The 56796-nt window shown below is 60.4% G+C and carries 57 protein-coding genes (1 of these 57 only partly in view); 5 read left to right on the forward strand and 52 right to left on the reverse strand.

What is annotated here, in order from left to right:
* Positions 1-429 precede the first annotated feature (429 nt).
* The 51 genes from M5B97_RS08555 to M5B97_RS08805 all read right to left on the reverse strand — a co-directional run bounded on the left by M5B97_RS08555 (position 430) and on the right by M5B97_RS08805 (position 51435).
* A complete protein-coding gene (locus M5B97_RS08555; RefSeq protein WP_248731258.1) occupies positions 430-822 on the reverse strand; it encodes a DUF2802 domain-containing protein in 393 nt (130 codons plus the stop codon).
* Positions 823-1305, reverse strand: coding sequence for a chemotaxis protein CheW (locus M5B97_RS08560; protein ID WP_010564003.1), 483 nt, complete (start codon positions 1303-1305; stop codon positions 823-825). It abuts the gene before it with no gap.
* Between the two features lie 80 nt (positions 1306-1385).
* On the reverse strand, positions 1386-2189 hold the full coding sequence (locus M5B97_RS08565) for a CheW domain-containing protein (protein WP_248731259.1): 804 nt from the start codon (positions 2187-2189) through the stop codon (positions 1386-1388).
* Positions 2189-2977 carry a ParA family protein gene (locus M5B97_RS08570; RefSeq protein ID WP_123717526.1) on the reverse strand — a complete coding sequence of 263 codons (789 nt, stop codon included), beginning with the start codon at positions 2975-2977 and terminating at the stop codon, positions 2189-2191. The genes M5B97_RS08565 and M5B97_RS08570 overlap by 1 nt, the downstream gene beginning before the upstream one ends.
* Positions 2978-3027: 50 nt before the next feature.
* Positions 3028-3915, reverse strand: a complete 888-nt coding sequence (gene motD, locus M5B97_RS08575; RefSeq protein WP_248731260.1) for a flagellar motor protein MotD — start codon at positions 3913-3915, stop codon at positions 3028-3030.
* 193 nt (positions 3916-4108) lie between these two features.
* Complete coding sequence (locus tag M5B97_RS08580; RefSeq protein ID WP_123717524.1) at positions 4109-4849, reverse strand: flagellar motor protein; 741 nt, start codon at positions 4847-4849, stop codon at positions 4109-4111.
* The gene (locus tag M5B97_RS08585) at positions 4849-5970 is read right to left on the reverse strand and encodes a chemotaxis response regulator protein-glutamate methylesterase (protein WP_134656881.1); all 1122 of its coding nucleotides are present in this window, start codon (positions 5968-5970) and stop codon (positions 4849-4851) included. The genes M5B97_RS08580 and M5B97_RS08585 overlap by 1 nt, the downstream gene beginning before the upstream one ends.
* A 48-nt stretch (positions 5971-6018) precedes the next feature.
* A complete protein-coding gene (locus M5B97_RS08590) occupies positions 6019-8232 on the reverse strand; it encodes a chemotaxis protein CheA (RefSeq protein ID WP_248731261.1) in 2214 nt (737 codons plus the stop codon).
* A gap of 165 nt (positions 8233-8397) precedes the next feature.
* The gene (locus M5B97_RS08595) at positions 8398-9186 is read right to left on the reverse strand and encodes a protein phosphatase CheZ (RefSeq protein WP_123717522.1); all 789 of its coding nucleotides are present in this window, start codon (positions 9184-9186) and stop codon (positions 8398-8400) included.
* An 18-nt stretch (positions 9187-9204) separates the two neighbouring features.
* The gene (locus M5B97_RS08600) at positions 9205-9579 is read right to left on the reverse strand and encodes a chemotaxis response regulator CheY (protein WP_167659641.1); all 375 of its coding nucleotides are present in this window, start codon (positions 9577-9579) and stop codon (positions 9205-9207) included.
* A gap of 168 nt (positions 9580-9747) precedes the next feature.
* Complete coding sequence (gene fliA, locus M5B97_RS08605) at positions 9748-10488, reverse strand: RNA polymerase sigma factor FliA (RefSeq protein ID WP_065909829.1); 741 nt, start codon at positions 10486-10488, stop codon at positions 9748-9750.
* On the reverse strand, positions 10485-11318 hold the full coding sequence (fleN, locus tag M5B97_RS08610) for a flagellar synthesis regulator FleN (protein WP_105523152.1): 834 nt from the start codon (positions 11316-11318) through the stop codon (positions 10485-10487). The genes fliA and fleN overlap by 4 nt, the downstream gene beginning before the upstream one ends.
* A 105-nt stretch (positions 11319-11423) precedes the next feature.
* Positions 11424-12740 carry a flagellar biosynthesis protein FlhF gene (gene flhF / locus M5B97_RS08615; protein ID WP_123717520.1) on the reverse strand — a complete coding sequence of 439 codons (1317 nt, stop codon included), beginning with the start codon at positions 12738-12740 and terminating at the stop codon, positions 11424-11426.
* Between the two features lie 12 nt (positions 12741-12752).
* Complete coding sequence (gene flhA / locus M5B97_RS08620) at positions 12753-14882, reverse strand: flagellar biosynthesis protein FlhA (protein WP_248731262.1); 2130 nt, start codon at positions 14880-14882, stop codon at positions 12753-12755.
* Positions 14883-15015: 133 nt separating this feature from the next.
* Complete coding sequence (locus M5B97_RS08625) at positions 15016-15219, reverse strand: cold-shock protein (RefSeq protein WP_123715593.1); 204 nt, start codon at positions 15217-15219, stop codon at positions 15016-15018.
* 44 nt (positions 15220-15263) lie between these two features.
* Positions 15264-15467: a cold shock domain-containing protein gene (locus M5B97_RS08630; protein WP_248731263.1), complete on the reverse strand. Its 204-nt coding sequence runs from the start codon at positions 15465-15467 to the stop codon at positions 15264-15266.
* Between the two features lie 167 nt (positions 15468-15634).
* A complete protein-coding gene (gene flhB / locus M5B97_RS08635; RefSeq protein WP_123715592.1) occupies positions 15635-16771 on the reverse strand; it encodes a flagellar biosynthesis protein FlhB in 1137 nt (378 codons plus the stop codon).
* A 3-nt stretch (positions 16772-16774) separates the two neighbouring features.
* Complete coding sequence (gene fliR, locus M5B97_RS08640) at positions 16775-17560, reverse strand: flagellar biosynthetic protein FliR (RefSeq protein WP_123715591.1); 786 nt, start codon at positions 17558-17560, stop codon at positions 16775-16777.
* Positions 17561-17565: 5 nt separating this feature from the next.
* A complete protein-coding gene (gene fliQ, locus M5B97_RS08645) occupies positions 17566-17835 on the reverse strand; it encodes a flagellar biosynthesis protein FliQ (RefSeq protein ID WP_071486515.1) in 270 nt (89 codons plus the stop codon).
* 4 nt (positions 17836-17839) lie between these two features.
* On the reverse strand, positions 17840-18583 hold the full coding sequence (gene fliP, locus M5B97_RS08650) for a flagellar type III secretion system pore protein FliP (RefSeq protein WP_123715590.1): 744 nt from the start codon (positions 18581-18583) through the stop codon (positions 17840-17842).
* Entirely contained in the window at positions 18583-19020 is a 438-nt protein-coding gene (fliO, locus tag M5B97_RS08655) for a flagellar biosynthetic protein FliO (protein WP_123715589.1), read from the reverse strand. Before fliO ends, fliP begins: the two co-directional genes overlap by 1 nt.
* A gap of 1 nt (position 19021) precedes the next feature.
* Positions 19022-19489, reverse strand: a complete 468-nt coding sequence (gene fliN, locus M5B97_RS08660) for a flagellar motor switch protein FliN (RefSeq protein ID WP_123715588.1) — start codon at positions 19487-19489, stop codon at positions 19022-19024.
* Between the two features lie 46 nt (positions 19490-19535).
* Positions 19536-20504: a flagellar motor switch protein FliM gene (gene fliM, locus M5B97_RS08665; RefSeq protein WP_123715587.1), complete on the reverse strand. Its 969-nt coding sequence runs from the start codon at positions 20502-20504 to the stop codon at positions 19536-19538.
* A gap of 9 nt (positions 20505-20513) precedes the next feature.
* Positions 20514-21020 carry a flagellar basal body-associated protein FliL gene (gene fliL / locus M5B97_RS08670; RefSeq protein ID WP_248731264.1) on the reverse strand — a complete coding sequence of 169 codons (507 nt, stop codon included), beginning with the start codon at positions 21018-21020 and terminating at the stop codon, positions 20514-20516.
* Positions 21021-21164: 144 nt separating this feature from the next.
* Complete coding sequence (locus M5B97_RS08675; RefSeq protein ID WP_248731265.1) at positions 21165-22523, reverse strand: flagellar hook-length control protein FliK; 1359 nt, start codon at positions 22521-22523, stop codon at positions 21165-21167.
* A 198-nt stretch (positions 22524-22721) separates the two neighbouring features.
* Positions 22722-23066 carry an Hpt domain-containing protein gene (locus tag M5B97_RS08680; protein WP_134656889.1) on the reverse strand — a complete coding sequence of 115 codons (345 nt, stop codon included), beginning with the start codon at positions 23064-23066 and terminating at the stop codon, positions 22722-22724.
* Positions 23067-23096: 30 nt separating this feature from the next.
* Positions 23097-24815 carry a fused response regulator/phosphatase gene (locus M5B97_RS08685; protein WP_283100941.1) on the reverse strand — a complete coding sequence of 573 codons (1719 nt, stop codon included), beginning with the start codon at positions 24813-24815 and terminating at the stop codon, positions 23097-23099.
* Positions 24812-25117: an STAS domain-containing protein gene (locus M5B97_RS08690; protein WP_123715582.1), complete on the reverse strand. Its 306-nt coding sequence runs from the start codon at positions 25115-25117 to the stop codon at positions 24812-24814. The genes M5B97_RS08685 and M5B97_RS08690 overlap by 4 nt, the downstream gene beginning before the upstream one ends.
* A gap of 84 nt (positions 25118-25201) precedes the next feature.
* Positions 25202-25651 carry a flagellar export protein FliJ gene (gene fliJ, locus M5B97_RS08695; RefSeq protein WP_134656892.1) on the reverse strand — a complete coding sequence of 150 codons (450 nt, stop codon included), beginning with the start codon at positions 25649-25651 and terminating at the stop codon, positions 25202-25204.
* Positions 25652-25654: 3 nt separating this feature from the next.
* A complete protein-coding gene (gene fliI, locus M5B97_RS08700) occupies positions 25655-27013 on the reverse strand; it encodes a flagellar protein export ATPase FliI (protein ID WP_123715580.1) in 1359 nt (452 codons plus the stop codon).
* The gene (gene fliH, locus M5B97_RS08705; RefSeq protein WP_248731267.1) at positions 27003-27767 is read right to left on the reverse strand and encodes a flagellar assembly protein FliH; all 765 of its coding nucleotides are present in this window, start codon (positions 27765-27767) and stop codon (positions 27003-27005) included. Before fliH ends, fliI begins: the two co-directional genes overlap by 11 nt.
* A 10-nt stretch (positions 27768-27777) precedes the next feature.
* Entirely contained in the window at positions 27778-28797 is a 1020-nt protein-coding gene (gene fliG, locus M5B97_RS08710) for a flagellar motor switch protein FliG (RefSeq protein ID WP_123715578.1), read from the reverse strand.
* On the reverse strand, positions 28790-30568 hold the full coding sequence (gene fliF, locus M5B97_RS08715) for a flagellar basal-body MS-ring/collar protein FliF (protein WP_248731268.1): 1779 nt from the start codon (positions 30566-30568) through the stop codon (positions 28790-28792). The genes fliG and fliF overlap by 8 nt, the downstream gene beginning before the upstream one ends.
* A gap of 16 nt (positions 30569-30584) precedes the next feature.
* Positions 30585-30914 carry a flagellar hook-basal body complex protein FliE gene (fliE, locus tag M5B97_RS08720; protein ID WP_123715576.1) on the reverse strand — a complete coding sequence of 110 codons (330 nt, stop codon included), beginning with the start codon at positions 30912-30914 and terminating at the stop codon, positions 30585-30587.
* Between the two features lie 131 nt (positions 30915-31045).
* Entirely contained in the window at positions 31046-32422 is a 1377-nt protein-coding gene (locus M5B97_RS08725) for a sigma-54 dependent transcriptional regulator (RefSeq protein ID WP_248731269.1), read from the reverse strand.
* A gap of 7 nt (positions 32423-32429) precedes the next feature.
* Positions 32430-33641, reverse strand: coding sequence for an ATP-binding protein (locus M5B97_RS08730; RefSeq protein WP_134657868.1), 1212 nt, complete (start codon positions 33639-33641; stop codon positions 32430-32432).
* A gap of 267 nt (positions 33642-33908) precedes the next feature.
* A complete protein-coding gene (locus M5B97_RS08735) occupies positions 33909-35384 on the reverse strand; it encodes a sigma-54 dependent transcriptional regulator (RefSeq protein ID WP_248731270.1) in 1476 nt (491 codons plus the stop codon).
* Positions 35385-35555: 171 nt separating this feature from the next.
* Entirely contained in the window at positions 35556-35852 is a 297-nt protein-coding gene (locus M5B97_RS08740) for a flagellar protein FliT (RefSeq protein ID WP_123715573.1), read from the reverse strand.
* Between the two features lie 24 nt (positions 35853-35876).
* The gene (gene fliS / locus M5B97_RS08745) at positions 35877-36266 is read right to left on the reverse strand and encodes a flagellar export chaperone FliS (protein ID WP_106576450.1); all 390 of its coding nucleotides are present in this window, start codon (positions 36264-36266) and stop codon (positions 35877-35879) included.
* Positions 36267-36410: 144 nt separating this feature from the next.
* Positions 36411-37817 carry a flagellar filament capping protein FliD gene (fliD, locus tag M5B97_RS08750; protein WP_248731271.1) on the reverse strand — a complete coding sequence of 469 codons (1407 nt, stop codon included), beginning with the start codon at positions 37815-37817 and terminating at the stop codon, positions 36411-36413.
* An 80-nt stretch (positions 37818-37897) separates the two neighbouring features.
* Entirely contained in the window at positions 37898-38257 is a 360-nt protein-coding gene (locus M5B97_RS08755; protein ID WP_060756047.1) for a flagellar protein FlaG, read from the reverse strand.
* A gap of 75 nt (positions 38258-38332) precedes the next feature.
* On the reverse strand, positions 38333-39775 hold the full coding sequence (locus M5B97_RS08760; protein ID WP_248731272.1) for a flagellin: 1443 nt from the start codon (positions 39773-39775) through the stop codon (positions 38333-38335).
* Positions 39776-40040: 265 nt separating this feature from the next.
* On the reverse strand, positions 40041-40970 hold the full coding sequence (locus M5B97_RS08765; protein WP_248731273.1) for a ketoacyl-ACP synthase III: 930 nt from the start codon (positions 40968-40970) through the stop codon (positions 40041-40043).
* Between the two features lie 278 nt (positions 40971-41248).
* Complete coding sequence (locus M5B97_RS08770; protein WP_248731274.1) at positions 41249-42832, reverse strand: flagellar hook-associated protein 3; 1584 nt, start codon at positions 42830-42832, stop codon at positions 41249-41251.
* A 14-nt stretch (positions 42833-42846) separates the two neighbouring features.
* Entirely contained in the window at positions 42847-44883 is a 2037-nt protein-coding gene (flgK, locus tag M5B97_RS08775) for a flagellar hook-associated protein FlgK (RefSeq protein WP_248731275.1), read from the reverse strand.
* Positions 44884-44893: 10 nt separating this feature from the next.
* Positions 44894-46156, reverse strand: a complete 1263-nt coding sequence (gene flgJ, locus M5B97_RS08780) for a flagellar assembly peptidoglycan hydrolase FlgJ (protein ID WP_123715568.1) — start codon at positions 46154-46156, stop codon at positions 44894-44896.
* A 4-nt stretch (positions 46157-46160) separates the two neighbouring features.
* Positions 46161-47270 carry a flagellar basal body P-ring protein FlgI gene (locus M5B97_RS08785; RefSeq protein ID WP_134657869.1) on the reverse strand — a complete coding sequence of 370 codons (1110 nt, stop codon included), beginning with the start codon at positions 47268-47270 and terminating at the stop codon, positions 46161-46163.
* Between the two features lie 6 nt (positions 47271-47276).
* Positions 47277-47972, reverse strand: coding sequence for a flagellar basal body L-ring protein FlgH (gene flgH, locus M5B97_RS08790; protein WP_060756053.1), 696 nt, complete (start codon positions 47970-47972; stop codon positions 47277-47279).
* A 53-nt stretch (positions 47973-48025) separates the two neighbouring features.
* Entirely contained in the window at positions 48026-48811 is a 786-nt protein-coding gene (gene flgG, locus M5B97_RS08795; RefSeq protein ID WP_123715567.1) for a flagellar basal-body rod protein FlgG, read from the reverse strand.
* Between the two features lie 68 nt (positions 48812-48879).
* On the reverse strand, positions 48880-49620 hold the full coding sequence (locus M5B97_RS08800; RefSeq protein ID WP_123715566.1) for a flagellar basal body rod protein FlgF: 741 nt from the start codon (positions 49618-49620) through the stop codon (positions 48880-48882).
* 258 nt (positions 49621-49878) lie between these two features.
* On the reverse strand, positions 49879-51435 hold the full coding sequence (locus tag M5B97_RS08805; protein ID WP_134656903.1) for a sigma-54-dependent transcriptional regulator: 1557 nt from the start codon (positions 51433-51435) through the stop codon (positions 49879-49881).
* 257 nt (positions 51436-51692) lie between these two features.
* Between M5B97_RS08805 and phhA the strand changes: the two genes are divergently transcribed.
* The 3 genes from phhA to M5B97_RS08820 all read left to right on the forward strand — a co-directional run bounded on the left by phhA (position 51693) and on the right by M5B97_RS08820 (position 54138).
* Positions 51693-52484 (forward strand): phenylalanine 4-monooxygenase, encoded by a 792-nt coding sequence (phhA, locus tag M5B97_RS08810; RefSeq protein WP_248731276.1) that lies wholly within the window; start codon positions 51693-51695, stop codon positions 52482-52484.
* 104 nt (positions 52485-52588) lie between these two features.
* The gene (locus tag M5B97_RS08815; protein WP_003192995.1) at positions 52589-52945 is read left to right on the forward strand and encodes a 4a-hydroxytetrahydrobiopterin dehydratase; all 357 of its coding nucleotides are present in this window, start codon (positions 52589-52591) and stop codon (positions 52943-52945) included.
* On the forward strand, positions 52945-54138 hold the full coding sequence (locus M5B97_RS08820) for an amino acid aminotransferase (RefSeq protein WP_248731277.1): 1194 nt from the start codon (positions 52945-52947) through the stop codon (positions 54136-54138). The genes M5B97_RS08815 and M5B97_RS08820 overlap by 1 nt, the downstream gene beginning before the upstream one ends.
* 38 nt (positions 54139-54176) lie before the next feature.
* On the opposite strand, the gene M5B97_RS08825 is transcribed toward M5B97_RS08820, so the two are convergent.
* Positions 54177-54986 (reverse strand): UDP-2,3-diacylglucosamine diphosphatase, encoded by an 810-nt coding sequence (locus tag M5B97_RS08825; protein WP_248731278.1) that lies wholly within the window; start codon positions 54984-54986, stop codon positions 54177-54179.
* 137 nt (positions 54987-55123) lie between these two features.
* Between M5B97_RS08825 and M5B97_RS08830 the strand changes: the two genes are divergently transcribed.
* Positions 55124-55873: an AraC family transcriptional regulator gene (locus M5B97_RS08830; protein WP_248731279.1), complete on the forward strand. Its 750-nt coding sequence runs from the start codon at positions 55124-55126 to the stop codon at positions 55871-55873.
* Positions 55874-55972: 99 nt separating this feature from the next.
* Positions 55973-56796: the 5' portion of a DMT family transporter gene (locus M5B97_RS08835; protein ID WP_123715560.1), read on the forward strand. Its footprint extends 58 nt past the window's final position; the window shows 824 of its 882 coding nt (coding positions 1-824); the start codon lies at positions 55973-55975; the stop codon falls past the right edge of the window.

Below are 56796 nucleotides of genomic sequence, written 5' to 3' on the forward strand. Positions count from 1 at the left end.
AGATCAAGAGCAGATCAAGAGCAGATCAAGAGCAGACTGATGAGACCAGATTGTGGGAGGGGACAGTCAAATAGCTCCACTGGCGCCCTGCCCCATTTATAACCGAGTACATCGGTCAAAACCCCGGTCGGCTCTAAGGCCGCCGCGCTCTGGCTTTTGATCTGGGGCGCCCCGTCAAACACGCTGGCCGAACGCAGGTTTTGGAGCGTGGGTAACCCGGCAGGACGCCGGGTTAGCCGCACTGGGCCAGGGATGGCCCATTGCGGCGGCCCACGCTCCAAAGCCTGGGTTCGGGCACACCGAGCCTGGGCGAGGTGCCGAGTGTTGGGGCGAAGCGTTTTTGGTTACTTTTTGCGCTCTTCAAAAAGTGACCCGCTGTAAGAGCGGAACCGCCAGCCGCCGTTACCGAAGAAACGGATATACACCCAATCAGCCCTTGTGCAACTTACTCATCAACTGCGCCTCAGCCTGGGTCAACCCACACGACTGCGTCAGCTCATCCACCGTAGCCCCCATGCCCACCAACTTCGCCGCCTGAGCAAACGACAGGCTTGTCGGGTCACGCTGTTCAATCTGCGCCAGCTTGTCCGGCAACGGCCCGAGGATCGCGCGCAATTCATGCACCTCATCCCCCACCTTCACCGCACTTTTCTGGAAGTGGTCAACACGCTTGACCAGATCGATGATGCGTCGGTCACGCACAGCATCGCGCTCAGCCTGCTGCTGGACCAATTCCCGTTGCTGGCGCATGTAGCGCAGCAGAAAAGTCAGAGTCCCGGCCCACAACAGGGCCAGGACTATCACCGCCGCCTCAAAGAACAATCAGATGCTCTCCAGTTCCGACCACTCTTCTTCGCTCATCATCTTGTCCAGCTCAACCAGAATCAGCAGTTCGCCGTTCTTGTTGCACACACCCTGGATAAACTTGGCGGATTCTTCGTTGCCCACGTTCGGCGCGGTTTCCACTTCCGATTGGCGCAGGTAAACCACTTCAGCCACGCTGTCGACCATGATCCCGACCACTTGCTTGTCGGCTTCGATGATCACGATGCGGGTGTTGTCGTTGACTTCGGTCGGTACCAGGCCGAAACGCTGGCGGGTGTCGATCACCGTCACCACGTTGCCGCGCAGGTTGATGATACCCAGCACGTAGCTCGGTGCACCCGGCACCGGGGCGATCTCGGTGTAGCGCAGCACTTCCTGCACGCGCATGACGTTGATGCCATAGGACTCGTTGTCCAGTTTGAAGGTTACCCATTGCAGGATTGGATCATCCAAACCTTGTGCGGACGCTGACTTGTTCATTCTTCGGACCCCTTCAAATGCCGCTTTACCCGGCGTGTATGCTTCGCTGACCGCATTCGCATGCGGGCCTTATTGTTCAATCAACTGCGTTGGTTCTGCGCCATCAACTTCACGGCGCCGCTGGCGATCAACTCGGCCAGTTCGGCGACGTCGAGCAACGCGCACATATGCTCGATCACGGTGCCTGCCAGCCAAGGCCTTTGGCCACGGTGGCTGCGCCATTTGATTTCGTTCGGGTCCAGGCGCAACGAGCGGCTGACTTGATGCACCGCCAGCCCCCATTCATAACCCTGCACCGAGATCACGTATTGCAAGCCCTGGCGGAAATCGTCGCGGTAGCGGTCGGGCATCACCCAACGTGCGGTATCCAGGACTTTCAGGTTACCGGCCTGGCTGGGCAGGATGCCGAGGAACCACTCCGGTTGCCCGAACAGCGGCGTCAACTCCTGGCCTTCCAAAGAATAGATCGAACCCAGGCACACCAGCGGCACCGCCAGGGTCAGCCCGGCGACGTCGAATAACAGGCATTCAAATGGTTCGGCGGCCCAGGACGGTCGGCCATCACCGGTTTCCGGCGGCGGTGTGATGCTTGGCGGCAGGTGCACGTCCGCAATGGGCTCAACCACCACCGGCTCGACCGTGGCCAGCGCGACCGGTGCCACGACCGGCACCGCAACAGGGGCGACTACCACGTGGGCATCACGCGCCTGCTCTTCCAATACGGCCAACTGGAATTCATCCAGGGCACTGTCTACTGCTATGACCGGTTCAAGTTCCAGAACCGGCTCCGGCAATTCTTGCGCGGTCGCATCCTGCAGCAAGGCATCCAGGTAGGATTCCAGCGCCAGTTGCGGCTGGGTCTTGAGTTTGACGGGACGGGTCATCAAGCCACCTGCGCCACAAGCTGCTGGGACAGCAGATGCTTGAGCAACGCGCGATAAGACAGCACGCCGCGGCTTTTGCCATCGAACTGCGAAGGTGTCAGCCCCGCGCGGCTGGCGTCACGCAGGCGCGTATCCACCGGGATGTAGCCATTCCAGATGGTGTCCGGGTAGGCATCACGCAATACACGCAAGGTGCCGAGAGACGCCTGGGTACGGCGATCGAACAAGGTCGGCACAATGCAGAACGGCAGCGCCTGTTTACGCGAACGGTTGATCATCGCCAGAGTGCTGACCATGCGCTCCAGGCCTTTGACTGCCAAGTGCTCGGTCTGCACCGGGATCACCAGTTGCTGGCTGGCCGCCAAGGCGTTGACCATCAGCACGCCAAGCAACGGTGGGCTGTCGATGATGGCGTAATCGAAGTCCTGCCACAGTTGCGCCAGGGTCTTGGCGATCACCAAGCCCAGACCGCTCTGCCCCGGCGACTGGCGCTCAAGGGTGGCCAGGGCGGTGCTGGACGGCAGCAGGGAGATGCTTTCATTGCTGGTGGGCAGCAGCAATTGCCCGGGCAAGTCGCTGGGTACGCTGCCCTTGTGCAGGAACAGGTCGTAACAGCTGTGCTCCAGCGCATCCGGATCGTAGCCGAAATAGCTGGTCATGGAACCATGGGGGTCGAGGTCGACCACGACCACACGCTTGCCCGCCTCGGCCAGCAAGCCGGCTAAGGCGATGGAGGTGGTGGTCTTGCCGACTCCACCTTTTTGATTGGCAACTGCCCAGACTCTCATTCGGTTGGTTCCTCCCGGTGGGCACAAGCGCGACCGAGACATTGCATACGTTATTGAGCCAGTGACGGGGAATTGACGCTACCCTGCCGAACCGGCGGCTTAACCACGGGCGGTGCAGTTTGTGTGCCAGCCCGCCTCAATGCCGCATCCGGTGTTGCATTAGCCGTCCCCGTGCCGGTCAGGCTGCGGCGTACGTCCAGGTTGCGCGACACTACCAGTACCACACGACGGTTGCGTGCGCGCCCTTCTGCGGTCGCATTATTGGCCACCGGCTGAAATTCACCATAGCCTACCGACGCCAGGCGACCAGGGTTCACGCCCTGCATGGCCAGCATGCGCACAATACTCGCGGCACGGGCTGATGACAGCTCCCAGTTGGTCGGGTACTGCGCGGTATTGATGGGGAAGTTGTCGGTAAAGCCTTCGACGTGGATCGGGTTTTCAAACGGTTTGAGAATCGCCGCCACCTTGTCGATGATGGTGAACGCCTGGTCGCTGGGCATGGCATCGGCGCTGGCGAACAGCAGGCTGGAATTGAGCTCGATCTCCACCCACAGTTCATTACCGCGCACGGTCATCTGGTTCGAGCTGATCAGGTCACCGAACGCGGCGCTGATGTCGTCGGCAATGCTTTTCAGCGTGTCACTGGTGCCGCCGATGCCGGCGGCGACTTCATCACTGTCTTTGACCAGCGGTTTGGCCGGCGTCACAGTCTTGGGCCGCTCATCGCCGATGGGAATGGGCTTGATCGAACGGTCGGTATCGTTGAACACCCCGATCAGCGCCTGGGAAATGACCTTGTACTTGCCTTCGTTGATCGACGAGATGGAATACATCACCACGAAAAATGCGAACAGCAAGGTGATGAAGTCCGCATAGGACACCAGCCACCGCTCGTGATTGACATGTTCTTCGGGCTCGCGACGGCGACGGCTCACAGGCAGACACCTCTCTGGCCAGGATTGACCGCTTCATTGTGATTGTGGCGAGCGAGCTTGCTCGCGCTGGGACGCGAAGCGCCCCCAAAACCAGGCAACGCGCGCCATCTGAAGAAACATGTAGGCTGTATCGGGGCTGCTTCGCAGCCCAGCGCGAGCAAGCTCGCTCGCCACAGGTTGATAGCCATGGCCATTAATCCATGAAGCCTTGAAGCTTCAATTCGATGGAGCGCGGGTTCTCACCCTCGGCAATCGACAGCAAACCTTCCAGCAGCATCTCGCGGTAACGGGATTGGCGCATGGCTATCGACTTGAGCTTGCTCGCCACCGGCAACAGCACCAGGTTGGCACTGGCTACGCCATAGATGGTGGCGACAAATGCCACGGCAATGCCGCTGCCCAATTGCGACGGATCGGCCAGGTTGCCCATCACATGAATCAGGCCCATCACCGCACCGATGATGCCGATGGTCGGCGCGTAGCCGCCCATGCTTTCAAAGACCTTGGCTGCGTTGATGTCGCGGCTTTCCTGGGTATAGAAATCCACTTCGAGGATGCTGCGGATCGCTTCCGGTTCGGCACCGTCCACCAGCAACTGCAAACCTTTGCGTGCGTAGCTGTCGGGCTCTGCATCGGCCACGCCTTCCAGGCCCAGCAGGCCCTCCTTGCGTGCGGTGAGGCTCCAGTTGACCACGCGATCGATGCCGCCGGGCAGGTCGACACGCGGCGGAAAAATGATCCACACCAGAATCTGCATGGCACGCTTGAACGAGCTCAGGGGCGATTGCAGCAAGGCTGCGCCCACGGTGCCGCCGATCACGATCAACGCCGCCGGGCCGTTGGCCAAGGCGCCAAGGTGGCCGCCTTCGAGGAAGTTGCCGCCGATGATCGCGACAAACGCCAGGGTGATGCCGATCAAGCTCAATACATCCATCAGAGGCACGCCTCCGCCAGATGCTTGCCGATGTCGTCCAGGCTGTACACGGCGTCGGCCAGGTCGGCCTTGACGATGGCCATGGGCATGCCATAGATCACGCAACTGGCCTCATCCTGGGCCCAGATCGTGCTGCCACCCTGCTTGAGCAGACGGGCGCCTTCGCGGCCGTCAGCGCCCATGCCGGTGAGTACCACCGCCAGAACTTTGTCGCTGTAGGACTTGGCCGCCGAACCAAAGGTGATATCTACACACGGTTTGTAGTTCAGGCGTTCATCGCCCGGCAGGATTTTCACCGCGCCACGGCCATCCACCATCATCTGCTTGCCGCCTGGAGCCAGCAATGCCAGGCCAGGGCGCAGGATGTCGCCGTCTTCGGCTTCCTTGACGCTGATGCGGCACAGCTTGTCCAAGCGTTCGGCGAAGGCCTTGGTAAACGCCGCGGGCATATGCTGCACCAGCACGATCGGCGCCGGGAAGTTGGCCGGCAGTTGCGTCAATACGCGTTGCAGTGCAACCGGGCCGCCGGTGGAGGTACCGATAGCCACCAACTTGTAGGCCTTGCGCTTGGGCGCAGGCGAATGAGCACTCGACGCAGGGGCGCGCGCCGGCGCCACGGCAGGTCGCGCCACAGGCGCAGGCGCCGGACGCGCGAATGAGGACGTTGTCGGCGCAGGTGCCGCAACCGGCGCGGGCGCAGGCGTGCTGAACAGGCTACGACGGTTACTGCGGGAAATGCTGTGCACCTTCTCACACAGCATCTGCTTGACCTTCTCGGGGTTGCGCGAGATGTCCTCGAAATTCTTCGGCAGGAAGTCCACCGCCCCTGCGTCCAGCGCATCCAGGGTTACCCTGGCGCCTTCGTGGGTCAGCGAAGAGAACATCAACACCGGAGTCGGGCAGCGTTGCATGATGTGTCGAACTGCCGTAATGCCATCCATCATCGGCATCTCGTAGTCCATGGTAATCACGTCCGGCTTCAACGCAATGGCTTGATCAATCGCCTCTTTGCCGTTGGTGGCCGTGCCGACTACCTGAATGGTTGGATCGGCGGAAAGAATTTCCGAGACGCGGCGGCGGAAGAAACCCGAATCGTCCACCACCAGGACCTTGACTGCCATAAACACTCCGTTAGGTGGGGCGGACAAGTCGCCCAAGCCCCACCAGAATCAAATACGCCGAGCGGCGTAACGCTTGAGCATGCTCGGAACATCGAGAATCAGCGCGATCCGACCGTCACCGGTGATGGTCGCACCCGACATGCCCGGGGTTCCCTGCAGCATTTTGCCCAAAGGCTTGATGACCACTTCTTCCTGGCCCACCAGTTGATCGACCACAAACCCGATACGCTGGGTGCCCACGGACAGAATCACTACGTGGCCTTCGCGCTGCTCTTCATGGGCAGCCGATGCAACCAGCCAGCGCTTGAGGTAGAACAGCGGCAGCGCTTTATCGCGCACGATCACCACTTCCTGCCCGTCCACCACATTGGTACGTGACAGGTCGAGGTGGAAGATCTCGTTGACGTTGACCAGTGGGAACGCGAACGCCTGGTTGCCCAGCATCACCATCAGGGTCGGCATGATCGCCAAGGTCAACGGCACCTTGATCACGATCTTCGAGCCCTGGCCCTTGGTCGAGTAGATGTTGATCGAGCCGTTGAGCTGGCTGATCTTGGTCTTCACCACGTCCATGCCCACGCCACGACCGGACACGTCGGAAATCTCGGTCTTGGTCGAGAAGCCCGGAGCGAAGATCAGGTTGTAGCACTCGGTGTCGGTCAGGCGGTCGGCCGCATCTTTATCCATCACACCGCGCTTGACCGCGATATTGCGCAGGATGGTCGGATCCATGCCCTTACCGTCATCGGTAATCGACAGCAGGATATGGTCGCCCTCTTGCTCGGCCGCCAGAATCACTTTGCCGCCGCGGGACTTGCCCGAAGCTTCACGTTCTTCAGGGGTTTCGACACCGTGGTCGACCGCGTTGCGCACCAAGTGGACCAGCGGATCGGCCAGGGCCTCGACGAGGTTTTTGTCCAGGTCGGTTTCTTCGCCCACCAGTTCCAGGTTGATCTCTTTCTTGAGCTGCCGCGCGAGGTCGCGTACCAGGCGTGGGAAGCGGCCGAAGACTTTCTTGATCGGCTGCATCCGCGTTTTCATCACAGCGGTCTGCAGGTCGGCAGTGACCACGTCGAGGTTCGACACGGCCTTCTGCATCGACTCATCGCCACTGCTCAGGCCCAGGCGCACCAGGCGGTTACGTACCAGCACCAGTTCGCCGACCATGTTCATGATGTCGTCCAGCCGCGCCGTGTCCACACGCACGGTGGTTTCGGCTTCGCTGGCAGGCTTTTCGGCCACCGGAGCAGCGGCGGCACGCGCAGGGGCCGGCGCCGCTGCAGGGGCCGGGGCGGGCTTGGCAGCAGGTGCGGGTGCAGGGGCAGCAGCAGGTGCAGGGGCAGGTTTTGCCGCTACGGGGGTCGCGGTCGCGGCAGCCGCCGGGGCCACTTCGCCGAACTTGCCCTTGCCATGCAACTCATCGAGCAAGGCTTCGAATTCGTTCTCGGAAATCAGCCCGTTGCTGGCGGGTTCCGGGCTGGCAGCAGGCGCAGCAGCCGTCGCCGCGACTTCCGGCAGGGCTTCGGCCACAAACGTGCCTTTGCCGTGCAGTTGGTCGAGCAACGCTTCGAACTCGTCGTCGGTAATGTCGGTGCTGGCCGAGGCCGCAGGCGCTACAGGGGCTGCGGCAGGTGCCACGGCGTCGGCAGCGAACTGGCCCTTGCCATGCAACTGGTCGAGCAAGGATTCGAATTCGGCGTCGGTGATGTCTTCGCTGGTCGGTGCCGCGACAGGTGCCGCAGGCGCTTCAGCTTCGGCCTTCACGGCGCTGAGGGAATCGAGCAGTTGCTCGAACTCGCTATCCGTCACATCGGCCTCAGGCTCGGCAACCGGTTCCGGTGCCGCTTCCACAGCCGGCGCGGCCGAGGTGTCGGCAGGTTCCGCGTAGCGCGCCAGGGCGGCCAGCAGTTCAGGGGTGGCGGCCGTAATCGGTGCACGATCACGGACCTGGCTGAACATGCCGTTGACCGCATCCAGTGCTTCGAGAATCACGTCCATCAACTCCGAATCGACGTGACGCTCACCCTTGCGCAGGATGTCGAACACGTTCTCGGCGATGTGGCAGCACTCCACCAGCTCATGGAGCTGGAGGAAGCCGGCGCCCCCTTTTACAGTGTGAAAACCGCGAAAAATTGCATTGAGCAGGTTCGCATCATCCGGGCGGCTTTCCAGCTCGACCAGTTGCTCGGACAGTTGCTCTAATATTTCGCCGGCCTCTACAAGGAAATCCTGAAGGATCTCTTCATCGGCGCCGAAGCTCATGTGGGTGCTCCTGTAGGTCCTGATAACGGCAAATGGCAGATCGCGCCCCGCAAGGCGCAAGCCGTCGTTATTCGTCGTTCATTTGGAAAAACCAAACCTCTCTCCTCATGCCTGGCCTTGCACCTTGCGGGGCGTGGCGCGACCGTCATTTGCCGTTATCAGGACCTAAAAGCCTAAACTGGACAGCAAATCGTCTACGTCATCTTGACCGGATACGACGTCTTCACGTTTATCGGCATGAATCTGCGGACCTTCACCCTTGGCGAGGTGTTTTTGTGGATCTTTTTCCGAAAGGATCGCTGCGCGGTCATGTTCGATACCGGCAAAGCGGTCGACCTGGCCGGCCATCAGCACCAATTTGAGCAAATTGCTTTCCACTTCGGTGACCAGTTGGGTCACCCGCTTGATCACTTGACCGGTAAGGTCCTGGTAATCCTGGGCCAGCAGAATGTCGTTGAGGTTGCTGGAAACCGTGCGGTTATCCTGCTCACTGCGCGACAGGAAACCTTCAACCCGACGCGCCAACTCACGAAACTCTTCCGCGCCCACTTCCCGGCGCATGAAGCGGCCCCAGTCAACGCTGAGGGCCTGGGCTTCGTTGGCCATGCCGGTGACCAGAGGCGTGGCGTTTTCCACCAGGTCCATGGTGCGGTTGGCCGCCGCCTCAGTCAGCTTGACCACATAGGACAGGCGTTCGGTGGCATCGGTGATTTGCGAAATCTCTTCGGCCTGGGGCATGTGCGGGTCAATCTGGAAATTGACGATCGCACTGTGCAGCTCTCGCGTCAGCTTGCCCACTTCCTGATACAGGCCGCGGTCACGAGTCTGGTTGAGCTCATGGATTAACTGCACTGCGTCGCCGAACTGACCTTTTTCAAGGCACTCGACCAACTGAAGAGCATGCTTTTTCAGGGTCGACTCAAAGTCTCCCTGTGACGTTTCATTTTGCTCCATAGCGCCCCCGTGGCAGCATCAATGACCGATGCGTTCGAAGATTTTTTCGATCTTCTCTTTCAAGGCCAATGCGGTGAATGGTTTGACCACGTAACCGTTGACCCCGGCTTGGGCGGCTTCGATGATCTGTTCACGCTTGGCTTCAGCGGTCACCATCAGCACAGGCAGGCTGCGCAGTTTTTCATCGGCGCGCACGTGGCGCAGCAGCTCGATACCGGTCATGCCCGGCATGTTCCAGTCGGTTACCAGAAAGTCGATGGCCCCACTGTTGAGGATCGGAATCGCAGTCAGGCCGTCATCCGCCTCGATCGTGTTGGTGAACCCAAGGTCACGCAACAGATTTTTTATGATCCGCCGCATCGTTGAGAAGTCATCAACGATGAGGATTTTCATGTTCTTGTCCAATTCGACCTCCAAGCAGTCTTAAACGCGCCCAGCACCTGGACGCGCCATTTCAATCAACAGGCGTTACACAAAAAAGGACTGCCCAGGGCACCACGGCACGACCCCGCGAAAGCCTTCGACTTTCGCGGCGCGTCTGCAGTGTCCCCACACTGCCTGTCAGCGCGCGCGCCACTCTCCCAATCGCCCCCGCAAGCGAGCCGCGCACTGGCTATGCAGTTGGCTGACACGCGATTCGCTGACCCCCAGGACCTCACCGATTTCCTTGAGGTTCAGCTCTTCGTCGTAGTACAGCGCCAACACCAGTCGCTCACGCTCCGGCAAATTGGCAATCGCGTCCGCCAACGCCCCCTGGAAACGCTCATCTTCCAAGTCGCGCGACGGTTCGAGATGTGCACTCGCGCCGTCCTCGTGCAGCCCTTCGTGTTCGCCGTCCTGCAACAGGTCGTCGAAACTGAACAGGCGGCTGCCCAAGGTATCGTTCAAAATCCCGTAATAATCATCGAGACTCAATTGGAGTTCGGCCGCAACTTCATGATCTTTAGCGTCGCGACCGGTTTTTGCTTCAATTGCGCGAATTGCGTCACTGACCATTCGCGTATTGCGATGTACCGAACGCGGCGCCCAATCCCCTTTACGCACTTCATCGAGCATCGCACCACGGATACGGATACCCGCATAGGTCTCGAAACTCGCGCCTTTGCTCGCGTCGTATTTGGTCGACACTTCGAGCAGGCCGATCATGCCGGCCTGGATCAGGTCCTCCACCTGCACACTGGCCGGCAGACGCGCCAGCAGGTGGTAGGCGATGCGCTTGACCAGGGGCGCGTAACGCTCGATCAATTCGCCTTGACTGTCACGCGCCGATTTTTTGTAAAGGTTGTAGCCGCTGGATGTCATAGCACCGGTCCTGCGCTCGTCTGATGCACCAATCGCTCGACGAAAAACTCCAGATGCCCACGCGGGTTGGCGGGCAACGGCCAGGTATCGACCTTCTGGGCAATCGCCTTGAACGCCAGCGCGCACTTGGAACGAGGAAACGCTTCATAGACTGCACGCTGCTTTTGCACAGCCTTGCGCACCGACTCGTCGTAGGGAACTGCGCCAACGTATTGTAAGGCCACATCGAGGAAACGGTCCGTGACCTTGGTCAACTTGGCGAACAGGTTTCGGCCTTCCTGCGGGCTTTGGGCCATGTTGGCCAGCACCCGGAAGCGGTTCATGCCGTAGTCACGGTTAAGCAGTTTGATCAGGGCGTAGGCGTCGGTGATCGAGGTGGGTTCATCGCAGACCACCAGCAACACTTCCTGCGCGGCGCGCACGAAGCTGACCACGGATTCGCCGATCCCGGCGGCGGTATCGATCACCAACACGTCGAGGTTGTCGCCGATATCGCTGAACGCCTGGATCAGGCCGGCATGCTGCGCCGGGCTCAGGTGCACCATGCTCTGGGTGCCCGAGGCGGCCGGCACGATGCGAATGCCACCGGGGCCCTGCAGCAGCACATCGCGCAGCTCGCAGCGGCCCTCGATCACGTCGGCGAGGGTGTGTTTGGGTGTCAGCCCCAGCAGAACGTCAACGTTCGCCAGACCCAGGTCAGCATCCAACAGCATGACGCGACGGCCAAGCTCTGCCAGGGCCAGGGACAAATTCACCGACACGTTAGTTTTCCCGACGCCACCTTTGCCGCCGGTCACCGCGATCACCTGTACAGGATGCATGCTGCCCATTTTATTTCTTTACCTTGTCTTGCTTAGACGCAGGCTACATGGCGTGGTCGCGCGAATCGCTTGCAGACCATCAATGTAGATACATTTCACAGTGCTCATCATGCCTCACCCCACCCGTTTTGCCGGGTTGTGGTAAAGGTCGGCGAACATATCAGCCATCGCTTCCTCGCTAGGCTCTTCTTGCATTTGCACACTGACAGCACGGCTGACCAGCTGATGACGACGCGGCAGATGCAAATCATCTGGAATCCGCGGCCCGTCGGTCAGGTAGGCGACCGGTAATTCATGCCCGATAGCCAGGCTCAACACCTCGCCCAGGTTTGCAGTTTCGTCGAGTTTGGTGAGGATGCAACCGGCCAGGCCGCAGCGCTTGTAGCTATGGTACGCAGCGGTAAGAACCTGTTTCTGGCTGGTGGTTGCAAGCACCAGGTAATTTTTCGACTTGATGCCACGCCCGGCCAGGCTTTCCAATTGCATGCGCAGCGCCGGATCGCTGGCTTGCAGGCCGGCGGTATCGATCAACACCACGCGCTTGCGCAACAGCGGGTCAAGGGCGTTGGCCAGGGACTGGCCCGGGTCGACGTGGGTCACCGGCACGTTCAGGATACGGCCCAGGGTCTTGAGCTGTTCCTGGGCGCCAATGCGATAACTGTCCATGCTCACCAGTGCGATGCTCGAAGCACCGTACTTGAGGACATAACGGGCGGCCAGCTTGGCCAGAGTGGTGGTCTTGCCCATGCCGGCGGGGCCGACCATAGCGATCACACCGCCCTCTTCCAGGGGCTCGAGCTCCGGAGTGACGATCATGCGGGCCAAGTGGGCCAGCAACATGCGCCACGCCTGGCGCGGTTCTTCGACTTCGGCAGTCAGCGCCAACAGGTCGCGGGACAACGGCCCCGACAGGCCGATACGCTGCAAGCGACGCCACAGGTTGGCTTGTTGCGGCTTGCTGCCTTGCAGTTGTGTCCAGGCCAATGAACCCAGCTGCACTTCAAGCAGTTCACGCAGACCATTGAGTTCGAAGCGCATCGAGTCGAACACACGCTGATCGACAGCAGCAGCCGGGGCTGGCGCGGCGGGACGTGGCGGCTCGACGAAAGTCGGCTCGACCAGCGGCTCAGCGGCCGTCAGCGGCAGGCCGGCGAATAATTGGCGATTGGTGGAAGCATCGCTGTCGCTGCGCATGCTCAGTTCAGCCTGGGCCGACACAATGCGCGAGGCGGTCTTGCGCAGCTCGTCTTCCAGTTCCATGTTCGGCACGCGCGGCGCCAACGCCGAGGGGGTGTAATCCAGGGCAGCCGTCAGCTCGACACCGCCGGCAATGCGACGGTTACCGATAATCGCGGCATCGGCGCCCAGCTCATCACGGACCAGTTTCATGGCCTGACGCATATCGGCGGCGAAAAAACGCTTAACTTGCATAACCCACTACCCTCAGCCGTTGGGCCCTACTGTCGCGACGATAGTCACTTGCTTGTTGTCAGGAATTTCCTGATAAGCCAAAACGTGCAAATTCGGTACTGCCAAGCGTCCAAAGCGCGACAACATCGCTCGAACCGGGCCAGCCACCAGCAGAATCACCGGATTGCCCGCCATTTCCTGACGCTGCGCCGCTTCGATCAACGAGCGCTGGAGCTTTTCAGCCATGCTTGGCTCCAGCAGGACGCCCTCTTCCTGGCCTTGTCCGGCCTTCTGGATACTATTGAGCAATATTTGTTCCAACCTTGGTTCCAAGGTGATCACAGGCAGCTCGGACTCAATGCCTACAATGCTTTGCACGATGGCGCGGGACAAGCCGACGCGCACGGCCGCCACCAGAGCGGCAGTATCTTGACTCTTGGCGGCATTGTTGGCGATGGCCTCAGCGATGCTGCGAATGTCGCGCACCGGCACTTGCTCGGCGAGCAGCGCCTGCAGCACCTTGAGCAATTGCGACAGCGACAGCACACCCGGCACCAGCTCTTCGGCCAGTTTGGGCGAGGCTTTGGCCAGCAACCCCATCAATTGCTGGACTTCCTCATGACCGATCAGCTCATGGGAGTGCTTGTACAGAATCTGGTTGAGGTGGGTAGCGACCACGGTGCTGGCGTCCACCACGGTGTACCCCAGGGATTGCGCCTGGCTGCGCTGGCTGACTTCGACCCACACCGCTTCCAGGCCAAAAGCCGGATCTTTGGCGGTAATGCCATTGAGTGTGCCGAACACCTGGCCAGGGTTGATCGCCAGCTCACGGTCCGGGTAGATCTCGGCTTCGGCGAGGATCACCCCCATCAGGGTCAGGCGGTAGGCGCTGGGGGCCAGGTCGAGGTTGTCACGGATATGCACGGTCGGCATCAGGAAGCCCAGGTCCTGGGACAGCTTCTTGCGGACCCCCTTGATGCGCGCCAGCAATTGGCCGCCCTGGTTGCGATCCACCAGCGGGATCAGGCGGTAGCCCACTTCCAGGCCGATCATGTCGATAGGGGTCACGTCATCCCAGCCAAGTTCCTTGGTTTCCTGGGCGCGGGCCGGGGATGGCAGCAGCTCCTGCTGGCGGGCGATCTCCTGCTGAGCCAGGACCTTCACCTGGTTCTGCTTGCGCCAGAACAGGTACGCCGCACCGCCCGCCATGACCGCCATGCTCAGGAACGATATGTGCGGCATGCCCGGCACGAGGCCCATGATGGCCATAATGGCTGCGGCCACCGCCAGCGCCTTCGGCGAGGCGAACATCTGGCGGCTGATCTGCTTGCCCATGTCTTCGGAGCCCGAAGCGCGGGTAACCATGATGGCTGCAGCTGTAGATAACAACAGTGATGGCAATTGCGCCACTAAACCGTCACCAATGGTCAGCAATGCGTAGACCTTGCCCGCGTCACCGAAGGTCATGCCGTGCTGGAAGATACCCACCGCCATGCCGCCGATCAGGTTGATGAACAGAATCAGCAGACCCGCAATGGCGTCACCCCGCACGAATTTGCTCGCACCGTCCATGGAACCGTAGAACTCGGCCTCCTGGGCGACTTCCGCACGGCGGGCCTTGGCCTGGCCCTGGTCGATCAGACCGGCGTTGAGGTCGGCGTCGATGGCCATCTGTTTGCCAGGCATCGCATCGAGCGTAAACCGCGCACTCACCTCGGAAATCCGCCCGGCGCCCTTGGTCACCACCACGAAGTTGATGATCATCAGGATCGCGAACACCACGATACCGACCACGTAGTTACCGCCGATCACCACCTCACCGAAGGCCTGGATCACCTTACCGGCGGCGGCGTGGCCGTCCTGGCCGTGCAACATGACCACGCGGGTGGACGCCACGTTCAGCGCCAGGCGCAACAGCGTGGCAATCAGCAGGATCGTGGGGAAAACCGCGAAATCCAGTGGCCGCAGGGCGTAGACGCACACCAGCAGTACCACGACCGACAGGGCAATGTTGAAGGTAAAGAACACGTCCAGCAGGAACGGCGGCATCGGCAACATCATCATTGCCAGCATCACCAGCAACAGCAATGGCACACCCAGATTGCCCCGCGAGAGGTCAGTCAGGGTGCCACGGGCCGTGCTGAGCATTTGAGAGCGATCCACCGGTATTCCTCGTGTCCCTTGAAGCAAAGTTTTGACGCCCGCAGACGCCCTGAAGGCCGGGTTGCAAGAAGCCTTCCAACTTTTACTTCAAGTAACAGATAGGCCCTGCAAGGGCCTGTTACCGGATGCTCTTTTACGCGGGGCGTACCTTTTCGGCCTGAGGGCCTTTCTGCCCCTGGGTTATCTCGAACTCCACCCTGCTACCTTCTTCAAGGGTCTTGAAGCCGTCACCTTGAATCGCGGAATAGTGGACGAACACATCAGTTCCGCCACCGTCCTGAGTGATGAATCCAAAGCCTTTTTCCGCGTTGAACCACTTCACCGTACCTACTGCCATTGCCGTTCTCCTGACGTCTGATACGCACACTTGCATGGGCGTCGCTAGATTCGCTTGACGCTGGTGGCGAATATTCCATCGGGACGGTGGATTCTTTCGAATAACACCCTCTGGCCTTGCGCAAGCCGCACGCCAACCGACCCTTGAAGATCCACCAGTACGTCTTCTTCCTCACCGTCCGGCGCAATCAAGCCACTGCCTCTGTCCAGGTCATAGACCTTGATCGCCCCTTCCGCTACCGACTGCATGCCCCTCTCCCTGCCTCTGGTTGAACCACCTGCGCGCAGCGTAGGACGTCATGGAAGCGCGATAGCGGGAAGCTGACTACTGTCAAAGTTGACAGGTAGACAAAAGTTGGCGACGAGCGGTAATGCCCCGGCAAATCTTAGGCAGAAGAGAGGCGATGGTTTGCAGATCAGGAATCCCGACGCAACTCCGGCGGAATCGGCAGGTCCTTGAGCGGGTCCGGACGCTTGCCCTTGCCCGCGCGGTATTGGCGGATCTGATAGACATACGCCAGCACCTGGGCCACGGCCAGGTACAACCCGGCGGGGATTTCCTGGTCGAGATCGGTGGAATAAAAGATCGACCGCGCAAGCTCCGGCGATTCGAGCAGCAGAATATCGTTGGCCACGGCGATTTCGCGGATTTTCAGGGCAGTGAAGTCGCTGCCCTTGGCCAGCAGCATCGGTGCGCCGCCCTTCTCCGGGTCGTACTTGAGGGCCACGGCGTAGTGAGTCGGGTTGGTGATGACCACGTCGGCATCGGGCACCGCCGCCATCATCTTGCGCTGGGACATTTCACGCTGCAGTTGCCGGATACGCTGTTTGACCTCGGGACGCCCTTCCTGGTCCTTGTGCTCGTCGCGCACTTCCTGCTTGGTCATCAGCAGTTTCTTGTGGCTCTCCCACAACTGGATCGGCGCGTCCACCGCCGCGATGATGATCAGCCCGCAGGCCATCCACAAGGTACTCCAGCCCACCACTTGCACGCTGTGGATGATGGCCGACTCCAGCGGCTCGTGGGCAATGCGCAGCAAGTCGTCAATGTCGGATGACAACACCGTCAGCGCCACGAACAGAATCAGGATGAATTTGGCCAGCGCCTTGAGCAGTTCCACCAACGCCTTGCCGGAAAACATACGCTTGAGCCCAGGCCCCGGGTTCATCCGGCTGAACTTGGGCGCCATGCTGCCTGCGGCAAACAACCAGCCGCCCAAGGACACCGGGCCGATCAGCGCCGCCAGCAATAACGTGATCAGTACCGGCTGCACCGCCAGGAGAGCGATCTTGCCCGAGTGCAACAGGTACAGGCCCATGGCGCCGGGGCTCAGCAACACCTCACGCGGCAGGACGAAGTTGAGTTTCATCAACTCCATCAGGTCCAGCGCCAGGCCGCCACCGTAAATCAACAGGCCACCGGCGCCGGCCAACATCACCGCGAGTGTATTGAGCTCTTTGGAGCGGGCGATCTCGCCTTTTTCCCTGGATTCCTTTTTACGTTTATCCGTGGGGTCTTCTGTTTTGTCCTGACCACTCTCGCTCTCGGCCATGGCTCAGCGCGCCCGTGCCAGATCACGTAAGAACTGCAAGGCTTCGGTCGCCAGCGGTTGATACTGATTGAGAATGTCAGCCATGCCGACCCAGAAAATCCCCATGCCCAGCACCAGCGTCAAGGGGAAACCGATCGAGAAGATATTCAACTGCGGCGCCGCACGGGTCATCACGCCAAACGCGATGTTGACCACCAGTAAAGCGGTGATAGCCGGCAACACCAGCAACAGCGAAGCACCCAGCACCCAGGTGAGGCGCCCCACCAATTCCCAGAAATGGCTGACCACCAACCCCGAACCCACCGGCAAAGTGGTGAAACTCTCGGTCATGACCTCGAACACCACCAGGTGGCCGTTCATCGACAGGAACAGCAACGTCACCAGCATGGTCAGGAATTGCCCGATCACCGCCGCCGACACGCCGTTGGTGGGGTCAACCATGGACGCGAAGCCCATCCCCATCTGGATCGAGATGATTTGCCCGGCAATCACAAACGCCTGGAAGAACAATGTCAGCGAGAAGCCCAGCAGCGCGCCGATCAGGATCTGCTCGGCAATCAGCAACAACGCGCTGAGGTCCAGGGCATTCACCGGCGGCATAGGTGGCAGCCCGGGGACGATCACCACGGTAATGGCGAAGGCGAAATACAGGCGAATACGCCGCGGGACCAAGGTGGTGCCGAACACCGGCATGGTCATCAGCACTGCGGTTACGCGAAACATCGGCAAGATGAAAGACGCCACCCAGGTGCTGATCTGGGTGTCGGTCAACGCCAGCACGGACTGCATGGGGGTCAGCCGATCAACTGCGGAATACTGCCGTACAACTGCAGGATGTATTCCATGAAAGTGCGCACCAGCCAAGGGCCGGCGACGATCAGCGTGATCAGCATCACCAGCAGGCGCGGCAGGAAGCTCAACGTCTGTTCGTTGATCTGGGTGGCGGCCTGGAACATCGCCACCAGCAGGCCGACCAACAGGCTCGGCACCACCAGCACGGCGACCATCATGGTGGTCAGCCACAACGCCTCACGGAACAGGTCGACGGCAACTTCTGGAGTCATCGCGCTATACCCCTCCGAAACTGCCGGCCAACGTGCCGATGATCAGCGCCCAGCCGTCCACCAGCACAAACAGCATGATCTTGAACGGCAGCGAGATGATCAGCGGCGACAGCATCATCATCCCCATGGCCATCAACACACTCGCCACCACCAGGTCGATGATCAGGAACGGGATAAAGATCATGAAGCCAATCTGGAACGCGGTCTTCAATTCGGACGTGACGAACGCCGGCACCAGGATGGTCAACGGCGCCTGATCCGGGGTGGCGATGTCGGTGCGCTTGGACAACCGCACGAACAACTCAAGGTCGCTCGAGCGGGTTTGCGACAGCATGAAGTCCTTGATCGGCCCCTGGGCCTTGTCGATCGCGTCCTGGGCGCTGAGCTTTTCCGCCAGATACGGCTGCAGGGCTTGCTGGTTCACCTTGTCGAACACCGGCGCCATGATGAACAGCGTCAGGAACAGGGCCATGCCGGTGAGGATCTGGTTCGACGGCGTCTGCTGCAGGCCCAGGGCCTGACGCAGGATCGAGAAGACAATAATGATCCGCGTGAAGCTGGTCATGAGCATGACAAACGCCGGGATAAAACTCAGCGCCGTCATGATCAGCAGGATCTGCAAGCTGACCGAATACTCCTGTGCCCCGGCGGCGTTGGTGCCCAGCGTGATCGCCGGAATCGACAACGGGTCGGCGGCCCACGCCAATGGCGCAGCCAGCAACAGCATGAGCGTCAATAAAACGCGCATTACTTCTTATCCTTCTGATCCTTGCCCAGCAACTCCATCAGGCGCTGGGCGAATTCTGGCGTGGCAGCCTCGGTGCCGGCCACTTCCACCGGCTTCTTGAGCACATGCAGCGGGGTGATGCGGCCAGGAGTAATGCCCAGCAGAATCTGCTCCTCGCCGACCTGCACCAACACCAGACGATCACGCGGGCCAAGGGCGCGCGAGCCGATCATCTCGATGACCTGGGCATTTCCCGGGCCGATGCGCTGCACTCGGCGCATCAACCAGGCCAGCACGAAAATCAAGCCGACCACCAGCAACAGTCCCAGCACAAGCTGAGTCAACTGGCCGCCGACACTGCTGCTGACCACGGGGGCCGCCGCCACTTGCGCGACCGGCTCGGCCGCCATGGCGCTCAATGGCAGCGCCAGAAACAGTCCCGCCATCGAATACTTCATATCAGCGCAACTTCTTGATGCGTTCGCTCGGGCTGATCACGTCGGTCAGGCGGATACCGAACTTCTCGTTGACCACCACCACTTCGCCGTGGGCGATCAATGTGCCGTTGACCAGCACGTCCAGCGGCTCACCCGCCAGGCGGTCGAGCTCGATCACCGAACCCTGGTTGAGCTGCAACAGGTTGCGGATGTTGATTTCGGTGCTGCCCACTTCCATGGAAATCGACACCGGGATGTCGAGGATCACGTCCAGGTTCGGCCCGTCGAGGGTCACCGGTTCGTTGTTCTTCGGCACGCTGCCAAATTCTTCCATGGGCAGGCGGGAACCGGCCGACGAGGTCGCGGCGTCGGCGGCCAGCAGCGCATCGATATCGTCCTGGCCTACATCGCCGGTCTCTTCCAGGGCTGCCGCCCATTCGTCAGCCAGGGCCTGGTCTTCGGCGGAAGTGTTTTCGTGTTCGGTAGCCATTACATGTCCTCGGCGGAGCAAACATTCATCAATAAATTAGAGCGGATCAGCGACGGGTGATCGGCTCGATCACTTGCAACGCCAGGTTGCCCTTGTGGGAACCGAGCTTGACCTTGAACGATGGCACGCCATTGGCGCGCATGATCATTTCTTCCGGCAGTTCCACAGGAATGACGTCTCCCGGCTGCATGTGCAAAATGTCACGCAAACGCAGTTGGCGACGGGCCACAGTGGCGCTCAGAGGTACGTCGACGTCCAGCAGGTCTTCGCGCAGGGCCTTGACCCAGCGCTCGTCCTGGTCGTCCAGGTCGGATTGGAAACCGGCGTCGAGCATCTCGCGCACCGGCTCGATCATCGAGTACGGCATGGTCACGTGCAGGTCGCCGCCACCGCCATCGAGTTCGATGTGGAAGGTGGAGACCACGATGGCTTCGCTGGGGCCGACGATGTTGGCCATGGCCGGGTTCACTTCCGAGTTGATGTACTCGAAATTGACTTCCATGATCGCCTGCCAGGCTTCCTTCAAGTCGATGAAGGCCTGCTCCAGCACCATGCGCACCACACGCAATTCGGTAGGGGTGAATTCACGGCCTTCGATCTTGGCGTGACGCCCGTCGCCACCGAAGAAGTTGTCCACCAGCTTGAATACCAGTTTGGCGTCAAGGATGAACAGCGCGGTGCCGCGCAACGGCTTGATCTTGACCAGATTGAGGCTGGTGGGCACGTACAGCGAATGCACGTACTCGCCGAATTTCATCACCTGCACCCCGCCCACCGCCACGTCCGCCGAACGGCGCAGCATGTTGAACATGCTGATACGGGTGTAGCGGGCGAAACGCTCGTTGATCATTTCAAGGGTCGGCATGCGTCCACGGACGATGCGATCCTGGCTGGTCAGGTCGTAACTTTTGATGCTGCCAGGCTCGGCAGCCATGTCGGTCTGTACCAGACCATCATCGACGCCATGCAGCAGCGCATCGATTTCATCCTGGGACAGCAGGTCTTGCACGGCCATGTCGTGATCCTACTGCAATACGAAGTTAGTGAAGAGCGCCTGCTCAACCACGACTTTGCCGAGTTCTTTCTGGGCCACTTCCTGCACGCTGGCAGTGACCTTCTGACGCAGCATTTCCTGACCGACCGGGGTGGCCAGGGTGTCGAAATTCTGTCCGGAGAACAGCATCACCAGGTTGTTGCGGATCACCGGCATATGCACCTTGAGGGCATCCAGATCCGCCTGGTTACGCGCCAGCAAGGTGATGCTCACCTGAAGATAGCGTTGACGACCGTTCTGATTGAAGTTGGCGACAAAGGCTGGAAGCATCGGCTCGAAGATTGCCGGTTGCTTGACGTTACTGGTGGTCTCGGCGGCGGGAGCCGGTTTGCTGGCACTGCTGTGCATGATGTACCACGTGCCGCCCACGGAGGCGCCAATGGCCAGGAGCAGGCCCAGCACAATCACCAGGATCAGCTTGAGCTTGCCTTTACCTTTGCCAGCGGGGGGAGTTGCTGCGTCGTCGCTCTTCGCCATGCCAATAATCCGTCACTATTCGGGAATTCATAGATCTACGGAAAGGCAAGAGCAAGTGTTATGCCAGAGTTGTCTGGCACGCAGGCAAGGCCAATCAAACAGGGGAGCGAGCCACTCCCACATGGGGTCGGTGCAAAGCACGAATCAGGCGTAGTAATCGACCGCACTGGAGCCGATTACCGTAGAGGTTATCGGCGCCACCGCTTCAGCCACGTCGACGTGCCCACTGCCCTCGCCACTGTCCCCGCGTCCGCCACTACCACTCACGCGTGCCTGGGCCTGGGCCTGAGCTTGTTGCTGCTGCTCCTGGCCTCGGGACTGGTCGGAGACGTTGACGTCCACTTGTCCCATGCCCTGCTGGGCAAACATCTCCCGCAGGCGTCCGGACTGGCTTTCCAGGGCTTCACGCACCACCGCATGGCCACTCATGAAGTGGACCTGAGCCTGTTGGTCCGGCGTCATATTGACCTTGATATCCAGGCGCCCCAGCTCTGCCGGCTGCAACTGGATCTCGGCCGACTTGAGGTTGGCGCTGGACAGGTACATCACGCGGTTGACCACGTCTTCGGTCCAGCCGCTCTGGTGCATGGCCAACGGCGCGTTGGCAACCGACGGTAAGGCGTTCGCGGTTTTCGGCGTGGCGGCCTGGGTCAGCGCAGCCAGGCGGTTGGCGAAATCATCGACGCGGGTATCGCTGCTGGCGTCTTTCAAATCCTTGAGGCCACTTTCGATCAGCCCGCTGAAGGCTTTGTCGCCGCCGTCGGGGCTGTGCTTGGCAGTCTGCTGATCGACCATGTTGGCCAAGCCAGCCGCAAAATTCTGCGCGGCGGTCGGCTGATCCAGGTTCGACGCAGGCGCAGTTTTCTGCGGTGTCTGGCTGCTGGCCGATACGTGTCCGCCCTGCTCCATCGCCAAACGCACGGCCGGCATCGAATCCAGAGGGTCGGCCGACGGATCGAAAGGTGGTTGGTTGGCGTCATCGGTCGCCGCGACCGGTGCGGCAACAACCGGCTTGGCCTTGTCATCCTTCGCCTTGTCATCCTTGGTCGCGGCAGCAGGTACCGGTGTCTCCACGGGAACCGGCACAGCCACCGGTGTGACGGCTGCAATCACTGCAGGGTCGACCACGGGTGCGACGGGAGGTTGCTGAGCCAGGGCCGGGTCAGTGGGCTTGGTATCGTCACTGCTGGCGCTGTCGTCGGACTTGGCCGGCGGGTTGGCAGGCAAGGGATTGCCGCTATCGGCAACCGCTGGCTTGCTGGCGGCAGGCTTGTCGTTGTTGTCGGCCGACTTGGCGCTGGTATCGGCAGGCTTGTCACGGGTGGATTTAGTCGGGGTGTCGTCGGTCTTCACCGCCGGCTTCGAGCCTTGGCTGGCAAACACTTGAGCAAAGCCAGGGCCCTTGTCCTGCTGGGCCGCAGCCGCCGCCGGAAGTGTAGCGGCGGGCGCTTGGGGCTTGGCTGCGGGAGCAGCCTGAAGGAGCGAATTGGGGGCGACTGGCATAGGTAAAGGTCTCCACTGCACAGGGGTCGAGAGTGCTGTGCTGGGAGGTGGAGCAAGAGTTGGGCCAAGTTTGTGCAGGAGCGAACTTGCTCGCGAAAAACGTCAACGATAACGCGGTGTCCTGGAGGAGCGCGGCGCCTGTAAGTTTTTCACGAGCAAGCTCGCGCCTACAGACGTCAACGTATTCTACTTCAACAACTAAACCCCGAACCTCTGCCTCTCCGACTCATACAAAGGCCGAACCAGGGCGAACTCACTGTCAATCTGATCCACCAGCGCCCCCAGGTCCGCGGCAGCCCCGACTGACTCTACTTCCAGCCGCTGACACAACTGCGCCAACCGCACAGCCCCAAGGTTGCCGCTGCTGCCCTTGAAACTATGGGCAATCCGTCCCAGCGCCTTGGCATCATCCCGCGCCTTGCGCAGCGCTTCGACGCGCTTTTGCGAGTCGTCAAGAAAGGTTTCGAGCAACTTGGGGTACTCATCTTCCATGACGTCCTGCAAACCCGACAGCACCTCGGGGTCCAGATGAATCTCAGCCACTTGCTCGCTCCTTGATCAAGAATCAGCGGATTATGCCAGAGCCTTCCAGCAAAACTCCACGCAGACACTGCGCCCGCCGTCCGTCCAGCGTACATCGCTGCTCAACTGGCGCACCAGGCTCAAGCCTCGTCCAGACAGACGGTCGATATCCGGCGGCCGCGCCAGTACCTGATCCACATCGAAACCTGGACCACTGTCTTCGACGCGCAAGATCAACTTGCCGCCCAGGGTGGTCGGCACCACCTGCATATGCACCCGCACATAGCCGCTGTCCAGTTGCGCCAGCCGCTCATTGCGCTGACGGTAGTAGTCGGCAAAGCCCTGGGCATTGCGCTTGAGTTGCGAGTCCAGGCCCAGCACGCCGTGCTCCAATGCATTGGAATACAGTTCGGCCATCACGCTGTAGAGCGCCCCGCTCTGCTCGCGCAGCCCCTGGATCTCCAGCAACAACTGCAGCAGATAGGGCAACGGGTTGTAGCACCTGAGCGTCTGGGCGCGAAATTCGAAGCTCACCGACCAATCCAGAGGGCACGCCTGGCTGCCGTCGGTGTACGCAGGCTCGGACACACGCAGCGGCTGGCCGGGCTGCAAGGTGATTTCCACCATGCTGACGTCATCCCGCGCTTCACCACGAAAGGCCGCCAGAGCCTGCTCAATCTCTTCGAACAGGCGGTCGGGCTCGCAGTTGGCGGCGAACACCTGCTGCAGGCGTTCGGCGCCGAACAACTGGTCGTTGGCGTCAGCGGTCTCCAGCACACCGTCGGAGAGCAGAAATACCCGATCGCCAAGGGCCATCGGCAAAACGTCGATGCTGTCATCAAACGCCTCCATCGACAGCACACCCAACGGCAGATGCCGTGACTTCAACGGCGTGCGCTTGCCCGTAGCGACCTCATGCACATAACCCTCCGGCATACCGCCATTCCATACCTCTACCACGCGTCGCTGGGGGCTCAGGCACAACAGGGTGGCGCAGCAGAACATGTCCACCGGCAGGATGCGCTTGAGCCTGGCATTCATCTCACGCAGGGTCTGCGCCAAGTCATAACCCTTGGCGGTCATACCGTAAAACACGTCCGCCAGGGGCATGGCACCAATGGCGGCGGGCAGGCCATGGCCGGTGAAATCGCCGAGCAGCACGTGCATGTCTCCAGACGGCGTATACGCCGCCAGCAACAGGTCGCCATTGAATAGCGCATAGGGTGATTGCAGGTAGCGAATGTTCGGTGCGGCATTGATGCAGCCCGAATGGGCGACCTTGTCGAACACCGCCTTGGCCGCACGCTGCTCTTGCAGCAGGTATTCATGATGCCGGGCGATCTGATCGCGCTGCTGAAGGACCGTGGCCTGCAGACGCCGCAAACGGTCCATGGCATTGATCTTGGCGGCCAGGATCAGTGGGTTGTAGGGTTTGGGCAGAAAATCATCCCCACCGGCATCCAGGCACTCGGCCAGGTCGGCGCTTTCGCTGAGGGACGTAAGAAAGATCACGGGGACCAGCGCCTCCCCCGCCAATTGCTTGATCCACCGCGCGGCCAGGAAACCGTCCATCACCGGCATCATCGCGTCCATCAACACCAGTTGAGGTCGCTCACGCGCAAACACCTCAACGGCTTCCTCGCCGTTGGCTGCGGTGAGCACGTGATGCCCCTGGCGCCGCAAGATAGTCGCCAGCAGCAGCCGGTCGGTATCGCTGTCCTCGGCGATCAGGACAGTCAGCGGCTCGGACATCGGGGCCAGTACTCTCAATTGATGTCGAACAGCTTATCGAAGTTAGAGATGGCGAGGATCTTGCGCACGTCGGGACTGCAGTTGATCAGCGTGACCTGCGAGTCGTCACCGCCTGCGTGGTCACGCAACAACAGCAGCATGCCCAAGGCCGAGCTGTCCAGGTAGGTGGCTTCTCTCAGATCGACGGTGTAGGCGTCAGGGACCTTGTAGAAACGCTCGTAAGCCTCACGGAAATGCTGGTGGCTGCCGAAATCGAATCGGCCCTTGATTGCGATCGTCAACTGCTTCCCATCCAGGGATACTTCTGATGTCACCGACATACGACTGCTTCCTTGTCATTGGCCATGTGTAACAAGGTTTAGCAGGCGAACCCGATCTCGGCAAATGTGGGAACAGCCCCACACCTAATACTGCGACTGACGGGGCAGACGTTGTGACAGCTCATCCAGCAGCTTTTGCTCGCGCTTGTCCTCAATCGCCCGCGCTTCGTCGATATAGCGCTGTACCAGTTTGCGCAGCCCCTCGACCCGGGCAAACGCCTGCTGCCAGCTTTCGCGGGCCTTATCGAGGTTGTTCTGGTGCCAGGCCAGGCTTTGGCGCTGCTGGGCGACCGCCGTCTCCAACTGGTTGAGAAAGCCCTGATAACCCATCAACCACTGGCCGGAAACGCCCTGGCTGCCGCGCTCGATCCACTGTTGCTGGTACTCGCCGCGAAAACGCTCCAGGTCGCCCAGCTTGCTTTCCGCCAGGCGGACCTGGCCTTGAAAATAGCCCAGCCGCTGGGCAGCGGTCTTTTCGGCCTTTTCGGCCATGTCCACCACCGGGGCCAGGCGCGAGGAGCGGGTGCTGGCCATGGCTTAGCCGCCTGGCGCCGGGGCGAAGATCGAGGCAAGGTGCGCTTCGCTTTCGCCCATGCTGATTTTGTCGTTGAGCCCCTGACGCAGGTACGTCACCAGTTGCGGCTGCAGGGCGATCGCCAGGTCGGTCTCACGATCGCCACCGGCTACGTAGGCACCGACGCTGATCAGGTCGCGACTCTGCTGATAGCGTGACCACAACTGCTTGAAGTGCTGCGCTCGCGCCATGTGCTCGGGCGTGACCACCGCCGGCATCACCCGGCTGATCGACGCTTCGATGTCGATGGCAGGGTAGTGCCCCTCCTCCGCCAGGCGCCGTGACAAGACGATGTGGCCGTCGAGTACACCCCGCGCCGAGTCGGCAATCGGGTCCTGCTGGTCATCGCCTTCGGACAACACGGTATAGAACGCAGTGATCGAGCCGCCCCCGGCCTCGGCGTTACCGGCACGCTCCACCAGCTTGGGCAGCTTGGCGAACACCGATGGCGGATAACCTTTGGTGGCAGGTGGTTCGCCGATGGCCAGGGCGATTTCCCGCTGGGCCTGGGCGAAACGCGTGAGCGAATCCATCAGCAACAGGACATTCTTGCCCTTGTCGCGAAAATACTCGGCGATACGTGTGCAATACATGGCGGCGCGCAAACGCATCAAGGGCGCGTCATCCGCTGGAGACGCCACCACCACAGAGCGCTTGAGACCTTCCTCGCCCAGGCTGTGCTCGATGAATTCCTTCACCTCGCGGCCCCGTTCGCCGATCAACCCGACCACGATAATGTCGGCCTCGGTAAAGCGCGTCATCATGCCCAGCAGTACCGACTTACCCACACCGGTACCGGCGAACAGGCCCAGGCGCTGGCCGCGGCCGACCGTCAATAAACCGTTGATGCTGCGAATGCCTACGTCCAGCGGCGTGCTGATGGGGTTACGCTTGAGCGGGTTGATGGTGGGGCCGTCCATCGGTACCCAATCTTCGGCCTTCATGCCGCCCTTGCCGTCCAGGGCGCGGCCGGCGCCGTCCAGCACACGACCGAGCATGCTCATGCCCATGGGCAAGCGGCCGGTGTCGGCGAGCGGCACAACCCGGGCGCCGGGGGCGATCCCCGCCAGGCTGCCGACGGGCATCAGGAAAATCTTGTTACCCGAAAAGCCCATAACCTCAGCTTCGACTTGCACCGGGTGATAGCTGTCGTCGTTGATCACCATGCAGCGGCTGCCCATGGCGGCGCGCAGGCCTTCGGCTTCGAGGGTCAGGCCAACCATGCGCAGCAGGCGCCCTTCGAGGATCGGCTGGCCGGGCAACTCAGTGGCCTGGGCGTAGCTGCCCAGGCGCTTGGCGAAGCTGGTGCGATCAAGGCGCATCGGGGGCGTCCAGGTCAACGCTCAGGTCAGGTTCGGCCGGATTCAGAGCCTGCTCATGAAGTTGGTCGAAGAGCTTGGCCATGATCTGGGTGATACGGGTTTCCACCGTCGCATCGATACGGCTGTGTTCGGTTTCGACCCGGCAACCGCCAGGCTGCAACGCCGCGTCTTCGACGATGCGCCAGGTTTCTTCATGGCGCTCGCGCAGGGCTTTGACCTGCTCGAAATCCTGCGGGTTGATGTACAGCCGTACATTACCGACGCCCAAGGGCAGCAGCTTGAGGGCTTCGCGCATGACACTTTCGATATGGCTGGAGTCGAGCACCAGTTCGCGCTGGATCACTTGGCGGGCGATGTGCTCCACCAGGCCGACCATGGCTTTTTCAAGCTGGGAATCCTGTTCGGCGATGGGGTCGAACAGGCTGCCCATCAAGCGCTCCAGGCTGGCGAGCTTGACGCTCAGCGCCGCCTCGGCTTCCTGGCGCACTTTGAGGGTGGTACTGCGGAAACCGTCCTTTTCCCCCGCGGCGAAGCCTTCGTTGTAGGCCTCCTGGCGGATGGCTTCCAACTCTTCGAGCGTCAGTGGCTGGACGTCCTCCAGCGGCACTTCTTCCATTTCCGCAGGGGGTTCTTCGACCGGCGCGGGTTCAGGCTCCGGTACATGCGGATCGAAACTGGGCAATGACCAGATATCGAACCCACCGACATCCCGCGCGCGAATCAGATCGCTGGGCGTCTCATCTTTGTTCGACATGGGACGCGCCTTAGATCATTTCTTCGCCGCCCTTCCCGCCGAGAACGATTTCTCCGGCTTCGGCCATACGGCGGGCAATGGTGAGGATTTCCTTCTGGGCGGTTTCGACGTCGCTCACACGCACCGGGCCTTTGGCCTCCAGGTCGTCGCGCAACAGTTCGGACGCACGCTTGGACATGTTCTTGAAGATCTTCTCTTTGACGTTTTCGTCGGAGCCCTTGAGTGCCAGCACCAATACGTCCGAGGACACTTCGCGCAGCAACGCCTGGATACCACGGTCGTCGACATCGGAGAGGTTGTTGAACACGAACATGAGGTCTTCGATCTGGCCGGACAGGGTGTCGTCGATCTCGCGGATCGAGTCCATCAGTTGGCCTTCCATCGAGCTGTCGAGGAAGTTCATGATGTCCGCCGCGCGCTTGATACCGCCCAGGGTGGTCCGCGAGGCATTGGAGTTGCCGGAGAACTGCTTTTCCAGAATCGTGTTGAGTTCTTTCAGTGCTGCCGGCTGCACGGTGTTCAGCGACGACACGCGCAGGATGATGTCCAGGCGCACTTTGTGGTCGAAGTGACCGAGCACTTCACCGGCCTGGTCGGGGTCCAGGTAGGCAACGACGATCGCCTGGATCTGCGGGTGCTCGTAGCGGATCACGTCGGCGACCGCACGCGGCTCCATCCATTTGAGGCTGTCGAGGCCGCTGGTGTTGCCACCGAGCAGGATGCGGTCGATCAGGCCGTTGGCCTTGTCTTCGCCCAGGGCCGAGGTGAGCATTTTGCGGATGTAACTGTCGGAGCCGACGCCCAGGCTGGTCTGGTCGCCGACGATTTCGACGAACTCGCTCATCACCTGCTCGACTTGCTCGCGGTGCACGTTACGCATCTGCGCCATGGCCACGCCGACGCGTTGAACCTCTTTGGGGCCCATGTGGCGCAGCACTTGGGCGGCGTCGGTTTCACCCAGGGACAGCAGCAATACGGCGGCTTTGTCGACCCGGGAGAGCTTGGCAACAGCGGCTCGATTATCACTCATCTGCGTTGATCCACTCTTTCACGACCTGGGCCACACGGCCCGGGTCTTCTGCCACCAGACTTTTGATTGCGTTCAACTGAGCGTCATAACCTTCGCTCGGGCTCGGCAACAGGATGCTTTGCGGGCCGCCCAGGCTGACGCGGTCGTTGGCCAGTTCGCCATCCAGGCCGCCCATGCCACCCAACTCGACGTCGCTGCCACCGAAGGCCGCCAGTTGTTTCTTGCCGTTGCCGGTGATGTTGTTGAGCACCGGACGCAGCACGCCAAACACCAACACCAGGATGAACAACACGCCCAGCACTTGCTTGACGATGTCCCAGAACCACGGCTGAGTATAGAACGCCGGGTCGGCGATCACTTCGCCACGCTCAGCGGAGAACGGCATGTTGATCACGCTCACACTGTCACCACGGCTGGCGTCGAAACCGACGGCGTCCTGCACCAGGCGGGTGAAGCGAGCCAATTCGTCGGCGCTCCACGGGGCGCGGGTTACCGCACCGTCAGCCGGGTTGACCTTGACCTGGTCATCGACCACTACCGACACCGAGAGACGATTGATTTTGCCCTGTTGCTGCTTGGTGTGGCTGATGGAGCGGTCGAGTTCGAAATTCTTGGTGGACTGATTACGCTTGTCCGCCGGGTAAGGGGCGAGCATCGGCTGGCCGGTGGCCGGGTCCATGATCTGCTGGCCATTGGCATCCAACAGCGGCTGGCCAGGTTGAATCGCGCCGGCAGTCGCGGCAGCGCCACCCGTGGTTTGCGGCGCCGAAGCCGGGGCTGGAGGCTGGTTGCTCAGGGCTCCCGGCACACCTTGCGGGCCATTGCTGGCGGTGCGTTGTTCGCTGGTGGACTGCTCGCTGCGCAGCGCAGGCTGGTCGGGATTGAACTGCTCGGACGTCGACTCGACGGCACTGAAGTCCACATCGGCGGACACTTCAGCCTTGTAGCGGTCATTACCCAACACCGGTTGCAGAATGTTGTGCACACGTTGGGTGAGCATGCTTTCCATGCGGCGGCTGTAATCGAACTGCTTGCCGGCCTGGGTCAACGCGGAGTTTTCGGCCTGGTCGGACAGCAGGTTGCCCTTCTGGTCCACCACCGTAATTTGCGACTTGCTCAATTCAGGAACGCTGGTAGCCACCAGGTTGATGATCGCGAGGACCTGGCCAGGCTCCAGGGAACGACCGGCAAACAGCTCGACCAACACCGAAGCACTCGGTTTGCGTTCGTCACGCACGAATACCGAACTTTTTGGAATCGCCAGGTGCACACGCGCGCCCTTGACGTTATTCAGGCTGGAGATGGTACGCGCCAGCTCGCCTTCAAGGCCGCGACGGTAGCGGGTGGCTTCCATGAACTGGCTGGTACCCAGGCCCTGGTCCTTGTCGAGGATTTCAAAGCCGATGTTGGCATCGGACGGCGTCACACCGGCGGCGGCCAGCTTCATGCGCGCACGGGCTACGTCGTCGGCCTTGACCAGCAAGGCCCCGGAGTTGGGCTCTACGGTGTAGGTAATGTCGGCGGCGGCAAGGGTTTCCATGATCTGCTTGGAATCCATGCCCGCCAGGCTGCCATACAGCGGGCGGTAATCAGGTTGCTGCGACCACAACACCACGGCAAAACCAATCGCCACGCTGGCTGCCAGGCCGACCAACAGGCCCACCTGACGCAACATGGTCATTTCGGAAAGGTTTTCCAGGAACGACAGGCCAAACAACGGCGGCTTGCCGTCTGCCTTGGCGGGTGCGTTGTCCACGACTGCTTCTGCCATGACTTAAATCTCGTCCTTAAACCGGCATCTGCATGATGTCTTGATAAGCCTGAACCAGCTTGTTACGTACTTGGGTCAAGGCCTGGAAGGACACACTGGCTTTTTGCGAGGCGATCATCACGTCGGTGAGGTCCACGCCGCTTTTACCGATCTCGAAGGCGGTGGCCAACTGGTTCGATGCTTGCTGGGTATCACTGACCTTGTTGATGGCCTGACCGAGCATGTCGGCGAAACTGCTTTGGCCCAATCCCGGCGCTGGCGCGACGGATTTCGGTTGAGCCATGGCATCCATTTGCATGGAGCGCATATCCAACATCAACCGATTGAACTCAATACCCTGGCTCATGACCTTCTCTCTCTGACGACCCGCAATTTTTTGACACTACGCAGCGGTTACTACAGGTGGTAGCAACAAGGGTGCCAGATCCGTGGCGACTCGTAAGAAAAGGCGACAAACCATGTCGACCTACACGTTTGTCAGGTAGCGAAGAGATACGCTTCCACATCCATCCCGGCGTCACGCATCTGCGCCAGCTTGTAGCGCAAGGTGCGCGGGCTGATGCCCAGGCGCTCAGCCGCCTCTTTGCGACGGCCACGCTCGGCACGCAGGGTGTCGATGATCATCTGGAATTCGCGGCGCCGCAGGTCATCCCCGAGGGCGCCAGCCGATTCAGCTTCAGCAGTCACTGGCGCGGGCGCCAGGGTTGGGAATGGCGCAGCTGCACTGCCCATGGCCAGGCAGAAGTCCTGCGGCTGGATCACCCCGCCCTGCTGCAAAATCAGCGCACGCTGGATCGCATTGTCCAACTCCCGCACGTTACCGGGCCACGGATAGGCGATCAGGCAAGCCTGAGCTTCAGCCGACAGCCTCGCTTGGGCGTGCTTCATTTTTTTGACGTGGTTGTTCAGCAGGCGCTCGGCCAGTGGGACGATATCGGCCGGGCGCTCACGTAACGGGCGCCAGGCCAGCGGGAAGACCGAGAGTCGATAGAACAGGTCTTCCCGGAAGCGCCCCGCCGCTACTTCGCCCGCCAGGTCGCGGTTGGTCGTGGCGACCACGCGGATATCCAGCTGGATCGGTTTGCGTGCACCGACCCGTTCCACTTCACGCTCCTGCAAGACCCGCAGCAGCTTGGCTTGCAAGCCAAGGGGCATTTCGGAAATCTCGTCGAGCAAGATGGTGCCGCCGTCGGCCTGTTCGAACTTGCCGGCCTGGGCCGCGATGGCACCGGTGAACGAGCCCTTTTCATGCCCGAACAAGGTGGCTTCGAGCATGTTGTCCGGGATGGCCGCGCAGTTGATCGCAATAAAGGGTTGCTTGGCACGGCTGGATTGTTGGTGGATATAACGCGCCAGCACCTCTTTACCGGTGCCGGACTCGCCGGAAATCAACACGGTGGAATCGCTGCGCGCCACGCGTGCGGCCAGTTCGAGCAATTGCGCACTGGCCGGTTCAAAGGCTATCGGGCCTTCGCCTTCGGCGGCAGGCATCACCCCCAGGGCGTGCCGGGCAACCAACTCCATCAAGGCTTTGGGCTCGAAGGGCTTGACCAGGTAATCGGCCGCGCCCTGACGCATGGCGTCCACCGCCCGCTCCACCGCTCCGTGGGCGGTCATCAGCAACACCGGCAGTTGCGGCTGGCGTGCGCGCAGCAGGCTGAGCAACTGGTGACCATCCATGCCCGGCATGTTGACGTCGCTGACCACCAGGCTGAATGCCTCTTGCTCGACCGCCTCCAAGGCTTCCTCGGCAGAACCGACCGCCCGGTAGTCATGGCTCGCCAACAGCAGCGTATCAGCCAATGCTTCACGCAGGGCGCGATCGTCTTCCACCAATAAAACCTTGATAGCCATAGTCCTTTTACTCCGCGCTTGCCGCGCTGGAAAACAGCGGCAAGGTCATCAATGCACAGGTGCCACGCCCCAACCGGGAACGCAGCTGCAATTCTCCCTGATGGGCACGTGCCACTGCCTTGACCACGGTCAGGCCGAGGCCGGTACCGTTGGTCTTGGTGGTAAAAAAGGGCTCGCCCATACGCTGCAGCACCACAGGATCGATACCGCTGCCACTGTCGCTGATGCACAAGCGCAGGTTCTGGTCGCGACGGTATAAGTGCACCTTGAGCCGCGCATTCGGGCCGCTGGCCTGGATGGCGTTTTCAATCAAGTTGAGCAAGGCGCCTACCAGGGTGTCCCGATTGCACAGCAATTCGCCGAGGTGACTGTCGCACTGCCAGCGCACATTGACGTCCTGGATATGGGTGGCGGCCGACGACTGCAAGGATTGCATCAGTTCCGCCGGCGTGACGCGGTCGGTCATCGGCAATTCGCCACGGGCAAACACCAGCATGTCGCGCACCTGGTGCTCCAACTCGTGCAGACGCTCCTTGAGGCGCCCGGCAAAGCGCTGGTGAGTGGCGGCAGGCAATTGTTCATCAGTCAAATGACTGGCGTAGATCAATGCCGCCGACAAGGGCGTGCGGATCTGATGCGCCAGAGAGGCGACCATCCTGCCCAGCGACGACAAGCGTTCATGACGCGCCAGCTGGTCTTGCAGGTGACGGGTTTCCGTCAGGTCGTTGAGCAGCACCAACTGGCCGGGCTCGGCGTCAAGGGAGCGAGTGGCAATGGACAGGCGGCGCCCGTCTTTCAAGGAAATTTCGTGGCCGTCGTCTTCACGCGGGGCAAAGCAGCGGGTGATCACTTCTCGCCATAACTCGCCTTCCAGCGGCAGGCCGAGCATCTCGCAGGCGGCCGGGTTGGCTTCGCGCACACGCCCCTGGTCGTCGATGACGATCACGCCACCGGGCAACAAGTCGAGGAGGTTTTGCAGACGGTTGGCCAGGCGCTCTTTCTCGGCCAATTCTTCCATGCGCTGGGCACTGACCACGGCCAGCTCGCCTTTAAGCTCGGAAACCCTGGCCTCCAGCAGGCTGTAGGAGTCGGTCAGTTGGCTGGACATCTGGCTGAACAGCGAAAACGCCTGCTCCAGACCTTGCCGGCTCTGCTGCTCTACAGACGGGACGCCCCCTATAAGATCTGGGGACGGAGATAGTTGGGCGGCGTGGGGCATCATGCTCTCTCGCTTGGCTGACCGTCAGTTAAACGGAACGTTGCGAGTGCTGTAGCAATACCCGTGCCGAAAAAAAACCGGGTGCCCGACTTCACCAATACAGTTCCGTTTTGACGAGTGACTGTTGCTGTCAGACAAGGCGCCGCGACGACTCATAGCTCGCTATGGGGAGGAGCGGCAACGCAGTATGACGGCAATAGGCGCCGTCATAACGGGACAGTATTGGTGAAGTCGGACACCCCAAATCAGCGGTTTGAAAAACAGGCGTCAATCATCCGCCTGTTCATCACCTTCTTTGCGACTCATGCCGTACTTGCGCATCTTCTCTACCAGGGTGGTACGACGGATACGCAGGCGCTCGGCGGCGCGGGCGACGATGCCGCTGGCATCGTCCAGGGCCTGTTGAATCAGGCCTTGTTCCAGGTTGCCGAGGTAGTCTTTCAGGTCCAACCCTTCCGGCGGCAGCATGGCAGTGGCACCGAAGTCCGGAGTATGGCCATTAATGGCCACGCGCTCTTCCATGTCACTGCGCAGGCTGTCCACCATCTGTTCGTCTTCATCGTCGACGTAGCGGAATTTTTTCGGCAACTCGACCACGCCGATCACGCCGTAGGGGTGCATGATCGCCATGCGTTCCACCAGGTTGGCCAGCTCTCGCACGTTACCCGGCCAGCCATGGCGGCACAGGGACATGATTGCTGCGGAGTTGAAGCGTATCGAGCCACGCTTTTCATGCTCCATGCGCGAGATCAGCTCGTTCATCAGCAACGGGATGTCCTCCACGCGTTCACGCAGCGGGGCCATCTCGATCGGGAAGACATTGAGGCGGTAGTACAGGTCTTCGCGGAAGCTGCCCACCTCGATCATGCTTTCGAGGTTCTTGTGGGTGGCCGCGATGATGCGCACGTCGACGCTCTGGGTCTTGTTGCTGCCCACGCGCTCGAAGGTGCGCTCCTGCAATACGCGCAGCAGCTTGACCTGCATCGGCAGTGGCATGTCGCCAATTTCGTCGAGGAACAGGGTGCCGCCGTTGGCCAATTCGAAACGCCCGGCGCGGCTGGTGATCGCCCCGGTGAACGCGCCCTTCTCGTGACCGAACAATTCGCTTTCGAGCAGCTCTGCCGGGATCGCCCCGCAGTTGACCGGCACGAATGGCCCGTCGCGGCGCTTGGAGTGATAGTGCAGGTTGCGTGCGACTACTTCCTTGCCGGTGCCGGACTCACCCAGGATCAGCACGCTGGCATCGGTGTCGGCCACTTGCTGCATCATCTGGCGCACGTGCTGGATCGCACGGCTGGTGCCGACAAGGCTGCGGAACAGGTTGGGTTCGCGGTGACGGCCGCGCTCACGGGCCTGGTCGTACATCTCGCGATAGACCTGGGCACGGTGCAGGGAATCGAGCAATTTGCTGTAGCTGGGCGGCATTTCGAGATTGGAAAGCACACGACGGCGCTGGTCTTCCGGCAGGTCCACAGAAGAAATATCGCCCATCAGCAACACCGGAAGGAACTCATCCCAGGTTGACAGTGTCTTTAACAAGCCCAAAACAGCGCCAGGAGCGTTTACCGTCCCGATCAGCACACAAATGACTTCACGGCTCGACGTCAACGAGCTGACAGCCTGCTGCCAATCATGGCTGCCGCAGGGCAAATTTTCTTCGCCAAGAAAATTCAAAATCACCGCTAAATCGCGGCGGCGGACGCTATCGTCATCAATCAGCAGAATTTTGGTTTCACGCCACATGCAATAGCAACTTCCCTAGTAAAACTTCCTGCCCCGGAATGAGAGCAATCAAGACGTCTGTAAGATTTATTACATACTAGACGTCTGAAATCTGAAAACAGCACTAGTTAAGTCAAAAATGCTGGCACAGTCAAATATATGACGCGCCGTTCGGACCAACTGAGCCCCTGATCAGCCGAACAGATGGTAAACCTTTGACGCACTTTCCGCTCGATTGATCTGCGACATCTCTTCGAAAATCGCCTGGCGCTCCCCAGTCGTCACCTCAAGCAACTGCTGATAAACCGCCAGCAGGCTCTCCAGTTTTTCCCGCAAGGCATCCTCGTCCACCGGCGCATTGTGGAGCGCCTCATCGATGACCGCACGGCAACCCATATCCAGCTCACCAATGGCATCCCAGTTACGCTCGGCCAGTGCATCGACCAAAGCTTCGCGGGTCTCGTCAATCCGTTGCAGGGCGTGGCTCATGACATCATCCTCAGGCCCAGAGGCCTACAGTGTTGCAATACCGTCCCAGCCTTCCTTGAGCGTAATCATCAGGCCGGCTACTTCATCGATCATGGCGACATCGCTCTTGCTATTGGCTTCCAGCAGGCGCGTAGTCATATAGGCGTACAGATTATCAAGTTGCTGCAACGCGGCCGGATCGTCGGTTTTCTCCGGGTTCAGGCCGTCACGCAAACCGATCAGAATGTCGATCGCCTTGCCCAGCAGCAGGCCTTTTTGCGCGATATCACCACGAGCCATGGCGCCTTTGGCCTGAGCCATGCGATCCAACGCGCCTTCCATCAGCATCTGCACCAAGCGATGCGGGCTGGCTTCGGAGATTTGGGCATGGGAATTGACCTTCTGGTATTGGCGAAGGGCTCTCATGGGATTCATGTTTCTACCTCGTGACAGGCAACAGCTAAAAAGAATGGGCTCTGATTATTATGTCGACGGCGTCGCAAAAAACTTTAAGCCGACAGTCTGGCGAAGGGCACGCCCGAACAAGGTAATCACCTTGCCGGGCGACCTCAGTGAGGATCAACTGGTCTTCGGATTATTCAGTGCGTTAAGTGTGGTCATGACGCTGGAGCGCTGGCTGGTGAGCTGGGCGACCAGGTTGTTCATCGTGGTGTATTTGTCAGTCAGGGTCTTTTTCAATGCAGCCATTCGCGTCGTCAACGCGTCCTGCTGCGTCTGCAGATCCTTGATGTTGCTCGACAAGGTCGACGAACGTGTAGCCAGAACCCCAGTGCCGCTCAGCGCATAGCTGTCAGTCGCGGACTTCATGCGCGCCAGCAGACCCGTGTCGCCGTTGAAAATACCGCCGATGTCCGTAGGGTTGGTCAATACTGCCGCACTGAAAATCTTGTCATCAATGCTCAGCTTGCCGGTTTTCTGATCAGTGTTCACGCCGAACTGAGCCAGGGATTTCAATGCCCCTGTCCCGCCCATTGCATTCAGTTGAGTACGGATGGCCGATTGCAGGGTGCGCATGGTGGCATCGCCCGTCAAGGCAGAAGGCGTCGTGGAACCATCGGCATTCGTGGTGACGGCGGTCTCAGTATTGATCGCAGTCATCAACGCGTTGTAGGTGTCGACAAAGCCTTTGACCGAACTCTTGAGGGTATCGTTGCTTCTTGCGACGGTAATGGTCGAAGCCACCCGCTGGGCATTCGGATCTCCAGCAGTCGCGCCCGTCGGCAGCGGTGACACGGCTGTCAACTTGATGCTGACACCACTGATCGCGTCGGACAGGGTATTGCTCTTGGACTCCTGCGCAGTGCCATCGATGGTGTACTTGGCATTCTGCGGTGGGCTATCTACGACCGAGGTCCCCGCCTCCAGACCAGAGTTGCCGCCCACGGTAATGTCAGTGCCGGCGCCGGTATTGGTCGAAGTCAGCACCATGCGGGAACCGGTGGAGTCGGTCAGAATGTTGGCACTGAGGCCGGAACTGCTCAACTGCGCGTTGATCGAGTCACGCACCTGCTGCAGCGTCGAACCCGGTGGTACGCTGACGGAGTAGCTCTGGCCTGATTGAGAGATCGTCAGGGACTTCGCCGTTGTACCCGCATTGACGACTGTGTTCGCGCCTTTCGCATAAGTCTGAGTAGCGATCTTCGAGGCAGTCGCCAATTGATTGACCACCAACTTGTAGCTGCCGGCTGAGGCGCCCGCCCCCAGGGTCACACTGGAAACGTTGGCATCCGACACGGTCGCCGTCAGGCCACCGATACTGGCGTCTTTGGCCATGTTATCCATGGCACCACGAAAAGCGTCGAGCGCCGCTTGAATTTTGCCGATTGAGGAAAGCTGGGCAGTCGACGTCTGCGTCTGCTTGTTGATCTGCGACTGCTTGGGTGCCTGTTCCGCGTTCACCAATGCCGTCACGATAGATTGAGTATCGATATTCGTAACCGGGCCGCTAACCGATATATCACCCATGACTGTTCTCCTGATCCGGGGCTGGCGCTTTCTTGACGGATGACGCCTTAAGAAGCGACAGCAACAAAATTCATGCCAGCTCAGACTTTCGCGTCAAACAGCACGCTACTGGCGTCGTGAAGGCTTTGTGCGAGCTTCAATGCGGCTTCCGAAGGGATCTGACGGATCACTTCACCGCTGTCGGTCGCAATGACTTTGACCACCACTTGATGGGTAGAGTCGTCGATTGAGAATTCCAGGTTGCGCTGGGCATCCTGAACAAATTTGCGAATATCCGCCACCGCCTGTTTAAGGTCGGACGGTTTCGAGTCCTGCTGGGTTTCGACCGCGGCAACCGCAGGCTTAACCTTGGTTGTCTGCGAGTCGTTGCTCACAGGGGCAGGCGCGCTCTGCGGCGGCGCCGCAGGATAAGACAGGTTCAACTTGACGCTCATGTCCATGTCCAGTCACCTCATCACGCAAAAGACAAAAGGGCACGTAAACGCGCCCTTCCGTCAGTCATCTACCATTGGCTATTACTGAAGCAGCTTCAGTACAGCGCTTGGCAGTTGGTTGGCCTGGGACAGGATCGCAGTGGAAGCCTGTTGCAGGGTTTGTTGCTTGGTCAACTGAGCGGTTTCAGCAGCGTAGTCAACGTCCTGGATCTGGCCGCGAGCGGCGCTGGAGTTGTCGGCGATGCTGGTCAGGTTGGCCACGGTGTTGTCGAAACGGTTTTGTACAGCACCGAGACCGGCACGCTGGGAGTCGATGTCAGAGATCGCCTGGGTGATCACGTCAATCGCGTTCTGCGCGTTGGCGGAGGTGGTCACGTCAGTGTTGTTGACGGTAGTTTTCGCGGAGTTGGCAGCAGTACCTGCTGCGGCGAACACGCCTGTCACACCAGCGCCGTTCAGCGAGTAGCTGGTGGACGAGTTCAGCGAAACCTGGCCAGTTGCGATGATCGCGGTAGCGGCCAAGGCAGTAGCAGTACCGAATGCGCCGTTGCCGCCTTTGGTAGCAACCGAGATACCTGCAGCACCACCGTCACCGGCGTTGAAGGTCAGGTTCTCACCGGTATCGGATTTAACCGACAGGGCGTTGGTCGACGAATCGTAGTTAACGCTGATGCCCAGCTTGGCAGCGTTGGACTTCAGTTGGTCAGCCAGGTCGGAAGTGCTGGTCACACCAGTGAACTGCACTGCGGTACCGCTGCCGACTTGCAGGGTGAAGTTGGCGTTCGGAGGAGTAGCAGCAGCGATGGTGGCCGCGTTCACAGTGAACTGGGCTTCAGTGCTGGCAGTAGCGCTCAGGCCGCCGACAGCGCCGTTCATTTGAGCAGCGATCTGCTTGGCGGAAGCGCCAGCTGCCAGGGTAACGTTAGCAGTCTGACCACCACCGGTAACGGTGATAGCGCCACCGGCGATACCGGTTGCAGACGGCGTCAGGGCCTGGGTTTTCAGCTGCTGCGAACCAATGTTGTTGGCCGCTACGTTACCGATGGTCATGTCGATAGTCTGGTTGGCGTTGGCGCCGACCTGGAACGAAGTGGTACCGAAAGAACCGTCCAGCAAGTTCTTGCCACCGAAAGTGGTGGTGGTTGCAATACGGGTCAATTCAGCAGTCAGTGCAGCGTACTGAGCCTGGTTCGACTTACGGTCTTCAGCGCTTGGAGAACCGTTAGCGGATTGCAGAGCCAGGGTACGCATGCTTTGCAGAATGTTGGTGGACTGCTGCATCGCGCCTTCAGCGGTCTGGGCAATCGAGCTACCGTCGTTGGCGTTCTTGATCGCAACGCCCAGGCCGTTGATCTGGCTGGTCAGACGGTTGGAGATCTGCAGGCCGGCCGCGTCGTCTTTGGCACTGTTGATACGCAGGCCGGAGGACAGGCGCTGCATGGAAGTTTGCAGAGCGTTGGAGGCGTTGTTCAGGTTCTTCTGAACGTTCAGCGACGCAAGGTTGGTGTTTACTGTTAATGCCATGACGAAATCCTCGTGGGTGGTGTACTGCGGCTTCCGGCCCTGGCAACCGCCGGGTGTGCCTAGAGAACCTTCGTAATAGTTATCGTCGTGAAGTCAGGTTGCTTGAGGACTTTTTTGATTTTTTTTACTAGCACGATGCCACCCCTTGCAATTCAAGCATTTACGCCAGGCCAAACGCGCGTAATCGATAGGTTTTTGGCGCCAAATAAAAAACGCCCAGGCTTTTTCAAGCCTGGGCGTTTTTGTGTGCGGTGCTATCAGGGCATCACGAGCGATAGAGAATCGCCGAACCCCATGACAGACCCACACCAAAGCCGCTGATGGCGACACGCTTCCAGCTGCCGTCCATCATGTGCTTTTCCAGCAGCAACGGAATGCTCGACGACACGGTGTTGCCGGTTTCGACCATGTCCTTGATGAACTTCTCAACCGGCGCGTCTTCGAAACGCCGGGCCACGGCGTCGACAATCGCCGCACTGCCCTGGTGAATGCAGAACGCGTCGATTTCATCAGCCGCCAGGTTCGACTCGTCAAGCAGCTCGTGCAAATGCGCCGGCACCTTGAGCAAAGCGAAGTTGAACACCTGCCTACCGTTCATGAAGAACACGCCATCGCTGACCTTCAAGTGCGGTGCGCCGGAACCGTCGGTGCCGAACTTGGATTTGCCCAGCAACCACGGCGCCTCTTCACCCATCCAGGTGGCGGTGGCGGCATCGCCGAACAGCATGGTGGTGTTGCGGTCTTCCGGATCCACGATCTTCGAATACGGGTCGGCGGTGATCAGCAGGCCGTTTTTCAGGCCGGTGGCTTCCATGAAGCCTTTCATCGCATAGATGCCGTAGACGTAGCCGGAGCAGCCCAGCGAGATATCAAACGCAGCCACGTGGGTCGGCAGGCCCAGCTTGTCCTGGACGATAGCGGCGGTGTGGGGCAAGCCCTCTTCGTCGCCGTTCTGGGTCACGACGATCAGCGCGTCGATGGATTCACGCTTCAACTGCGGGTTGTTGGCAAACAAAGCGTTGACCGCCTCGACGCACAGGTCGGAGGTTTCCTGCGTAGCGTCCTTGCGCGGCAGGAACGCCGACCCGATCTTGCCAATGATGAAATCTTCATCCTTGGCGAATTTGGCGCCCTGGGCGTAGTTATCCACCCCGTCTGCCGGCACGTAACTGGCGATGCTTTTTATGCCAATCATTGTGGCTTCCCAATACTAAATAGCTGGAGAACACCCCTCGGACTGCGCCTGGAGTGCTGACAATAAAGGGGAAAACCCCGTAAAAATCTCGCTGAAAGCCGCCCTGCAAGGACCCTTTGACGACTTATCCTTTTCACACGATACAGTGAAGATGCGCTTCATGACTCACAGGTCACTCAATTTTGTGCGCTTTATGCAAAACCCGGCAACATTCCAGGTACCAGAAACGACAACGGCCCACCCTGTTTGCCAGGGTGGGCCGTTTTTTCCAACACTGATTACATGCGGCTGAACAGGCTCAGCTGAGAGATTTTCACGAAAGCCAACTGCGAGGCTTGCAGCATGGTCTGCTGCAACGTCAGGTTGATCGCAGCCTGCCCCATATCAATGTTCGCCAACGACGACATAGTAGAAGTATTCGCCAGGCTCAGGCTGGTGTTCTCATCGCTCTGGATATCCAAGGCATTCTGGCGTGCCCCGATGGAGCCGCGCACCTGGTCGATCTGTGCCGTGGCATTGGCGATATTCCCGATGCTGGTGTTCACCACGTCCTTGAGCTTGTTCATGGCAACCTGATTGCCATCCACCGGCGTTTCCAGAGCCTTGCGCAGCTGACTCAAGGTATCCAGCGCATTCATATTCTTGTTACTGGTGGCACCGACCGAAAACTGGTCGCCGGCACCCGGCGTACCACTAATCCCAAACGTCACCCCGGCGGTGGTGATCGAAGTCGCGCCGGCAGCGATGGTGCCACTGGCAATAGCCTTGCTGTTGGCACCATAGGGCTGGGCGAACACTTGATAATCGGTGCCGCTGGTGAATTTAATGACCGCACCCGCGTTGGGAAAGGTGCTGGCATAAGCGGCCTGGTCCGTGACGCTGCCACCGCTCAGTTGTGCCGTAGATGCATTGCTGGCGGTGCGCGAAACACTGAAGGTATCCGGCTTGCTTTCCAGCGTGAACGCCTTGCCGACCACCAGCGCGTCCGACGCGGCACCTGGCGCTACATTCGAGCCCAGGTTCAGGGAAATGTCGAACTTGACCCCGCGCAGGTTGACGCTTGAACCGCCTTCCTTGCTGGCGTCAAACGTGCCGTTACCGGTGATCTCGGACGTCACGTCGTTGCCGTCCTTGTCGGTTACGCTGTACTGGGTGCTGCTGGCGAAGGTCAGCTTATACGGCTGGCCGTCGGCAAAATTATTGGTGTAGTTGGTGCTGGAGGTCACCAGCCCCGCTGAAATCGCCACCGTGCCGTCATTGACCGCCGGCGGCAGCAACGTGGCCTGGGTGCGGCCAGTATTAGACGAGCTTTCGAGCACCGCCTTACCGGTATCACCCGCGGCAATCGACAGGTTATTCGACACCTGCAGGCTCAGCGGTGTCTCGTCACCCTGGTAGGAGTAGGTTCCATCGTTATTGCGGCTGTAGGGCGGCGTGTCAGTCTTGGCCCCGGAGAACATATAGTTGCCACTGGAGTCCTTGCTGTTGAGCAAGCTCAGCACATGATCCTCAAGCGCACCTACCTGGCTGGCGAGGGCCTTGCGGTCATCATCACTGAGCCGCTGGTTCCCGGCCTGCAGCGCCAGGCCGCTGGCTGTGCCCAACGCCGTATTGATGCTCTGCAAGACGCTTTCTTCGTTGGTCAGCGAGTTTTGCAGGCTGGTGATGTTGCCGCCGTACTGCCCCAGCATGTCTTTCTGCTGTTGCAGCAAAAGGAGCTGGGCCGCCGCAACGGGATCGTCCGAAGCGGTCTGCACGCGCACACCGGTAGTCGCCTGGTCCTGGGCCTTCACCACACCTGAATAATTATCCTGGTACTTGGTAGAGCTGGTATCGAAATACTGCTGTGTAGAAATACGCATAGTCCCAGCCTCCTTTAAAGGGCGTTAATCAATGTGCTGAAGGTTTCCTGCGCGGCCTTGATGATCTGCGACGACGCGGTGTAGTACTGCTGGAACTTGATCATGTCGCCCGCTTCTTCATCCAGGTTGACCTGGGACACCGAGTTGCTGGCTGCCTTGTTCGCCGCCAGCAAGGCGCCGGTGGCGGCGCTGTCGGTATTGGCCTGGGCTGCCTTGGAGCCCACTTGGGAAACCAACCGGCTGTTGGCACTGACCAAGCTCACGCCTGCGTTGCCATCCACTGCGCCGACCGTCGCCTTGGTCTGCAAACCCAACAACTGCTGGGCGTTGCGGCCATCAGAGGTGGCACCGCTGTTGAAGGAGAAAGTCGTGCTGTCGCCGTTGGCAGGCGCGCCGGACACGGTGGTGTCGAAGCCAAAGCTCTTGCCGGGAATCAACGCACCACTGGCGTCACGCATCGGTACGTTGACGGTGATCTTGTTGCCCTGGCCCGGGATGATGCTGCCCGTGCCGATAGGATTGCCTTGGGCATCGTTGACGGTGTAAGGCTGCGTGCCATCCGCGGCAGGCTTGCCGAACACCATCTTCACCGGCATTGAGTTTTCGATCCCGGTGCGCAATTGCGCAGTCGCCGCCCCGCCATTGATATCGATCGGCACGGTCAATGTCGGCTGGGTGAACACGCCAGTACCGGTGTTGGTCTTGCTGGCGTTGCCTGCCAATGGCCCGGCAAACGCGAGCTTGTTCGGGTCCTTGAGGCTGATACCGATGTTGCTGGCACCGGTGGCGGTAGGGCTGACCTTGAAGCTGTCCCCCGCAGCCATAGGCCCCTGACCATCCAGCGCCAGAGTAAAACCATCAATCATCGGCGGCGGCGTGGTGGTGGTATCGAAGGCCCCCATGGCCTTGCCATCGGAACGCACCACGTTGTACTGGTTGCCGCTGGTGAAAGTGACCTTGTAGTCGAAGGTCGACAGCTTGCTGCTGTCGGCAATCGTTACATTCAGGTTGCCCGAGCCCACGCTGTTACCCGAAGCCGCCTGGCTGCGCTGGGAAATAGCTGCAGCGCTGTTGATATCGCTGAATAACGAAGAACCGAAATCACCGTTCAGGTCCAGGCCCTGCCCCAACTGGCTGTTGACGCTGTCAGCGGTGGCAATGGCGATACGCCCCAAATCGTTAATGGCCGGCATCAGCGCATCACTGCGATAACGCAACAGGCCGCCAATAGAGCCACCACTGACCACATTGCCGATATCCATCGGCGTGTCACCCATATTGAGCTGGATGGTGTACTGGCTGTTGTCGGTCTTGCTGGGCACAGCCGAAATGGTATTGGCAATATTGCCCTCTACCAGCGATTGCCCCGTACCGGTGGTGATACTGAACTGGCCGTTTTTCTCGGTGGCAGTGACACCGATCAGCTCATTGAGCGAGCGAACGGCCTCGTTACGTGCATCCAGCAAGTTGTTCGGCGCACTGGTCGACGAACCTTGAGCGCTGGTAATTTGACTGTTCAGGGAGGCAATCGACGACGTCAGCTTGTTAACCTGATCACTGAAAGTGCCCAACTGGCCGTTGATGGTTTCTTTCTGCTGGGTCAACTGCGTGGAAATCGAGTTGAAACGGTTGCTCAGGGTCTGGGCACTGGTCACCAGAAGTTGCCGGGCGGACACATCGCTGGGCGTGGCGGCAGCGGTCTGCAGGGAGGCAAAAAAAGCACTGAGCGCAGCCGACATGCCGGTGGTCTTGTCCGACAGGGTCTTGTCGATGGCCGCAGCCTGGCCCGCGTAGGCGGCGGCGTCGCTGTTGAGCGCGGTACTGCTCTGATAGGCCGCACCCAGGAAATCGTTATAGATGCGCCGCACATCGGCCAGGGTCGTGCCGCTGCCAATGAACACTCCACCGTACTGATTGTTGGCGCTGGCGTTCTGAGTGGTCTGCTGACGCGAGTATCCCGGGGTATTGACGTTGGCAATGTTATTACTCAAGACCGACAACGACCCTTGAGCGGCATTGAGCCCTGACATCCCGATACTGAGCAAACTCATGATTCAGACCTTATAAATGAGTGGTCGCGCCCGCGGCGGCGTAATTCTGATAACTGTTCATCGTTTTCGCGATCTGCGAAATCTTGCTGGCGTAGTCCGGATCGGTGGCATATCCGGCTTTTTGCAACTCGCGAACAAAGCGTTCCGGGTTGTCGGCTGATTTCACAACTTCTTTATAGCGATCATTGCTTTGCAGCAATGTCACGAGGTCATGGAAGCTGTCCTGATAGGAGTTATAGGAACGGAATTGCGCCGTTTCCTTGACCATCGCCCCATCACGAAACTCGCTGGTGATCGCACGCGCCTGACCGCCCTGCCAACTCTGGCCGGCCTTGATACCAAACAGGTTATGGCTGCTGCTGCCGTCTTCGGCACGCATCACCGATTTACCCCAACCGGTTTCCAGCGCGGCCTGGGCCACCAGGTACTTCGGATCGATACCAATACGCGCAGCGGCCGCCTTGGCCATCGGCAGCATGGTGGCGACAAATTCATCCTGCGAACTGAAGGCTTTCTTCGCCGGTGCCAGTGGCGGCTGGGCAATGGCGCGACCATACACCTGCATACGCCCGCTCGGCACGGCAAAGCTGTGGGCGGCAGTGTTGATCACATTGTCCTCGGCGGCGCTGTTGCGCAACGGCGCGGTTTTGGCGACGACTGCGGCATCCGTGGTCGGCACAATGCCCGCCAGCAGGCGATCGGTCAGCTTGCTCGGCACAGCAATACGGCGCTGGTTCATCAGTTCCATATCATTGGCGTGGGCATTGTTGCCTTCCGGCACCGCCACACGATAAGCCCACAACGGACGCTGGCCGTTGGAGCGGCCCAGCGGGCCATCCGCTTGAGTACCTGCCGCAATTTCAGTCGGCACATCGACTTTCTTGACCGGAGCATCCGCTGCCGGGCCTTGCAAGGTGGCCGCCTGGGCGTCCACCGGTTTGTTCTTCTGCATCTGGCGCATGAGCACGTCGGCCAGGCCGATACCGCCGCCTTCGCGCGACATCGAGACAGCCAACTGCTGGTCGTACATTTCCTGATACTGCTTGGCAGCCGGCGTGTTCAGCGGGTTGTCCTCGCCCAGGGCGTCGGTGGCCGAGCGCATGGACTTGAGCATCTCGCTCAAGAACAGCGACTCGAACTCCTGCGCCACTTTGCGCATATTGCCGTCGCTGTTCTTGTCGCCGACCTTGAGCTGGTTAAGCCGATTCAGGTCGGAGTACGCCCCCGAATCCGCTGTGCTGCTGATCCCGCTCTTGCGCATATCCATGGCCATGGCCTCAGATCACGATCAGGTCGGCTTGCAAGGCGCCGGCCTGTTTCAGAGCTTCGAGGATCGCCATCAAGTCGCCGGGCGCTGCGCCCACCTGGTTCACCGCGCGGACAATCTCGTCCAGGGTGGTGCCGGGGCCGAACTTGAACATCGGCTTGGCTTCTTGCTGAGCATTGACCCGCGAACGGGGTACCACCGCCGTCTGGCCATTGGACAACGCCCCAGGCTGGCTGACGATCGGGTCTTCGGTGATGGTCACGGTCAAGCTGCCATGGGTCACGGCCGCCGGCGACACCTTGACGTTCTGACCGATCACGATGGTGCCGGTGCGCGAGTTGATGATGACTTTGGCGACCGCCTGGCCTGGGTCGACCTCAAGGTTTTCCAGGATCGACAAGTAGTCGACGCGCTGGCTCGGGTCCAACGGCGCCGTCACACGGATCGAACCGCCATCGATGGCCTGGGCCACGCCCGGGCCGAGCATGTCGTTGACCTTGTCTACCACACGCTTGGCGGTGGTGAAGTCGGAACGGTTGAGGTTCAACGTCAGGCTGTTGCCCTGGTTGAAACCGCTCGGCACCGTGCGCTCGACCGTGGCACCACCCGGAATGCGGCCGGCCGACGGCACGTTGACCGTGATCTTGGAACCGTCGCGACCTTCGGCATCAAAACCGCCCACCACCAGGTTGCCCTGGGCAATGGCGTAGACGTTGCCGTCGATACCCTTGAGTGGCGTCATAAGCAATGTGCCGCCGCGCAGGCTTTTGGAGTTGCCGATGGACGATACGGTAATGTCCACCACCTGCCCCGGCTTGGAAAACGCCGGCAAATCGGCACTGATGGACACCGCCGCAACGTTCTTCAATTGCACATTCCCCGAGCCAGCCGGCACCTTGATACCGAACTGCGAGAGCATGTTATTGAACGTCTGCAGGGTGAACGGCGTCTGGGTGGTCTGGTCACCCGTGCCATTGAGCCCGACCACCAGGCCGTAACCGATCAACTGGTTGGAGCGCACGCCGGAAATACTGGCGATGTCCTTCAGACGCTCGGCCTGGGCGACTGCACTCAGGGACAGCAACAGTGCCGCCGCCATCAGCTGTTTGAGTTTCAAAATGATCACCTAGAAAGGGAACAGCGGGCTAAGGAAGAAACGGTCGAACCAGCCCGGCTGACTCGCATCAGCAAACGAACCCGTACCCGAGTAGGTAATGCGCGCATCGGCAATCCGCGTCGATGACACGGTGTTGTCGGTGGAAATATCATCGGCTCGCACCATACCCGCAATGCGCACCAGCTCGTCACCGGTGTTGAGGGTCATCCATTTCTCACCCCGTATGGCAATGATGCCGTTGGGCAACACATCGGCCACGGTCACAGTGATCGAGCCGGTCAAGCTGTTGCCCTGCCCCGCCGCACTCTTGCCGTTGGTGGCACGGTCACCGGAATAACCGGCATTCAAGCTCAGGTCACCGCTGCCCAATGGGTTGTTGGTATTAGGCACACCACCGAACAACGAGGTCAGGCCGATGCTGGTCTTGCTGGTCTTGCCCACCTGCGAGTTGGCGTTCTTGCTGGCCTGGGTCTTCTCGTTCAGGGTGATGGTGATGATGTCACCCACGCGGAACGCTTTGCGGTCGCTGTACAGGTTCTGTTCAAAACCGGCCTGGTAGATCGAGCCATTGTTGGCCGCCGCCGGCAACGGTGTACGTGGCAGCACCGGCGCATAGTACGGGTCATTGGGTTTTGGCGTCGGGGCGACACAGCCCGCGAGCACGGCGATCCCACTCAATGCCAGAACAGAAACGTAGCGATTCATGACCCTTACCTCACGGTGCTGCAGGCGCCCTCAAGAGCGCCCCATAGACTTGATTACAGATTCTGCGTAACGAACGAAAGCATCTTGTCGGCAGTGGAAATCACCTTGGAGTTCATCTCGTAGGCGCGCTGGGTGGTGATCATGTTGACCATCTCCTCAACGGTGCTGACGTTGGAGGTTTCCAGTGTGCTTTGCAGGGTGGTGCCAAAGCCGTTCAGGCCCGGAGTGCCGATTTGCGGCGCGCCGCTGGAAGCGGTTTCCAGGAACAGGTTGCCACCTATGGCCTGCAAGCCGGCCGGGTTGATGAAGTCTGCGGTTTGCAGGTTGCCGATCACCTGCGACGCCGGGTTGCCGGCCACGGTGATGGACACGGTGCCGTCGTTGCCCACGGTGAAGGTCTTGGCATTGGCGGGAACCACCACGGCCGGCTCCAGCGCGAAACCGTTGGCGGTGACGATCTGGCCGTTAGAATCGAGGTGGAATGTCCCATCACGGGTGTAGGACGTGGTGCCGTCGGGCTGCAGGATCTGGAAGAACCCACGGCCGTTGATGGCCATATCCAGCGGCTGACCGGTTTGTTGCAGGTTACCGGCGTTGAAGTTCTTCTGGGTGCCCACGATCTGCACACCGGTACCCAGTTGCAGGCCCGACGGCAGTTCGCTGTCCTGGGTCGATTGAGCACCCGGCTGGCGTTTGATCTGGTAGAGCAAGTCCTGGAACTCGGCGCGATCACGTTTGAAGCCTGTGGTCGACACGTTGGCCAGGTTGTTGGAAATGGTGGTCAGGTTGGTGTCCTGGGCGGACAGACCTGTTTTGGCAACCCATAGAGCCGGAAGCATGTTGTTCTCCTTCGTGCGCCTGTTTGTTGGCGCCGCGTTGCAAAATTAGTCGTCGGTCGTCGCCGGCTTCAGCTCATCGACAGAACGCGAGTCATGGCCTGATCGTCTTCCTTGGCGCTGTTCATCATCTTGATGTGCAGCTCGAACTGTTTGGAAAGCGCCAGAACCGAGGTCATTTCTTCCACCGCATTGACGTTGCTCGCCTGCAAAAAGCCCGAGGTCAGCCTGACGTTCGCGTCGGCCTGGGCCGGCTTGCCGTCTTTGGTGTGGATGGTGCCGTCGAGGGTTTTGGTCATGTTCTTGAGGTCGGGATGAACCAGCTTGATACGGTCCACTTCGGCCATCACTCGCGGGCCTTCGCCCATGGCACGGATGCTGATGGTGCCATCAGCGCCTACTTCGATTTTCTGCTGGGGCGGCACGGCAATCGGGCCACCGTTGCCCATGATCGGCATACCGTTGCCGGCACGCAGCACGCCCAGCGCATCCACATTCATGCTGGCGCTGCGCACGTAGGCTTCGCCGCCGTCCGGAGTTTGCACGGCCATCCAGCCGTCGCCGCTGACGGCCACATCCAGGTCGCGGCCGGTTTCGATCATGGCGCCCGGGGAAAAGTCGGTGGCAGGTCGCTCAGTCAACGCGAACGCCCGCGCAGGAAAGCTGTCACCGAACACCGGCATCGAACGCGCCTGCTCCAGGTCACGCTGGAAACCGTTGGTGGAAATGTTCGCCAGGTTGTTGGCATGGGCCTTCTGCGCCAGTGCATTCTGGCTGGCGCCGGTCATTGCCACATAAAGGTACTTGTCCACGCTCTTTCCTCTTTCTGACGGACGCTTGCCGCCCACCGCTGTACTGAGGAGGCTTAAGCAATTTGCGAACCAACTTTTAAAAAGAAGAGAAAGTCCAGGCGGGGCGGGGGTTTTCCGGGGGGACTTGAAAATTCGAGGTCAGGAAATAGTCGAAAAAACGGCGGACTACTGCCGCCGGCGGCAAACCCCAGCTTGCCTGATGCCGCCGGCTAAGATCTTCTGTAGGAGCGAGCTTGCTCGCGCCTGCACACGGTGGCATCAGGACTTGAGGATTGCGTAATCGCGCAATTTATTGGCGATGGTGGTGTGGGACACGCCCAACCGCTTGCCCAATTGCCGACTGCTGGGGTGCTCGGCATACAGGCTTTCCAACACCGCTTTCTCGAACCGCCCGACAATCTCTTCCAGGCCGCCCTCCAGGGAAAAATCGCCAAGCGGCTGACGCACGCCGTAGTCCGGCAAGCGAATGTGTTCGGCCTTGACCGTGCCGCCCTCGCACAACGACACCGCCTGGAACAGCACGTTTTCCAACTGACGCACATTGCCCGGCCAATGGTAGTGACTCAGACGATCCATCGCGGCGGGGGCCAGCTTCGGCAGGGGGCAACCGATCTGCCGGCTAGCCTGATCGAGGAAGTGATCAACCAACGGCGCCAAGCCGTCGAGGCATTCGCGCAGCGGTGGAATGTGCAGGGACAGCACGTTGAGACGGTGGTAAAGGTCCTGGCGGAATTCGCCACGGGCACACAGCTCGGACAAGTCCAGTTGGGTGGCGCAGATCACGCGTACATCCAGGTACACCTCTTCATCACTGCCTACGCGGCGGAAGCAACCGTCCTGCAGAAACCGCAGCAGTTTCACCTGCAAGCGCGCACTCATTTCCCCCACCCCGTCGAGAAACAGCGTGCCGCCCGCGGTCAGTTCCAACAGCCCCAGCTTACCTTCGGCCCGTGCGCCTTCAAACGCGCCAGGGCCGTAGCCGAACAGTTCGGTCTCGGCCATCGACTCCGGCAGGCCTGCGCAGTTGAGCGCCATCAGCGGCGACTGCCCACGCGGGCTGGCCAGGTGACAAGCACGGGCGAGCAACTCTTTACCGGTGCCGGTTTCCCCTTCTATTAATAGAGGCGCATCCAACGGTGCCATGCGCCGGGCTTCACGCACTACAGCCGCCATGACCTTGGAGCTTTGGAAAATACTGTCGAAGCCGCGCAGTTCCTGCTTGCGCACGTTGTAGATACGCTCACCGACACGGTCGGCGCGGTGCAAGGTCAACACCGCGCCGGCCATGGCCTCGCTGTCATCATGCTCGGACGATTGCAGCGGCGCGATGTCCGCCAGAAACACGTCGCCCTTGACCTTGACCCGCAGGCCGTTGATCCGCGACTTGCTGGCGCGCACCAACTCCGGCAAATCGAAGTCTTCGGCGTAACGCGACAACGGTATGCCCGGTACCTCGTCCACCCGCACCCCGAGCAACTGCGCAGCGGCGCGGTTGGCGGCGACGATGGAGCCGCCCATGTCGATCGACAACACCGGAAACTCGAGGGCACCGAGCAGCGCATTGAGCTCCATGTGCCGCCGCTCGCTGGGCATCAGCCCAACCCGCTTGACGCCAAACACCCCGGCAATCGCTTCGAATTGGGGACGCAGCGCCTGGAACTGCATGTTCACCAGGTTCGGGCAAAACAGATAAATCGCGTTGCCCTGCTCACCGCCGACCTCGCCTTTAGCGACGTTGACGCCGTACTCCACCAGCAGGTTGAGAATGTCCCGCAGAATGCCGATACGGTTTTGGCAGTGCACTTTGATACGCATGAAAAGGCCCGAAAAGTGGGAAGGCGCCGCGTCTTTTTGTCGCTCGGCGCAGATAGTCGTCAAGATTATGTGACAGCTTGCGCGCATTTCACAGCCCAGCGTACAGATTGGCCTTACAGGCGTAACGAATACTTTACGAAAACCAGTACATTTTCCTACGCATTACCGCTGGAGGTAGATGGAATTCGGCGCGCATCGGGTTATCAATAAGCTCATCGCAGGACATAACAAGAACGAATGCCTAGCAGGAGAGCCGTATGAAGCAGACGCAATACGTGGCCCGCGAGCCCGATGCGCAAGGTTTTATCCACTACCCGCCGGAAGAACACGCGGTGTGGAATACCCTGATCACACGCCAGTTGAAAGTGATCGAGGGCCGCGCCTGCCAGGAATACCTGGACGGCATCGACAAGCTCGGCCTGCCGCTGGATAGGATCCCGCAACTGGGTGAGATCAATACCGTGCTGGCCGAAACCACCGGCTGGCAAGTTGCACGCGTGCCGGCCTTGATTCCCTTCCAGACCTTCTTCGAACTGCTCGCCAGCAAGCAGTTTCCGGTCGCGACCTTTATTCGTACCCGCGAAGAACTGGACTACCTGCAAGAGCCGGATATTTTCCACGAGATCTTCGGCCACTGCCCGCTGCTGACCAACCCTTGGTTCGCCGAATTCACCCACACCTACGGCAAGCTCGGCCTGGCGGCCACCAAAGAGCAACGGGTGTACCTGGCGCGCTTGTATTGGATGACCATTGAGTTCGGCCTGGTGGACACGCCCCAAGGTCGGCGCATCTACGGTGGCGGCATTCTGTCTTCGCCCAAGGAGACGGTGTACTGCCTGTCGGACGAGCCCGAGCATCAAGCCTTCGACCCGCTTGAAGCCATGCGCACACCGTACCGTATCGACATCCTGCAACCGCTGTATTTCGTGCTCCCCGAACTCAAGCGCCTGTTCGAAGTAGCGCAGGAAGACATCATGGGCATGGTTGAACGAGGGATGCAGCTTGGCTTGCACGCGCCGAAATTTCCTCCCAAACCAAAGGCTGCTTGAACCGTGCCTTTTTAGGCCAGGTGAGTCTGTTCCCTGGCCACGCGTTGCTTTAGGGTGACGCCACTGACGACCGTTTTTTTCAAACTCGAATTCAGGACACTTACATGACCACCTTGAACCAAGCCCACTGCGAAGCCTGCCGCGCCGACGCCCCGCAAGTCAGCGATGAAGAGCTGCCGGTACTGATCAAGCAGATCCCCGACTGGAACATCGAAGTACGCGACGGTGTGATGCAGCTGGAAAAGGTTTTCCTGTTCAAAAACTTCAAATTCGCCCTGGCCTTCACCAATGCCATGGGTGAAATCTCCGAAGCTGAAGGCCATCACCCAGGCCTGCTCACCGAATGGGGCAAAGTCACCGTGACCTGGTGGAGCCACTCCATCAAGGGCCTGCACCGCAACGACTTCATCATGGCCGCACGCACTGACGAAGTGGCCAAGACCGCCGAGGGCCGCAAGTAATGCACTTCGATGCGATTGGCCGCGTGCCCGGCGACCCGATCCTGGGACTGATGGACCTGTACGCCCAGGACACCCACCCGAACAAGTTCGATCTGGGCGTGGGCGTCTATAAGGATGACCAGGGCCTGACGCCGATTCCGCACTCGGTAAAACTGGCCGAGCAACGCCTGGTGGATACACAGACCACCAAGACCTACATCGGCGGTCACGGTGATGCCGCGTTCGGCAGGTTGATCAGTGAACTGGTACTTGGCGCCGATTCGACGCTGATCCGCGAACGCCGTGCCGGGGCCACGCAGACCCCAGGCGGCACCGGCGCCCTGCGCCTGAGCGCCGACTTTATCGCCCAAGCCCTGCCCGGCCGCGGCGTGTGGCTGAGCAACCCGACCTGGCCGATCCACGAAACCCTCTTCGCCAAGGCCGGGCTCAAGGTCAGCCATTACCCCTATGTGGGAACGGACAATCGCCTGGATGTGCAGGCAATGCTCGCCACCCTGTCTACCGTGCCGATGGGCGATGTGGTGCTGCTGCACGCCTGCTGCCACAACCCGACCGGTTTCGACCTGTCCCAGGATGATTGGCGCCAGGTGCTGCAAATCGTGCGCGAGCGCCAGTTGCTGCCGTTGATCGACTTCGCCTACCAGGGCTTTGGCGACGGCCTGGAACAGGACGCCTGGGCAGTACGACTGTTTGCCGCCGAGCTGCCCGAGGTGCTGATCACCAGTTCCTGTTCGAAGAACTTCGGCCTGTATCGCGACCGCGTCGGCGCGTTGATCGTGTGCGCGGCGGATGCCGAGAAGCTCACGGACGTGCGCAGCCAACTGGCGAATATCGCGCGCAATCTGTGGTCGACGCCACCGGATCATGGTGCGGCAGTGGTCGCGACCATCCTGGGTGACGCCGAACTCAAGAAGGTGTGGAGCGGCGAGGTCGAAGCCATGCGCTCGCGGATCGCGCAATTGCGCGCAGGCCTGGTGGAGGCGTTGGCGCCCCATGGCCTGGCCGAACGGTTTGCGCATATTGGTGCCCAGCGCGGCATGTTTTCCTACACGGGCTTGAATGCCGAGCAGGTAAAGCAATTGCGCGAGAAACACAGCGTTTACATGGTGAGTTCGGGGCGAGCCAGCGTTGCCGGGATTGATGCAACACGCCTGGCGCTCCTGGCCGAAGCCATCGCCGAAGTCTCCAACTGACGATACCGAATCAAAACGATGGGAGCGGGCACTACCTTTCAGCCCGCGACCATTTCCGCTTTCAGCAGTGCCTCTTTCGCCTGCGCATCCGCCAGCCGATACAACTCGATACTCCCGTCCCAGTGCTCGATCAACGCCGTGCACGACTCCACCCAGTCCCCGCAGTTGAGGTAATCCACCTCGCCCACCTTGCGAATCTCGGCATGGTGAATATGCCCGCACACCACGCCATGCAGCTCGCGCCGGGTGACTTCATGGGCAATCGCTTCTTCGAAATCGCTGATAAAGCTCACCGCCGTCTTCACCTTGTGCTTGAGGTACGCCGACAACGACCAGTAGCCATAGCCATACCGGGCACGCCAGTGGTTGAGCCAACGGTTCAGGGTGAGGGTAAATTCGTAGGCCGAGTCACCGAGGAACGCCAGCCAGCGGTGGTAACGGGTGATTACGTCAAACTGATCACCGTGGATCACCAGTAGGTGACGGCCATCAGCGGTGACATGCACCGCCTCATCCACCAACTGGATATTGCCCAGCATCAGCTTGGAATAGCGGCGCAGGAATTCGTCGTGGTTGCCGGTGACATAAATCACCTCGGTGCCGCGCTTGGCCATGGTCAGCAAGCGACGGATCACGTTGGTGTGGGCCTGGGGCCAATACATGCCACCGCGCATTTTCCAGCCGTCGATGATGTCGCCGACCAGATACACCTTGTCGGCGTGATACCCCTTGAGGAACTGCGACAGGTGTTCCGCCTGGCAATCCCGGGTGCCCAGGTGCACGTCGGAAATCCACAGGGTACGAACCCGTTGTTTGCGGCTGGGCTTGGCGGACTCGGCACTGGTCATGGGCATCCCTCGACGGTGTTTTTGCGAGCTTGCGCCCTGGCGATTAATAGCCCATGACAGCTTTGCGTCAATCTGATGACAGCGCCAGGTTCCTGCGAAGCGTTGTAGACTGCGGGCTTGTTGCCCTGGAGACCGCGATGAGACCGACCCTCACGCTGCGCCACTACCTCGAAGCGCCCCTTGCCCATAGCCATGATCATGCGCAGTTGGTGTTCGGCCTGTCCGGGCATCTGGACCTGGAAGTGGATGGCCGTGGCAGCCAGGTGCGCGAAAGCAGCGTGATGATACTGCCCTTCAACACCCATCACGCCTGCGTCAGTCGCGATGGCAGCCACTGCCTGGTGCTGGATGTGCCCACCGAACACTGGCTGCGGCAATCCTTGGGCGAACACGCCGATGCCAGCCGCCGCCTGCTGGATCAACCCATGCGCCTGGCGCTGGACGCACGGCAACACCAGTTGGTCCAATGGCTGGCCCACAGCCCGGTGGATGACCCGTTGATCGTCCAGCAAGGTGCAGTGTTGCTGCTCGCCTGCCTCAATCATTCCCAGGACCAGCCATTACCTGGCCGGCGCCTGCCGTATGCAGCGTTCAATGCGCATATCGAACGGCACGTCGCGCATCCTTTGCAAGTAGCGGACCTTGCGCAGATCGCAGGCCTGTCAGCCGCGCGCCTGCATGCGCGCTTCATGGCCGAATGCGGGCAGACGCCTATGGACTACATCCGCAGCCACCGCCTGCGAATGGCCTTGAAGCTGCTGCGCGAGACGGGCTTGCCCATCGGTGAAATCGCTGACCGCGTCGGTTACAGCTCACAAAGCGCATTTGCCGCCGCGATGCTACGGGAGTTCGGCGCATCTCCTGGGATGTTGCGTCGCTCAACGTAGGAAGAGCCTCGCGATAAAAATCGCGAGCCGCACGACAGACGCCCTCCTCTGCAACCCTCTAGACTGCGTTTCTGTTACCCGTTGGTTCAAAGGATCACAATGACTCCCCGTTCAGCCCTCGGCGCCCTGCATATTGGCGCATTGATGTTTGGCCTTACCGGCGTTTTCGGCAAACTGGCGGCCGCCTCGCCGGCCATCATCGTGTTTGGCCGCGCAGTGTTTGCGGTGATCGCCCTGGCGGTCTTCGCACGGTTTGCCAGCAACAGCGCCTGGAAAAGCCTGGAGCTGCGCGACTGGCGTCGCCTGCTGGTCAGCGGCGTGCTGCTGGCCGCGCATTGGGTGACCTTTTTTATTGCGGTCAAGGTTGGCGGGGTTGCCGTTGCGACCCTGGGGTTTACCGCATTCCCGGCTTTTACGGTGATTCTCGAAGGGCTGATTTTCCGCGAGCGTATTCGCGCCAGTGAAGGGGTGCTGGTTGCACTGGTCAGCGTCGGCCTGGTGCTGGTGACGCCGGACTTCAACCTCGCCAGCGAAGCCACCGGCGGGTTGCTGTGGGGCATCGCCTCCGGCCTGCTGTTTTCGCTGCTGTCACTGAATAACCGCGCCAGCTCCGGGCGGATTCCCGCGGTACAGGCGGCGCTGTGCCAAAACGTGGTAGTGGCCGCCTGCCTGTTGCCCGCGGCAGCGCCAGGGCTGGCGGATGTGCGCGCCATCGACTGGCTCTGGATCGCACTGTTGGGCGTGTTCTGTACCGGCCTGGCCCACAGCCTGTTCGTTGCCAGCCTCGCCGTCATCAAGGCGCGCACCGCCTCGGTGGTGTTTGCCATGGAGCCGGTCTACGGCATCACCATGGCTTGGCTGCTGTTTGCCGAAACCCCAACGCTGCGCATGCTGCTGGGCGGCGTGCTGATCATCGCTGCCAT

The organism is Pseudomonas sp. MWU13-2517 (assembly GCF_023242545.1).
GTDB lineage: Bacteria > Pseudomonadota > Gammaproteobacteria > Pseudomonadales > Pseudomonadaceae > Aquipseudomonas.

What these genes read in the sequence shown, in the direction of transcription:
- M5B97_RS08560 (WP_010564003.1), bottom strand. Translation starts at nt 1,305, where the DNA reads ATGAACAAGTCAGCGTCCGCACAAGGTTTGGATGATCCAATCCTGCAA.
- M5B97_RS08565 (WP_248731259.1), bottom strand. Translation starts at nt 2,189, where the DNA reads ATGACCCGTCCCGTCAAACTCAAGACCCAGCCGCAACTGGCGCTGGAA.
- M5B97_RS08570 (WP_123717526.1), bottom strand. Translation starts at nt 2,977, where the DNA reads ATGAGAGTCTGGGCAGTTGCCAATCAAAAAGGTGGAGTCGGCAAGACC.
- M5B97_RS08580 (WP_123717524.1), bottom strand. Translation starts at nt 4,849, where the DNA reads ATGGATGTATTGAGCTTGATCGGCATCACCCTGGCGTTTGTCGCGATC.
- M5B97_RS08585 (WP_134656881.1), bottom strand. Translation starts at nt 5,970, where the DNA reads ATGGCAGTCAAGGTCCTGGTGGTGGACGATTCGGGTTTCTTCCGCCGC.
- M5B97_RS08590 (WP_248731261.1), bottom strand. Translation starts at nt 8,232, where the DNA reads ATGAGCTTCGGCGCCGATGAAGAGATCCTTCAGGATTTCCTTGTAGAG.
- M5B97_RS08595 (WP_123717522.1), bottom strand. Translation starts at nt 9,186, where the DNA reads ATGGAGCAAAATGAAACGTCACAGGGAGACTTTGAGTCGACCCTGAAA.
- M5B97_RS08600 (WP_167659641.1), bottom strand. Translation starts at nt 9,579, where the DNA reads ATGAAAATCCTCATCGTTGATGACTTCTCAACGATGCGGCGGATCATA.
- fliA (WP_065909829.1), bottom strand. Translation starts at nt 10,488, where the DNA reads ATGACATCCAGCGGCTACAACCTTTACAAAAAATCGGCGCGTGACAGT.
- fleN (WP_105523152.1), bottom strand. Translation starts at nt 11,318, where the DNA reads ATGGGCAGCATGCATCCTGTACAGGTGATCGCGGTGACCGGCGGCAAA.
- flhF (WP_123717520.1), bottom strand. Translation starts at nt 12,740, where the DNA reads ATGCAAGTTAAGCGTTTTTTCGCCGCCGATATGCGTCAGGCCATGAAA.
- M5B97_RS08625 (WP_123715593.1), bottom strand. Translation starts at nt 15,219, where the DNA reads ATGGCAGTAGGTACGGTGAAGTGGTTCAACGCGGAAAAAGGCTTTGGA.
- M5B97_RS08630 (WP_248731263.1), bottom strand. Translation starts at nt 15,467, where the DNA reads ATGCAGTCGGTAGCGGAAGGGGCGATCAAGGTCTATGACCTGGACAGA.
- flhB (WP_123715592.1), bottom strand. Translation starts at nt 16,771, where the DNA reads ATGGCCGAGAGCGAGAGTGGTCAGGACAAAACAGAAGACCCCACGGAT.
- fliR (WP_123715591.1), bottom strand. Translation starts at nt 17,560, where the DNA reads ATGCAGTCCGTGCTGGCGTTGACCGACACCCAGATCAGCACCTGGGTG.
- fliQ (WP_071486515.1), bottom strand. Translation starts at nt 17,835, where the DNA reads ATGACTCCAGAAGTTGCCGTCGACCTGTTCCGTGAGGCGTTGTGGCTG.
- fliP (WP_123715590.1), bottom strand. Translation starts at nt 18,583, where the DNA reads ATGCGCGTTTTATTGACGCTCATGCTGTTGCTGGCTGCGCCATTGGCG.
- fliO (WP_123715589.1), bottom strand. Translation starts at nt 19,020, where the DNA reads ATGAAGTATTCGATGGCGGGACTGTTTCTGGCGCTGCCATTGAGCGCC.
- fliN (WP_123715588.1), bottom strand. Translation starts at nt 19,489, where the DNA reads ATGGCTACCGAACACGAAAACACTTCCGCCGAAGACCAGGCCCTGGCT.
- fliM (WP_123715587.1), bottom strand. Translation starts at nt 20,504, where the DNA reads ATGGCCGTGCAAGACCTGCTGTCCCAGGATGAAATCGATGCGCTGCTG.
- fliL (WP_248731264.1), bottom strand. Translation starts at nt 21,020, where the DNA reads ATGGCGAAGAGCGACGACGCAGCAACTCCCCCCGCTGGCAAAGGTAAA.
- M5B97_RS08675 (WP_248731265.1), bottom strand. Translation starts at nt 22,523, where the DNA reads ATGCCAGTCGCCCCCAATTCGCTCCTTCAGGCTGCTCCCGCAGCCAAG.
- M5B97_RS08690 (WP_123715582.1), bottom strand. Translation starts at nt 25,117, where the DNA reads ATGTCGGTGACATCAGAAGTATCCCTGGATGGGAAGCAGTTGACGATC.
- fliJ (WP_134656892.1), bottom strand. Translation starts at nt 25,651, where the DNA reads ATGGCCAGCACCCGCTCCTCGCGCCTGGCCCCGGTGGTGGACATGGCC.
- fliI (WP_123715580.1), bottom strand. Translation starts at nt 27,013, where the DNA reads ATGCGCCTTGATCGCACCAGCTTCGCCAAGCGCCTGGGCAGCTACGCC.
- fliH (WP_248731267.1), bottom strand. Translation starts at nt 27,767, where the DNA reads ATGTCGAACAAAGATGAGACGCCCAGCGATCTGATTCGCGCGCGGGAT.
- fliG (WP_123715578.1), bottom strand. Translation starts at nt 28,797, where the DNA reads ATGAGTGATAATCGAGCCGCTGTTGCCAAGCTCTCCCGGGTCGACAAA.
- fliF (WP_248731268.1), bottom strand. Translation starts at nt 30,568, where the DNA reads ATGGCAGAAGCAGTCGTGGACAACGCACCCGCCAAGGCAGACGGCAAG.
- fliE (WP_123715576.1), bottom strand. Translation starts at nt 30,914, where the DNA reads ATGAGCCAGGGTATTGAGTTCAATCGGTTGATGTTGGATATGCGCTCC.
- M5B97_RS08725 (WP_248731269.1), bottom strand. Translation starts at nt 32,422, where the DNA reads ATGGCTATCAAGGTTTTATTGGTGGAAGACGATCGCGCCCTGCGTGAA.
- M5B97_RS08730 (WP_134657868.1), bottom strand. Translation starts at nt 33,641, where the DNA reads ATGCCCCACGCCGCCCAACTATCTCCGTCCCCAGATCTTATAGGGGGC.
- M5B97_RS08735 (WP_248731270.1), bottom strand. Translation starts at nt 35,384, where the DNA reads ATGTGGCGTGAAACCAAAATTCTGCTGATTGATGACGATAGCGTCCGC.
- M5B97_RS08740 (WP_123715573.1), bottom strand. Translation starts at nt 35,852, where the DNA reads ATGAGCCACGCCCTGCAACGGATTGACGAGACCCGCGAAGCTTTGGTC.
- fliS (WP_106576450.1), bottom strand. Translation starts at nt 36,266, where the DNA reads ATGAATCCCATGAGAGCCCTTCGCCAATACCAGAAGGTCAATTCCCAT.
- fliD (WP_248731271.1), bottom strand. Translation starts at nt 37,817, where the DNA reads ATGGGTGATATATCGGTTAGCGGCCCGGTTACGAATATCGATACTCAA.
- M5B97_RS08755 (WP_060756047.1), bottom strand. Translation starts at nt 38,257, where the DNA reads ATGGACATGAGCGTCAAGTTGAACCTGTCTTATCCTGCGGCGCCGCCG.
- M5B97_RS08760 (WP_248731272.1), bottom strand. Translation starts at nt 39,775, where the DNA reads ATGGCATTAACAGTAAACACCAACCTTGCGTCGCTGAACGTTCAGAAG.
- M5B97_RS08765 (WP_248731273.1), bottom strand. Translation starts at nt 40,970, where the DNA reads ATGATTGGCATAAAAAGCATCGCCAGTTACGTGCCGGCAGACGGGGTG.
- M5B97_RS08770 (WP_248731274.1), bottom strand. Translation starts at nt 42,832, where the DNA reads ATGCGTATTTCTACACAGCAGTATTTCGATACCAGCTCTACCAAGTAC.
- flgK (WP_248731275.1), bottom strand. Translation starts at nt 44,883, where the DNA reads ATGAGTTTGCTCAGTATCGGGATGTCAGGGCTCAATGCCGCTCAAGGG.
- flgJ (WP_123715568.1), bottom strand. Translation starts at nt 46,156, where the DNA reads ATGGCCATGGATATGCGCAAGAGCGGGATCAGCAGCACAGCGGATTCG.
- flgH (WP_060756053.1), bottom strand. Translation starts at nt 47,972, where the DNA reads ATGAATCGCTACGTTTCTGTTCTGGCATTGAGTGGGATCGCCGTGCTC.
- flgG (WP_123715567.1), bottom strand. Translation starts at nt 48,811, where the DNA reads ATGCTTCCGGCTCTATGGGTTGCCAAAACAGGTCTGTCCGCCCAGGAC.
- M5B97_RS08805 (WP_134656903.1), bottom strand. Translation starts at nt 51,435, where the DNA reads ATGCGTATCAAAGTGCACTGCCAAAACCGTATCGGCATTCTGCGGGAC.
- phhA (WP_248731276.1), top strand. Translation starts at nt 51,693, where the DNA reads ATGAAGCAGACGCAATACGTGGCCCGCGAGCCCGATGCGCAAGGTTTT.
- M5B97_RS08815 (WP_003192995.1), top strand. Translation starts at nt 52,589, where the DNA reads ATGACCACCTTGAACCAAGCCCACTGCGAAGCCTGCCGCGCCGACGCC.
- M5B97_RS08820 (WP_248731277.1), top strand. Translation starts at nt 52,945, where the DNA reads ATGCACTTCGATGCGATTGGCCGCGTGCCCGGCGACCCGATCCTGGGA.
- M5B97_RS08825 (WP_248731278.1), bottom strand. Translation starts at nt 54,986, where the DNA reads ATGACCAGTGCCGAGTCCGCCAAGCCCAGCCGCAAACAACGGGTTCGT.
- M5B97_RS08830 (WP_248731279.1), top strand. Translation starts at nt 55,124, where the DNA reads ATGAGACCGACCCTCACGCTGCGCCACTACCTCGAAGCGCCCCTTGCC.